Below are 55501 nucleotides of genomic sequence, written 5' to 3'. Positions count from 1 at the left end.
CTGGCCCATCCCGAGACCCTGATCGAGGACACGCCGGTCGCCTTTGGCACCTATGCCCCGCAGAACTTCGACCGGGCGTTTCGCGGCACGGTGACGATCCGGGCGGCGCTGCAAGCATCGCTCAACATCCCGGTCGTGCGGCTGACCGAGGCGCTTGGCCCGGCCCGGCTGATCGACACGCTGGCCCGCGCCGGGGCGCGTCCGCGCCTGCCGGGCGGCGGGCGGGCGGGGCTGGCGGTGGCGCTTGGCGGCGCCGGGATGACGCTTGAGCAGCTGACCACGGCCTATGCAGGCCTGGCGCAGGGTGGGCAGGTGGTCACGCTGTCGCCCCTGCCCGGCGCGGGGGGGCTGGGCAAAGGGCGGATGTTCGGCCAGGTCGCGGCCTGGCAAGTCGGCAACATCCTGTCCGGCGTGGTTCCCCCCGCGGGCGGAACCATCGGCCGCATCGCCTGGAAAACCGGCACCAGCTACGGCAACCGCGACGCCCTGGCGATGGGCTATGACGGCCGGCTGGTGGCCGGGGTCTGGCTGGGTCGGGCCGATGGCACGCCGGTGCCGGGGGCCTTTGGCGGCGATCTGGCCGCGCCGGTGCTGTTCGACCTGTTCGACGGTGCAGCCAGCCGTAGCGCGCCGCTGCCGCCGCCCCCCGCCGCCACGCTGACCCTTGCCACAGCCGCCCTGCCGCCACGCCTGCAACGCTTTCGCCCACCGGGTGCCGCGCTGTCCGACACCGCCGCCGACGCCCCCGAACTGGCCTTCCCCCCCGACGGCGCCGAGATCGAGGCCCCCCTGGGCCGCCTGATCGTCAAGATCCGGGGCGGTCGCGCGCCCTTTACGGTGCTGGCCAACGGTGCGCCCGCCGCCCTGTCCCAACCCCGCCCCGAGGCCGAAATCGCCGTTCCCGCCAAGGGCTTTCTGGCGCTGACCGTGATCGACGCGCTTGGCCGGTCGGCCAGTGCCAGCGTTCGCCTGCGCTAACCCCGCGCCGCCCGCGCGATCTCATCGGCGCTCAGCCCGTAAAAAGCCGCGAACCGCTGCCGCGCCGCGATCAGGCGCGGATCGTCGGGGCGCATCCCCAAGGTGCGGATGAACTCGACCCGCTGCGCCGATTTCAGCGCCTCGCGGTCGATCGCGGTGCCCATCACGCGGTCGATCACCTCACCGCCCGCCGTCACATGGAACCATTTGGTAAAGTCGCGGAAATGGTGCTGGTTGTGCAGCGTGGCGACATGGCGTTCGACAGCCGTCTTGGTGCAGGGCACATGCGCGGTGGTATGAAACCATTCATAGGCCAGAAACGTCGCCGCGCCACCGACCATCACCAGCGCCGCAGCACCCCCAAAGGGCCTGTCAAAGCCGACCAGTGCCAGCACCGCCCAGACCAGGGCAAAGTTGATCGCCAGCACCGGGATCACCACGAATTCGGGCGCGAAGATCAGCCGGGTGTTGGTCGGGAAATCGTGATGGCCATAATGCGCGCGATAGAGCAGATCGAACGCCCATTGTGCGCGTGGCGGCGGCAGATGAAAGATGAACCGGTGCAGCCCGTATTCGTTCAGCATCTGCAACGGGATACCCAGAACCGCCAGCGCCCACAGCCAGCCGCCCCCCGCGCCCAGCACAAGGGCGATGCCCAGCACCACCACCGCGATCATCATCAGAATGGACCGATGCCCCAGCATCAACCGGACCCGCGACATGCGCACCTCCCCCGCTGCCCAAGGCAACAGACTGCCATATCGCCCCCGCAAGGCAATGATGACGCAGGGTCAGCCCTTCTTTCTTGCCCCAATACGCCGGGGGAACGGCCGCAGGCCGTGGGGGCAGCGCCCCCTAACCCGCGACGAATTGATCGCGGGCATAACCCTGAAGGAACAGCAGCGCGCTTAAATCGCCATGGTTGATGCGCAGATCGCATTCCGCCGCGACCGAGGGCTTGGCGTGCAGCGCCACGCCCGCCCCGGCCAGATGCAGCATCCCCAGATCATTGGCGCCATCGCCCACCGCCATCACCTGCGCGGGGGTGATCCCCAGCCGGGCGGTGATGTCGCGCAGCGCATCGACCTTGGCCTGCCGCCCCAGGATCGGGCGCGCGACGTCACCCGTCAGGTGACCGGCCTCGGCCAACAGGGTATTCGCGCGATGCTCATCAAAGCCCAGTTGCGCCGCCACCGCCCCGGTAAAGGCCGTGAACCCGCCCGAGACCAGCGCCGCATGGCCCCCTTGCGCCTTCATCGTCGCGATCAATTCGCGCCCGCCGGGGGTCAGGGTGATGCGTTCGGCCAGCACCTGCGCGATGACGGTTTCGGGCAGGCCCTTCAACAGGCCGACACGCTCGATCAGCGCGCCCTCGAAATCCAGTTCGCCATTCATCGCCCGCGCGGTGATCGCGGCGACGCGGGGGCCGACGCCGGCCATGTCGGCCAGTTCGTCGATACATTCCTGGCCGATCATGGTGCTGTCCATATCGGCCAAAAGCATCGCCTTGCGCCGCCCCTCGGCGGGCTGGATGGCCAGATCGACCTGCATCTGCTGCACATCGGCCCAGACCTGCCAGCGATTGTCGGGCATCTGCCCCAGCGTGAACTCGGCAGCCTCGCCCGGCGACAGCCAGCGCGCGTCATGCCCGCCCCAGGCGGTCATCAGCGCCTGAACCAGGCTTTCCTGCACCCCGCCGGGGCGCGCGATCAGACTGACGATGAACATGGGGCCTCCCTGCGCTCTTGCGCTTTGCTTAGACTGCGGGCCACAAAAGCACCAGCATCAGCCAAAGGGGACCGCCATGAAGATCGGAATCGTCGGCGCCGGGATGGTGGGGGCAACCGCCGCCTATGCCATCGCACTGGGGGGCCATGCCCATGACATCGTGCTGGTCGATGTGAATGCCGATCTGGCGCGCGCCCAGGCCCAGGACATCGCCCATGCGCTGCCCTTTGCCGGGCATTGCGACCTGCGCGCGGGCGATTACGCCGATCTGGCCGGGGCGGGCATCGTCATCATCGCCGCCGGTGTCAGCCAGAAGGACGGAGAGACGCGGATCGACCTGTTGGCGCGCAATGCCGACGTGTTCCGGCTGGTGCTGGATCAGGTGCTGGCCGCCACCCCCGATGCGGTGCTGCTGATCGCCAGCAACCCGGTCGATGTGATGACCGGCATCACCGTGCGATTGACCGGGCTGCCGCCCTCGCGGGTGATCGGGTCGGGCACGATCCTGGATTCGGCGCGCTTCCGGCATCTGATCGGTCAGCATCTGGGCGTCGATCCCCGGTCGGTGCATGGCTATGTGCTGGGCGAGCATGGCGATAGCGAGGTGCTGGCCTGGTCATCCACCCGTGTCGGCGCGCTGCCGCTTGACGAAGCCGCCGAAAGCCTGGGCCGCCCGATCACCGATCAGGTCCGCGCCCGCATCGACCAAGGCGTGCGCGCCGCCGCCTACAAGATCATCAAGGGCAAGGGCTCGACCTATTACGGCATCGGCGCGGGGCTGGCGCGGCTGGTGGCGGCGATTGGCGGGGATGACCGGTCGGTGCAGTCAGTCTCGATCCTGACCGGGGACGTGCTGGGGGTGGCCGACACGCCGGTCTCGATTCCGCGCGTTCTGGGGCGGGCGGGGGTGATCGCCGATCTGATGCCCAGCCTGAACAGCGATGAGAGCGAGGCTCTGGCCCATTCCGCCCGGCTGATGGCCGACCTGCTGGCCGAGGTGAAGATCTAGCCCCGCCACCGGGCCACGACGCTTTGGCCGCCGTCTGCGACATTTTCAGCCCGCATCGGTCGAAAGGCGCAGGCCGCGATTTTCCCACTTGTGCGGAATCAGGTCGGCTTGTATCCGCGTCAGTGGGACACGCCGCCCCAACGCGGTGCCAATTAGCTGGAAGGCTATACAGATGGTTGAAAACACCCCGGTCGCGCGACCGGTCAATCCGCGCTTCTCGTCTGGCCCCTGCGCCAAGATCCCCGGTTACAATCTTGAGATGCTGAGCGACGCCCCCCTGGGCCGGTCGCATCGCGCCGCCATCGGCAAGGCCAAGCTGGCCGAGGCGATCGAGCTGACGCGCGACGTGCTGGGCGTGCCCGCCGATTATCGCATCGGTATCGTGCCGGGGTCGGATACCGGTGCCGTTGAAATGGCGATGTGGTCGCTGCTGGGCGCGCGTGGCGTGGAAATGCTGGCCTGGGAAAGCTTCGGCGAAGGCTGGGTCACCGATGTGGTCAAGCAGTTGAAGCTGGATGCGACGGTGCGCAAGGCCGCTTACGGCGAGATCGTGGATTTCGCGGAAGTCGATTTCGACAAGGATGTGGTGTTCACCTGGAACGGCACCACCAGCGGCGTGCGCGTGCCGAATGGTGACGCGATCCCCGCGACCCGCGCGGGCCTGACGATCTGCGACGCGACCAGTGCCGCTTTTGCCATGGACCTGCCGTGGCCAAAGCTGGATGTGGTCACCTTTTCCTGGCAGAAGGTGCTGGGCGGCGAGGGCGGACATGGCGTCCTGATCCTGTCGCCCCGCGCGGTCGAGCGGCTGGAAAGCCATACCCCCGCCTGGCCGATGCCGAAGATCTTCCGCATGACCAAGGGCGGCAAGCTGATCGAAGGCATCTTCAAGGGTGAAACGATCAACACGCCGTCCATGCTGTGCGTCGAGGATTACCTGGTCAGCCTGAAATGGGCGCAGTCGATCGGGGGCCTGCCGGGCCTGATCGCCCGCTGCGATGCGAATGCCAAGGCGGTGCGCGACTTCATGGCGACCCGCGACTGGATCGCCGATCTGGCGGTGGACCCGGCGACGGCTTCGACCACCTCGGTCTGCGTGAAGTTCACCGATCCGGCGATCAAGGACGGCGCGGCCTTCGCCAAGGCCGTCGCCAAGCGGCTTGAGAAAGAGGGCGTGGCGCTGGATGCCGGCGCCTATCGCGACGCGCCCCCCGGCCTGCGGATCTGGTGCGGGGCCACGGTGGAAACCGCCGATGTCGCGGCGCTGATGCCCTGGATCGAATGGGCCTATCGCGCCGAACTGGCCGCGCAAGGTTGAAAGGGCGGGGGGGCCTGCTGCCCCCCCGCGCGCCCCCGCGAATATTTCCCAACAGAAGAAGGGGCAGGCCGCGCGCCACCCTTTTCAGAGGATAACCGACATGCCGAAGGTTCTTGTTTCCGACAAGCTGAGTGAAACCGCCGTCCAGATCTTTCGTGATCGCGGCGTCGATGTGGATTATCTGCCCGATCTGGGCAAGGACAAGGAGAAGCTGGCCGAGGTGATCGGCCAGTATGACGGGCTGGCGATCCGGTCGGCCACAAAGGTGACCGAAAAGATCCTGGAGAAGGCGACCAATCTGAAGGTGGTCGGCCGCGCCGGGATCGGGGTCGACAATGTGGACATTCCGGCCGCCTCGAAAAAGGGCGTGATCGTGATGAACACGCCCTTCGGCAACAGCGTCACCACCGCCGAACATGCCATCGCGCTGATGTTCGCCGTTGCCCGACAACTGCCCGAGGCCAGCGTTTCCACCCATGAAGGCAAGTGGGAGAAGAACCGCTTCATGGGCGTCGAGGTGTTCAACAAGACCCTGGGCCTGATCGGCGCGGGCAATATCGGCAGCATCGTGGCCGACCGCGCCCTGGGCCTGAAGATGAAGGTCGTCGCCTATGACCCCTTCCTGTCCGAGGAGCGCGCCAAGGAGATGGGCGTCAAGAAGGTCGAGCTGGACGAGCTGCTGGCCCGCGCGGACTTCATCACCCTGCATGTGCCGCTGACCGACAAGACCCGCAACATCCTGTCGCGTGAGGCCCTGGCCAAGACCAAGAAGGGCGTGCGCATCGTCAATGCCGCGCGCGGCGGGCTGATCGACGAGGAGGCGCTGTTCGATGCGCTGAAATCGGGGCAGGTCGCGGGCGCGGCGTTGGATGTGTTCGCCACTGAACCGGCCACCGAAAGCCCGCTGTTTGGCCTGCCGAACGTCGTCTGCACGCCGCACCTGGGCGCCTCGACCACCGAGGCGCAAGAGAATGTAGCACTGCAAGTCGCCGAGCAGATGTCGGATTATCTGCTGACCGGCGCCGTTCAGAACGCCCTGAACATGCCCAGCGTCACCGCCGAGGAAGCCGCCGTCATGGGGCCGTGGATCAAGCTGGCGGGGCATCTGGGGGCCTTTATCGGGCAGATGACCGACGATCCGATCAAGGCGATCAACGTGCTGTATGACGGCACGGCGGCCACGATGAACCTGAACGCGCTGAATGCGGCGGTGATCGCGGGCGTGATGAAGGCGACCAACCCCGATGTGAACATGGTCAGCGCCCCGATCATCGCCAAGGATCGCGGCATTCAGGTGGCGACCACCCATCAGGCCAAGCACGGCATCTTTGACGGCTATATCAAGGTCACCGTCGTCACCGACAAGCAGGAACGATCCATCGCCGGGACGGTGTTCAGCGACGGCAAGCCGCGCTTCATCCAGATCCGCGGCATCAATGTCGATGCCGAGATCGGCGCGCATATGCTGTATACCCGCAACAAGGACGTGCCCGGCGTGATCGGCACCCTGGGCATGACGCTGGGCGGCATGGGCGTGAACATCGCCAACTTCACCCTGGGCCGGTCGGAATCGGGCGGCGATGCGATCGCCATCCTGTATCTGGACGAAGCCCTGCCCGATCATGTGCGCGACGTGCTGGTGGCGACCGGCAAGTTCGAACAGGTCAAGCGGCTAAGCTTTGCGGTCTGATCCGACCCGGATGGACATTGCCCGCCCCCGGTCGCAGGATCGGGGGCGTTTTCATGGGGACGACATGCGCATCTATGCGATCGGCGACATTCACGGACATCTGGACCTGCTGCGCGCCGCGCATCAGCGGATCGCAGCGGACCGCGCGCTGACCGGTGACGCAAGCGCGCCGGTCGTTCATATCGGCGATCTGGTGGATCGCGGCCCCGACAGCCGCGGCGTGATCCAGCATCTGATTGACGGGCAGCGCGCGGGCCAGCCCTGGGTCGTGCTGAAGGGCAATCACGACCGCATGTTCCTTGGCTATCTGGACGATCCGCATTTCCGCGATCCCGGCCTTAAATCCGACAAGGGCTGGCTGAACCCCGCGCTTGGCGGCGATGCGACGCTGCGCAGCTATGGCGTGGCGAACCCCGGCGACCGCCCCATCGGCCCCGTCCATGCCGAGGCACGCGCCGCCGTGCCGCCGGCGCATCGTGACTGGCTGACGCGGCTGCCGACGATCCATTCGCATCCGCTGGCGGTCTTTGCCCATGCCGGCATCCGGCCCGGCGTCGCGCTGCACGATCAGATCGAGGATGATCTGGTCTGGATCCGCGAACCCTTTCTATCCGACGAACGCGACCATGGTCGGCTGATCGTGCATGGCCATACCGCGATCAAGGCCGCGACCCATTACGGCAACCGGCTGAATATCGACAGCTCGGTCGCCTATGGCGGCCCGCTATCGGCGGTGGTGATCGAACCGGATGGGGTGTTTCTGCTGACCGATGACGGTCGGCAGGCGCTGCGGTCATGATCCGCCCCGCGCCGCTGATCCTGCTGATCGTCACCGTCACCGCCGCCATCCTGCTGGCGATGGGGCGGGTGGCGATCTGTGCCTGCGGCACCATCAAGCTGTGGCATGGCGCAACGATGAGCGCCGAGAACTCGCAGCACCTGACGGATTGGTATACGCCCTCGCATATCCTGCACGGGCTGATCTTTTACGCGGCTCTGCACCTGTTCGCGCCCCGCTTGTCGCTGGGCTGGCGGCTGGTGATCGCCACACTGATCGAAGCCGCGTGGGAGATTGTCGAGAACAGCCCCGCCATCATCGACCGTTACCGCGCGGTCACCATCGCGCTGGATTACTATGGCGATTCCGTTGTGAACTCGCTGGCGGACATCGGCGCGATGATGATCGGATTTGCCCTGGCGCGCCTCTTGCCGGTCTGGGTCAGCATCGCCATCTTCATCCTGGCCGAGGCGGTGACGATGCTGGTGATCCGCGACGGCCTGATCTTGAACGTGCTGATGCTGGTCTGGCCGCTGCAAGCGATCCGCGACTGGCAGGCCGCCCTGTAGGAAGAACCGATGAAAGCCATGATCGCCGCCGCCCTGCTGATCGCCACCCCCGCCCTGGCCGATGAAGTCGGCCGCGTCGGCGTTGACTGGGTGGGCAATGACATCGTGATCGAGGCGATCCACGACCCGAAGGTGCAGGGTGTCACCTGCCATCTGGCCTATTTCGACCGGTCCTTCATCGACCGGGTGTCGAATGGCAACTGGTTCGAGGATCCGTCGAACAGTGCGATCCAATGCGCGCAGACCGGCCCGATCAACCTGGGCGACATCGCCAAAGGCCCCAAGGGCGAGGAGGTGTTTTCCGAAAGCCGGTCGCTGTTCTTCAAGTCGCTGCGGGTGCGGCGCATCTATGATGAGGCCAATCAGGTGCTGGTCTATCTGGCTCATGCCAATGAACTGACCCAGGGCAGCGCCAAGATGTCGATCGCGACGATCCCGCTGACCCCGCAGAAGTGACGCCCCGGCGCGCGCCATCCTTTTGGCTGACAACCGCCCCCGGTCCTGTCTAACATGACGCCGACCAACAGGGGGGTTCTCATGTCCGACGATATCCTGATTCTATCCGGGGCGCGCACCGCCATCGGCACTTTTGGCGGCAGCCTGGCGGGCTTTGCGCCCATCGACCTTGCCGCCACCGTCACGCGCGAGGCGCTGAGCCGCGCCGGCGTCGAGGGCGGCCAGATCGGCACCGTGGTCTTTGGCCATGTCATCAACACCGAACCGCGCGACATGTATCTGTCGCGGGTGGCGGCGGTGCAGGCGGGCATCCCGAATGAGGTTCCGGCGATGAACGTCAACCGTCTGTGCGGATCGGGCGCGCAGGCGATTGTCAGCGCCGTGCAGTCGCTGATGCTGGGCGATTGCGATTATGCGGTCGCCGGCGGCGCCGAAAGCATGAGCCGCGCCCCCTATGCGCTGCCGCAGGCCCGCTGGGGTCAGAAGATGGGCGATGTCAAGGCGTTGGACATGATGGTCGGCGCGCTGACCTGCCCGTTCGGCACCGGCCACATGGGCGTGACGGCGGAAAATGTCGCCGCCGAACATGACATCACGCGCGACGCGCAGGATGCCTTTGCGCTGGAAAGCCAGAAGCGCGCGGCGGCGGCGATTGCCGAGGGGCGGTTCAAGGATCAGATCGTTCCGATCACCATCAAGGGCCGCAAGGGTGATGTGACCTTTGACACCGACGAACATCCCAAGGCCACCAGCCTTGAGGCGCTTGGCGGGCTGAAGACCGTGTTCAAAAAGGACGGCACGGTGACGGCGGGCAATGCCTCGGGGATCAATGACGGGGCGGCGGCCCTGGTGCTGGCGCGGGCCTCGGCGGCCAAGGGGGCCAAGGCCCTGGGCCGGATCGTGGGCTATGCCCATGCCGGCGTCCGGCCCGAGGTGATGGGCATCGGCCCGATCCCCGCGGTGCAGAACCTGCTGGCGAAAACCGGGCTGAAGATCACCGATTTCGACGTCATCGAATCGAACGAGGCCTTTGCCGCGCAGGCCCTGGCCGTGAACAAGGGCCTTGGCATGGACCCCGCCAAGGTGAACCCGAACGGCGGCGCCATCGCGCTTGGCCACCCGGTTGGCGCGACCGGGGCCATCGTCACCGTCAAGGCGCTGTATGAACTACACCGCACCGGCGGGCGCTATGGCCTGATCACCATGTGCATCGGCGGCGGCCAGGGTATTGCCATCGCCATCGAGCGGCTGTGAGGCGCTTTCCCGGCGAAGCGGGCCGCCCTGCGGGGCGGCCGTTCGTCGGGGAAACCACCGTCCTGCGGCTGGAACATACGGCCTTGCACTGCCCGCGTGCTGTGGCTGATGCGCGCGACATTGCCGCGCGCATGGGCTGCACCTGCTGGCCCACCGGCACGCAGGGGGCTGCGCCCTCGACATTGCCATCGTGATCGCTGGTTCCGGGGCACATTGATCGCCCTGCGACACGCGCGCGGGTTTTGCCCCCTTCCCCCGGCCCGCCCGGCGCGATAGCGTGGCGACATGCGCTGGACCGTCCCCAACATCCTGACCGTTGCCCGCCTGTTGGCCGCCCCCGGCGTGCCGATCATGTTCCTGTATCTGCACCGCCCCTGGGCCGATTTCGCGGCGCTTGCCCTGTTCATCCTGGCAGCGATCACCGACTGGTTCGACGGTTACCTGGCCCGCGCCTGGAAACAGCAGTCGCGCTTTGGTGCCATGCTGGACCCGATTGCCGACAAGGCCATGGTCGTCATCGCCATCGTGGTCATCACCGGCTATTCCGGCATGAATCCCTGGCTGATCCTGCCCGCGACCGTCATCCTGTTCCGCGAGGTTTTCGTGTCCGGCCTGCGCGAGTTTCTGGGCGCCGATGCCGGGCGGCTGGCCGTCACGCCGCTGGCCAAATGGAAAACCACCGCGCAGATGGTCGCCATCGCCGTGCTGTTCCTGGCCACGGGCCTTGCCTTCATCGAGGCGGGCCGCCCCCCCATCGTGGGTGAACCCGGCCTTCCCTGGGGTGTCAGTTGGGCGGCGCTTGCCAACAAGGCGGGGCTGGCGCTGATCTGGATCGCCGCCGGCCTGACCGCCATCACCGGCTGGGATTATTTCCAGAAAGCCCTGCCCTTCCTTCGGGATCACCGCCATGATTGACGTTCTGTATTTCGCCTGGGTGCGCGAACGGGTGGGCGCCGCGCGCGAAAGCATCGACAGCCCCGCCACCACCGTCGCCGAACTGATTGACGATCTGCGCGGCCGTGACGCGCGCTATGCGGCGGCCTTTGCCGATACCGCCGCCCTGCGCTGCGCCGTCGATCAGGAGCTGACGGGCTTTGACGCCCCGATCACCGCCGCGCGCGAGGTCGCGTTTTTCCCGCCGATGACGGGCGGCTGACGCCATGGACATCCGCATCCAGCCGCAGCCCTTTGACGCCGGGGCCGAACTGAACGCCTTTGCCGCCCGCTGCCCGTCGAACACCGGCGCGCAGGTCAGCTTTACCGGCGTAGTGCGCGACGACACCGGCAATTTGCAGGCGCTTGAGATCGAACATTACCCCGGCATGACCGCCAAGGTGATCACCGCGATGGCCGAACAGGCGCGCGCCCGCTGGGATCTGGGCGCGGTCCTGGTGATCCACCGCCACGGGCCGCTGGCGGTTGGCGATCCGATCATGATGGTCGCGACCGCCGCCCGCCACCGCGTCGCCGCCTTCGAGGCCGCCGAGTTCCTGATGGATTACCTGAAATCCCGCGCCCCCTTCTGGAAGCGCGAGGTGACGGCCACGGGCACCGCCTGGGTCGAGGCGAAGGACCAGGACGAAGCCGCCCTGACCCGCTGGTAGCCCCCTAACAGGCGGGCACCTTGGCGCATTCGGCGCGCATCTGCGTCAGCAGCCCGGCCACAGGGGTCTGCACATCCGACACATCCTCGGCCCCGCACAGATAGGGCAGATGCACCGACAGATGTTCGCGCATCACCGGTTGCCATTCCGGGTCGGTGTCGATGGTCTGTTCGGCGGTATACAGCAGGAAATCGACATAGGCCGCATAGGCCGTCTTGGCCTTGGCGTCGGTCAGGTTGCACCAGTTGGCACTGGCGACCTCGGGCTTGTTGACGCTCAGGCTCAGGAACTCGCGATAGATTTCGCGCGCGGTCTGGCCGCGCTGGATGCGGTCGGTGGCGGCGATCTGCCAGGGAATGACGATCACCGCGACCACCGCCGCCAGCGCCGTGACGACGCTGGCAATCAGCCCGATCCCGTCAGGCCCGCGCATCGCGCCGCCCCAGGCCCAGCACCTGATACAGAACCAGCGCCGCCAGCGTCGCGGTGCCGATGCCGCCCAAGGCAAAACCGCCGATCTTCAGCGTGAAATCCCCCGCGCCCAGGATCAGCGCAACACCCACCGTGAACAGGTTGCGCGGGTCCGAGAAATCGACCCGGTTATCCACCCAGATCCGCGCCATCGCACTGGCGATCAGGCCAAAGACCGACACCGCCAGACCGGCCAGCACCGGGCCGGGAATGGTTTGCAGGATCGCCCCGAACTTGGGCGACAGGCCCAGCAGGATGGCAATTGCGGCGGCCAGCGGAAAGATCAGCGTGGAATAGACGCGGGTCATCGCCATCACGCCGATGTTTTCGGCATAGGTCGTAACGCCGGTGCCGCCCGACGATCCGGCCAGCATCGTCGCCAGCCCGTCACCCAGGAAACCGCGACCGATATAGGGGTCCATGTTCTTCCCGGTGATCGAGCCCAAGGCCTTGATATGGCCCAGGTTCTCGGCCACCAGCACGATGGCGACCGGGGCGATCAGGCTGATTGCCGACCAGTCGAACACCGGATGGGTAAAGTTCGGCATCCCGAACCAGCGCGCGGCGGCGACCGGGCCATAGTCGATCCCCGGCACCAGCCCCATACCGTTGCCAAAAACCAGCACCAGCACATAGCCAAAGGCAAGCGCCACCAGCACCGAGATGCGCCGCACGAACGCGCTGCCATAGGCCGCCACCGCCGCCATGCAGCCGATGGTGGCAAAGGCAATCGCCTGATGCGCGTGGCTGCCGTTCAACTGCCCGACCGCGACCGGGGCCAGGTTCAGCCCGATGGCCACGCCGATCGCGCCGGTCACGACGGGCGGCATCAGCTTTTCGACCCAGCCCGACCCGACCGCCATCACGATCAGCCCGATCAGCGCGTAAACCGCGCCCGCCGCCACGATCCCGCCAAGGGCAACGCCCATGTTCGGGTTCAGCCCGCTGCCCGCGACATAGCCGGTGGCCGCATTCACCGCGACGATGAACGCAAAGGACGAGCCCAGATAGCTGGGCACCCGCCCGCCGGTAATGACAAAGAACAGCAGCGTGCCGATACCGGAAAAGAACACCGCCACATTGGGGTCGAACCCCATCAGCAGCGGTGCCAGGATCGTCGCCCCCGCCATCGCCAGCAGGTGCTGCACGCTCATCGGCAGCATCGCCGCCATCGGCAGCTTTTCATCGGGCAGAACGGTGGCGCCGGTCGCCGGGCGCCAGGTCGGAAAGTATCCCATGGGGAACCTCGGGTTCACAAAGATGTCATGGCGCCCTTCTGCGGCGCGGGCGCGCAAAATGAAAGTGGGAAAGCGCGCGGCTGGCCCGGCCTAGAACGGCACCGGCGCGGAAAAGGTCAGATGGCGGCGGCTGTCGGGATGGCGGATGCGCAGGCTTTCGGCATGCAGCATCAGCCGCGGAAAATCGCGCGCCGCACCATCCGCATACAGAGGATCGCCCAGGATGGGGTGGCCGATCTCGGCCATATGCACGCGCAACTGATGGCTGCGCCCGGTGATCGGGAACAGCCGCAGCCGCGCGGTCCCGTCGCCCTCGCGCCGCATCACCCGCCAGTCGGTCTGCGACGGCTTGCCGGTCTGATGGTTCACATGCTGGCGCGGGCGGTTCGGCCAATCGACGATCAGCGGCAGGTCGACATGCCCCTGATCCGCCACCGGATGCCCCCAGACCCGCGCCTGATAGGTCTTTTTCGTGCGCCGCTCGGCAAACTCGGCCGACAGGAACCGTTGTGCATGGGGGGTCAGGCCAAAGATCACCAGGCCCGAGGTGTCCAGATCCAGCCGATGCACCAACAGGATCGTCGGCGCCACCGCCCGCAGCCGCGCGATCAGGCAATCGGCGCGATCCTCGCCCCTGCCCGGCACGGTCAGCAGGCCGGACGGCTTGTCGGCGATCAGGATCTCATGGTCCTGAAACAGGATCTTCGGCAGGCCGGGCGGCGGGTCATAGGTAAAGCTCATGCGCGGGGCTTAGTTGGTCGCCAGCCGCAGCGCCAGCCCCGCGAACATCACCGCAGCGACCCGGTTCAAAAGCCCCAGCCGCGCCGCCAGCCCCTGCCGCAAAAGCCCCGCCAGAATGCCATAGCCCATCGTCACCAGCGTGCCGGTGGTGGCAAAGATCAGCCCCAGCCCAGCGATCTGATGCCAGATCGGCCCATAGGCGGGATTTGTGAACTGCGGCAGGAATGCCAGCAGAAACAGCACCGGCTTGGGGTTCAAAAGGTTCGACAGCACCCCGCTGCGGATCGCCCGCCAGGGGCTTTGCGCACCGCGCAACGCCTGATCGGGCCGCGCGCCTGCGCGCCAGCTTTTCCAGGCCAGCACCAGCAGATAGCCCGCCCCCGCCCATTTGATCGCCGCAAGCGCCGCCGGATGCGCGGCCAGCACCGCGCTTAGCCCCAGTGTCGCCAGTGTTACATGCACCAGCACCCCCAGCCCGACGCCGAACCCCGCCAGCGCCCCCACCTTCGGCCCGCCGCGTATCCCCGAGGCCGAGGCAAAGAACACATCCTGTCCCGGCGCCAGATTCAGCACCAACCCGCCCGTCACAAAGGCGGCCAGCTTGTCGGCGGGCATCGCCGCCAGCGTATCCCAGATCACAAGATCACCTCGTCGTTGGTGATGTTTCCATCATCGCCGCGGCCGCGTGGGCGCGATCCGCCCCGGCACGGGAACATGCGTTGCGTCATTCCTGCGCCTCTTGCGGCAAACCGTCTGAAATCGCGTAATAATCGCCCTTGTCCTTGGTGAAGATATGGCCGATCAGCCGCAGCCCGGTCGGGGCGTCCAGCGCGCCCGTGGCCACGTCGACCTGATCCGCCCCCAGCCGTCGCCAGAACAGCGAAGACCCGCAAGCCGCGCAGAATCCCCGCTCGGCCCGATCGGATGAGGCGAACCAGCGCAGCGAGGATGCGTCCTCGATGCGCAGATCGGCGCCGGTGAAGGCGGCCCAGACATGGCCCGACCAACGGCGGCACTGGCTGCAATGGCAGGCCCGCAGGTCGTGGTGAAGGATGCGCCCGCTGAACCGGATCGCACCGCACAAGCATTGCCCGGCAAAGTCAGATCGCGCCGAACGTGTCATTCAGGATCGCCCCCAGCCGCGTTGCATCCGTTTCGTTGAAAGCGTCGGGCAGATCGCTGTCGATGTCCAGCACGCCAAGCAACCGCCCACCGCGTCCGATGACGGGAATCACCAGCTCGGAGCGGGTCGAGGATGAACAGGCGATATGGCCCGGAAAGGCCTCGACATCGGGCACAAGCTGGGTCTGGCGCAGCCGCGCGGCAGCACCGCAGACGCCGCGCGAAAACGGGATCACCAGGCAGCCATGGCCGCCCTGATAGGGGCCAATCTTCAGCACGTCGGGCTGGGTGACGCGATAAAATCCAGTCCAGTCAAAGCGTTGATCGGCATGGTGCAGCTCGCACGCCAGCGTCGCCATCAGTGCGATCTCATCCGTCTCACCGGCAGTCAGCGCGGCAATCTGCGCGGCAATTGAATCATAGTCGATGCGTTTCATGGCGGAGTCCCGATGGTTGTTAAGCAGATGTTAGGCCTTGTCGCTTAGCCAGAAAAGACGACGAAAGGGATCACGCCATGGATCTGCGGTCCGAGATTCTGGATCAGACATTGACCATCCGCCTGGATGAGCCGCGATTGGATGCCGCCATTGCGCTGCAATTCAAGGATAGCGTGCGTCAGATGGTGGCGCAGGCGCCCGAAAGGGTGGTGCTGGATATCGCCTCGGTGCATTTTCTCGACAGTTCGGGCCTGGGCGCGATTGTCGCGGTGATGAAGGCTGTCGGGGCCAACCGGCAGTTCCTGTTGGCCGGGGTTACGCCGAATGTCGCGCGTGTGCTGCGGCTGACGCGGATGGATACCGTGCTGTCGATCCTGCCGCCCCCGATTGACGATGACGGCCCGCCCGCCAACGACCGCCACGGCTCATGGCACGCGCAACAGGCGGGGCCGACCGCCCCCGCGCGTCGGGCCGGGGGTTAAGCCGATCTCGCCACCCGCAGCAGCGACCACACGACAGGGAGAATCCCGATGTCCCAGACCGCCACCCGCTCGATCGCCTCGCATGACGGGGTGGTTCCCAGGATGACCGAACAACCGATGTTTCACCGCGTGCTGCGCGCCGATCCGCTGTCGGTGCGACAGGTGCTGATCGACGTAACCCGGCGCTTCGGGCCGCTTCTGGCCAGCGACAGGCTGTCACGGCTTGAGCTGGCCTTGGCCGAAGTGCTGAACAATATCGTTGAACATGGCTACGGCACTGGCCGCGCCGGGCTGATCCATCTCAGCATCGTGCCGGGTCGCAAGGGGCTGTCCTGCGCCGTCGCGGATGACGGCCCGCCCCTGCCGGGGGACTGCCTGACCGAACGCGCGACACCGCTGACCCCGGCGCTGACCGGGGCCGACCCCAGCGGCACCCCACAAGATCGCCTGCTGCACCTGCCCGAAGGCGGTTTTGGCTGGCTCCTGATCCAGGGGCTGACCCAGAACCTGTGCTATTTCCGTGAAAACAATCGCAACATTCTGGCCTTCTTCCTACCCGACGAGGGTGAGGCAAATGCCGCAACACCCCCCGTCCCCGCAGCGGCGGGCGGGGCGGCGTGACGGGCGGCCAGGTGGGATGATGCGGCGGCATCTGACCAGTTTGGGCGCACGGCCAGCCGCCCTGCCTTGGTGCAGGTGTGCCCGCGCGGGGGCATCACCGGCTTATCCCCGTCCGCCTGCTGCGGGGGATCGGGTTCGCGGCTCGGCGGGGCACCCACCCTCCTCGCGGCAGCCGTGGGCTTGGCGCAAGAAACATCCGGGGGCGGGAAGGGCCGCCCCTCGGCCCCGCCCTCGATCACCCCTGCGCCTATCCCAGCCGGATGTGCCCGACCTGCTTCCGCTGCGCCTCGTCCAGCGCCTCGGGGTAGCCGGCATCGGCATAGCGGATCACCCCCAGCGAGGTGTCGTTGGTCAGCGCAAGGTCCAGCCGCTTATCGGCCTGCTCGCTGCCATCCGCCACCACCGTCACACCCGCGCTGGTCATGTAACCGGCATAGCCGCCGCCGCCGGAATGCACCGCCACCAGATCCGCCCCCGATGCGCACAGGGTCATTGCATCCAGCAGCGGCCAGTCGGCGATGGCGTCCGATCCGTCGCGCATGTTTTCGGTCATGATGTTGGGATGCGCCATCGCCCCCGCGTCCAGATGGTCGCGCGAGAAAGCGACCGGACCGGCCAGTTCACCCGCAGCCACCAGGCGGTTGACGGCGCGGGCCAGTTCGGTGCGTTCGCCATGACCCAGCCAGGCGATGCGGGCAGGCAGCCCCTCGAACGGCACATTGTCGCGGGCCAGCCGGATCCAGTTCGTCACGATCTTGTTGTCGGGGAACATCTGCAACACAAGGTCGTCGATCTTGCGGATATCCGCAGCCTGACCCGACAGCGCCATCCAGCGGAACGGGCCGATGGCGCGGGCGAACAGCGGGCGCAGGTAGGCCTCGGTGAAAATCGGGATGTCGAAGGCATGTTCGATCCCACCCTGCCGCGCCTGTGTGCGGATCAGGTTGCCGTTGTCGAACACCTCGGCCCCCGCCGCCTGAAAGTCCAGCATTGCGCGAACATGATGGGTGATCGAGACGCGCCCGGCCTCGATCAGCTCCTGCGGGTTCTGGTCGCGCAGCCGACGCACGCGGTCCAGGTCGTAACCGGCGGGCACATAACCATAGACCAGATCATGCGCCGATGTCTGGTCGGTCACGATGTCGGGGACGATGCCGCGACGGGCGATTTCGGGGTAGATCTCGGCCGCATTGCCCACAAGGGCGACGGACAGCGCCCGTCCCTCGCTGCGGGCGGCGTCGATCATCGTCAGGGCCGCATCCAGATCGGGGGCGATTTCGTCCAGGAAACCGATCTCCTTGCGCATCCGGGCACGGGCCTCATCGACGTCGATGCACAGGATCGCCGCCCCCGCCATCCGCCCCGCCAGCGGTTGCGCGCCGCCCATGCCGCCCAGCCCGGCGGTCAGGATGAATCGGCCCTTCAAGCTGCCGTCGAACCGCCGCTCGGCGATCCGCATGAAGATTTCATATGTGCCCTGGATGACGCCCTGGCTGCCGATGTATTGCCAGGCCCCGGCGGTCAGCCCGCCCCAGCAGATCAGCCCGCGCCGCTCCAGGTCGTAAAACACCTCGGCCTTGGCCCATTGGCCGATGATGTTGCAATTCGCCATGATGACCATCGGCGCCGTGGCCGAGGTGCGCAGCAGCCCGACCGGCTTGCCCGACTGGATGATCAGCGTCTGGTCATCCTCCATCCGCAGCAGCGCGTCGCGGATCGCGTCATGCGCGGGCCAGTTGCGGGCGGCCTTGCCAAGCGCCGCATAGACGATCAGCTTGTCGGGGGCCTCGCCCACGGCCAGGACGTTTTCCATCAGCCGCAGCAGCCCCTCGGCGCGCCAGCTTTTCGCGCGGCGTTCAGGCCCGCCGGGGATCGGAAAGTCGGGGTTGCGGGGGTTCGCTTCAGGCATCGGTCCGCTCCAACGCATAGGTGGCAAGGTCGATCCCCATCAGCTTTTCGCAATGCGGATAGACGGTCGGGTCCAGCACGCTGGCCGACAGCGGGATCACGGTTTTCGACACATGCAGGATGTGGATGCGCATCCCCACCTGCAACTGGCCCACCGACAGCGGCTCGGCATCCGGCGACAAGGTGGTGATGACATCGGGGAAGCTGGCGATCCGGTTGCCGCCAGCATCGTCGATGGCCATGTATTCATTCATCACATGCAGGGTCAGCGCGCGGTCGCCATGGCCGACGGTCACGGTGCCGATGTCAAAGGCCTCGGGCGTATAGACGACGTTCTTGGCGGTGATCTCGCCCTCGGCCAGGATGGTGCCGCGCGTGGTGTCGACGATGGCGTCGATCACGGCCGAGGCCCCGCGCGGCTCGGCGGCCAGGATCGCGTGACCCAGGTCCAGCGCCATGCTGATGCCGCCAAGCGCCGCGTTCCGCGCCACATACGAGGCCCGAAGCGGGTTGCGCGCACTGGCGATAAAGCCGCCCGACATATCCGATGCCGTCCGCAGAATGGGCGAGACCTTGGCCGTCGCCCCGCGCACGACCAGTTCGATATAGCGGTTCTGGTCGCGGTTGCCGCCCACGGCGGTCTGGATCATCTGTTCGGGCGATCCGGCCATGCCGATCGACCCCATGTCGCCGGTCGGATGGGCGCGGATGTCGCCCACGGCATCCACCACCTTGCAGCCCAGAATGGCGGCGGGCAGCCAGCCGTTCAGCGTGCTGGACTTGCCGTTCTGGCCGACCATCAGCCCGGCCACGTCGGTGCCAAGCGCCTCGTTCAGCAGGCGCACGGCCTTGACGTAATCGACGCCGCGCATCTCCCACGGGGTTGTCGACGCGGGGGCGCCGATGGCGGCGGCGGTGGCGATGAAGTCATCGGGGTCCAGCTCATCCACGCTGACCAGTTCGGGCGCGCCGGCACCGACGGCGGCATAGCCCAGCTTGCGGCCGTGATCGGCCCAGCCCCCGCCACCCGCGGCATAGACCGAGCCGCCGCGCACGGCGGGTTCGACGTCTTTTTCTGTCAGGATGCGGCGCATGTGTCTGTCCTTTCGGTCGTCTCGTCCAGGTCGATGATCGCCTGGGCGATCACCTCGGCCCCAAGGGCCATGTCGTCGGCTTCGGCCCATTCCTCGGGGCAATGCGAGCGGCCCCCGGCGCAGGGCACAAAGACCATCGCGGCGGGCGCGATCCGCGCGACAAAGGCCGCGTCATGGCCCGCGCCCGACACCATCATGCGGTGGCTGGCGCCGATCCGGTCGGCGGCAGCGGCCAGCCGGGCCACCAGATCGGCATCCATCGGCGTCGGCAGATTGTCCGACAACAGCCGCGTGGAGGCGCTGATGCCGGGGGGCAGATCGGTCAGCCGACGGTCGACCCAGGCCAGGAAATCCAGCATCGCCTCACGATCGGCGGCGCGTGCGTCAATCAGCATCCGCGCCTGCGATGGCACGACATTCGCCGCCCCCGGCTGGATGGCGAATTCGCCCACCGTTGCGGTGAAATGCGCGCGGGCGGCGCGGGCCGTCGCCTCGGCGTCCAGATCGGTGATCAGCCGCGCGGCGGCGACCAAGGCATCGGCGCGCGCCCCCATCGGCGCGGTCCCGGCGTGATCGGCGCGCCCGGTCAGCACGATTTCAAGCCGCTCGATCCCGGCGATGGCGGTGACCAGGCCAAGCGCGGTGCCGCTGCCTTCCAGCACCGGGCCTTGTTCGATATGCAGTTCCAGAAAGGCGCGGATGTCGGTGCGGGCTTGCGCCGCGTCGGGGTTGCCGCCCATGTCGCGGATCGCCTGACCCAGGTCGCGGCCGTCATGGGTCAGCCCCAGCCAGTCATCCGGCAGCACCCCCGCCATCGCGCGCGAACCGATGCAGGACACCCCAAAGGCCGAGACCTCCTCGGCCAGGAAATCGACCACTTGCAGATCGTGGCGCAGGCGGATGCCGCGTTCCTCCAGCATCCGGGCGATTTCCAGCGCGATCACCACGCCCGCCACGCCATCGAACCGCCCGCCCGAGGGCACGGTGTCCGAGTGGCTGCCGATCATGATCGTGCCTGCGGTCCCGCTACCCTTGCGCGTGCCGATCAGATTGCCGCCTGCATCGGTGCTGACCGCCAGCCCGGCCCTGTTAAAGGCGTCGGCCAGCCAGGCCCGGCCCTGCACGAAACGCGGGGTGAAGCTGCGCCGCGTCCAGGGCTGGCCCGGCTCGGTGATCGCCGCCAGTGCCGCCAGATCGGCGGCGATGCGGTCGGGGTTGACGCGCAGGTTACGCATGGATTGCCCCCCGCCGCGCCAGCGGTCGCGCCGGCCGCACGAACCGCCCGGTGCCGGGGGCGGCCACGTCCTGCCCGTCAAACACCTGCCGCCCGCGCAGCCAGGTGCCTGCCACCGTCCAGGGCAGTTCGATCCCGTCATAGGGCGACCAGCCCGCGACCGAATGGCGGCTCACGGCTGCGTCATAGACCCCCGCGACGGGTTCCAGCACCACCAGATCGGCGTCACGCCCCACCGCGATCCCGCCCTTGGCGTGATCCAGCCGGAAATGCCGCGCCGGGTTTTCCGCCAGCAGCCGCGCCGCCCAGGTCAGCGGGATGCCGCGGCTCAGCGCGCCCTTGACGAACAGCGGCACCATCACCTCAAGCCCCGGCACGCCCGAGGCGTTGTTCAGCATCACCGGATCGGTCTTGCGATCCTTGGACCAACTGACGTGATCGGTCGACACCATGCTGACATTGCCCGCCGCGACCTGCCGCCACAGGGCTTCGACCTCGGCGCGGGGGCGGATCGGCGGGTTGATCTTGGCCATGCCGCCCAGCCGGGCCACGTCGTTTTCCTCGTCCAGCGTCAGGTAGTGGATGCAGCATTCGATGGTCGCGGCGTGGCCTTGGTCGCGATAGCGGCGCGCGATGTCATAGCCGCGCGACAGGCTGCAATGCACGACATGCGCCGGGCAACCGGTCGCCGCGCCGGTCTCGTAGATCTGCAACAGCGCCAGAATCTCGGTCATCGGCGGGCGCGACAGGCCATGCGCGCGCCAGTCGGTGATGCCCGATGCCTGCACCGCCGCCATCGCCTCGCGCACGAAGGCGTCGTCCTCGTTATGCACACCGGCGGCAAGGCCCGTGCGGGCGACCTCGGCGAAGCAGGCCATCAGCTGCGCGGGCGGGATGCGGGGAAAGCGTTTCGGATCGGTGCCAAAGGTCGAGAACTTGAAGGCCGCGACCCCGGCCTCGGCCTGTTCGGCGATGCGGGCCGGGCCTTCCGCCGGGTCGATCGTGCCATACAGGGCGACATCGACGCGGGCCTCGGCATTGGCCCGGGCGGCCTTGCGGGCGACGGCGGCGGCGGAGCAGATCAGGTCGCCCTCATCATAGGGCATGTCGAGGATGGTGGTGACGCCCCCGGCGGCGGCGGCGGCGGTCGAGGCGGCAAAGCCCTCGGCCCCCTGTTGGGACAGCGAATGCACCTGCGCGTCGACGGCGCCGGGCAGGATCAGCGCCTCGCCAAGGTCATGGCGGTCGCGCGCGGCGGGGGCCGCGCCCTGGCCGATCATCGCCACGCGGCCATCGCGGACGGCGACAAAACCGCCCGGCAGATCGGCATCGGTCAGGATGACACGGCCCGACAGGACCAGATCGAAATCGGACATCGGATTTCCTTATGCTGCGCGCACCAGCCCGATACGGCGGGCCGCGCGGTCTTCAAGGGCCTGAAAAGCCTCATAGATGAGGATCGCCAACAGGCCGACGATCAGCCCGCCCTGCACCACGAAGGCGGTGTTGGCCGACAGAAGGCCCGCGATGATCACCTCACCCAGGGTCTTGGCGGCGACGGTCGAGCCGATGGTCGCCGTCGCCAGCGAGATGACGGCGGTCAGCCGCACCCCGGCCAGGACCATCGGCAGCGCCAGCGGCAGTTCCACCTGCACCAGCCGCTGCATCCGGGTCAGACCGGTGCCACGCGCGGCCTCGGTTACGGCGGGGGGCAACGTGGTCAGGCCGGTCAGGGTGTTCTCGAAGACCGGCAACAGGCCATAAAGGAACAGCGCGACCAGAGTGGGCGCCGCGCCGAAACCCATCATCGGCACGGCAAGCGCCAGCACCGCGACCGGCGGAAAGGTCTGGCCCACGGCGGTCAGGGTGCGCGCCAGCGGCAGGAACTCGCGCCCCGCCGGGCGGGTCACAAGGATGCCCAGACCGACCGCCACGATGACCGAGGCCACAACCGCCGCCCCGACCAAAGCCAGATGCGACAGGGTCAGCGACAGCAGGCTGGTCTGGCTGTAGATCGCCGGGGCATTGTTGCGGGTCAGCGGCTGGAACAGCGGCGCAAACTGGTCGGGCGCGATCAGGAAGGCCAGCAGGAACAGCGCCGCCAGCAGCAAAAGCAGGCGCGCCTTCATGATGCGCCCTGCCCTTCGGCGCGGGCGCGCAAGGCGTCCAGCGTGACCACGCCACCGCCCTGCACCGGCAGCGCCGCGCGGCCCGACCACAGGCATTCGGCCAGGGCATCGCGCAGGCTGGCATCCGCCGGGATCGGCTGGCCCGCGGCGTCGCCCGGCTGGCGCAGGTCAGCCACGCTGCCCAGCGACAGCAGCCGGAACGGCCGGTCGGCGCTGCCGATCAGCGCCTGCACAAAGGGCGTGGCGGGCCGGGTCAGGATCTCGGCCGGGGGGCCGTATTGCAGCAGCACCCCCTTGTCCATCACCGCGATCCGGTCACCCAGGGTCACGGCTTCCTCCATGTCATGCGTGACGATGATCAGCGTGGTGCCCAGGCGGCGTTGCAGGGCGCGCAGATCCTCTTGCGCCTTGGCGCGGATCACCGGGTCCAGCGCGCCGAAGGGTTCGTCCATCAGCAGCAGGTCGGGCCGCGCCGCCAGGGCGCGCGCCACGCCGACGCGCTGTTGCTGGCCGCCCGACAGTTCATGCGGCATCCGGTCACGGAACTGCGCCGGGTCAAGCTGGAACAGGGTCAGCAGCTCATCCACGCGGGCGGCGATCTCGGCCGGTTTCCAGCCCAGCAGGCGCGGCACGGTGGCAATATTCTGGCCCACCGTGCGATGCGGGAACAGGCCATGGCCCTGGATCGCATAGCCGATGCGGCGGCGCAGCAGGTGCGGTTCGATCGCGGCGGTGTCCTGCCCCTCGATCATCACCCGCCCCGAGGTCGGCTCAACCAGGCGGTTGATCATCCTGAGCAGCGTGGTCTTGCCCGACCCGGACGTGCCGACCAAAGCCGCGATCTGGCCGGTCTCGACGGTCAGGCTGACGTCCTTGACCACGGTGGTCGTGCCATAGGTCTTGGTCAGGTGTTCGATGGCGATCATGGCCGATCCTTTCACGACGTCCGGGGGCGGGGGCGGCGGTCCAGCGCCTCGACCAGCAAATCAAGCGCGATCCCGGCGACCAGCGCCAGGCAGATGGTGGGCAAGGCGCCCAGCAGCACCAGATCCATGGCGGTCTGGTTCAGGCCCTGAAAGACGAAGCTGCCAAAGCCGCCGCCGCCGATCAGCCCGGCGATGACGGCCAGGCCGATGTTCTGCACCAGCACGATGCGCACCGCCGCCAGCAGCACCGGCAGCGCCAGCGGCAGCAGCACCCCGGTCAGCACCTGGCGCGGCGTCATCCCCAGCCCCAGCGCGGCATCGCGGGTGGCCGGATCGATGCCGTTCAGGCCGACCAGCGTGTTCGACACCACCGGCAGCAGCGCATACAGAAACAGCGCCACCAGCGCCGGAAAGATGCCGATCCCGGCGATGCCCAGATCGGCCGCACCGGGCACCTTCGCCGCGACCCAGCCAAAGATCGGGATCATGATCCCGAACAAGGCCAGCGAGGGGATCGTCTGCAACATGTTCAGCACCCCCAGCACGGCACGGCGCAGGGGCGGAAGTTGATAGATCACCACGCCCAGGGGCAGCCCCACGGCCAGCGCCGCGCCCAGCGATCCGAAGGCAAGCAGCAGATGGGTCCGCGCCTCGCGCGCGAACAGATCGGCGCGGGCGGCGTATTCGCGCATCACCGAAATGCCATCCAGCGCACCGCTGGCCAGCACCAGCGCGATGGCCGCGCAGACCGCGATCAGGATGCCCGCCCGCGCCCGCAGCGACAGCGGCAGCCGGGTCAGCGCATCGGTCGCCATCAGCGCAAAGGCCAGCGCCAGCAGCCAGAAGCCGCTGGCCGGGGCGACGCGGGCGATGGTGTTGCCCTCGGGCGTCAGGTGGCGGGCGGCGGCACCCAAAGCCAGCGTGACCGCCAGCACACCGGCCAGGCCGATGGCCAGCCGAAGACGCTGCGGCAGCCGCGCCGCGACACCGGCGATCAGACCTGCCGCCATCGCCAGCGACAGCCCCCAGCCCCAGATCGCGGGCAGCGCCTGCGCCAGTGCGATGCCCTGCCCCAGAACGATGCGGTTGGGGCGGAACTGCACCAGCGGCAGGATCAGCGCGATCAGACCCAGCACCGCGAACACCGCGCCGGTCCGGCTGATCATGATGGCGGTGGCATGGCGCTGCATCCGGTCGTCCTTGTCGGGTGGCAGGGGGCGGGGCAGCCGCCCCCCGATTTGGTTACTTCAGAACGCCTGCGCGGGTCAGATAGTCCTTGGCGACCGCCGCCGCAGGCTCACCGCCAACCTGGATGCGGCCGTTCAGTTCCTGAAGCGTGACCAGATCCAGCTTGGCAAAGATCGGGTTCAGCACTTCGGCGATCTGCGGATAGGCCTCCAGCACCTCGGCGCGGACGGTGGGCGCGGCCTGATAGACGGGCTGCACGCTCTTGTCGTCCTCCAGCACCATCAGCCCGGCGGGGGCAATGCCGCCATCGGTGCCATAGACCATCGCCGCATTCACGCCCGAGGTCTGCTGCGCCGCCGCCGCGATGGTCGCCGCCGTGTCGCCACCCGACAGTTGCACCAACTGGTCGGGGGTCAGCACAAAGCCATAGGTGGTCTGGAACGCGGGCAGCGCCGCCGGCGCGGTCACGAACTCGGTCGAGGCCGCCAGCTTGACCGCCCCGCCCCCGGCCACATACTTGCCGAAATCCGACATGGTTTTCAGGCTGTTGGCATCCGCAATCTCGGACCGGATGGCGATCGCCCAGGTGTTGTTCGCGGGCGAGGCATCCAGCCAGATGATGTTGTTCTTGTCCTTGTCCAGCTCGGCCGCGCGGGCATGGGCGGCGGCGGCATCTTTCCAGACGTCGCTGTCGGCCTCATTAAAGAAGAACGCGGCATTGCCGGTGTATTCGGGATAGATGTCGATCTGCCCGGCGGTGATCGCGTCGCGCATGATCGGGGTGCCGCCCAGTTGCAGCTTGTCCTGCACCGGAAGGCCGGCATTTTGCAGGGCCATCAGGATGATGTTGCCCAAAAGACCGCCCTCGGTGTCGATCTTGGACGACACGACGATATCCTTGGCGGTGGCGGCGGAGGCGGACAGCCCGATCAGGGCGGCGGCCAGGGCCGTGACAGTGCGTTTCATGCGGGAATCTCCTGCTGGTGAAAAGGCTGGGGGCAGTCTGGCCGGTCATTGTCAACCGGCGCAAGGCCCAGCATCCGATCGAAGCCCGGAAAAGGCGCCGCAGCGACATGGGCGCTGACAAAATCGGCATCGGCCAGCGCCCCGGCCAGCGCCATCAGCGGGCCCGATTGCGGCCGGTCGGCGGTCAGCGGCGGGATATGGGCGCGCACCCGGCCATGCACCAGCGCCGCCACCCCCGGCGCTGCGCGCAAGGCCCGCAGGTCCAGCGCCTGCGTCGCCAGCATCGCCTCGACCGCCAGCAGCCAATGAAGCGCGTCCAGTTGCTCGCCCAGCCGCCCCGCAGAAAGCGAGATGAACGCCGCCTCATCCTCCAGCCCCGCCGCGACGGTCTGGTTCAGAACCGAGATCGGCATCGCCGCCGCCGTCATCCGCACCGACTGTTCCAGCGCCAGTTTCATCACCGGGCCATAGCCGGTGGCGACAGTGCCGGGCGGGACCAGATTGACGGTCAGCCCCTCAAGCCCGCCATTGGTCAACAGCAGGCAGCGATTGAAGACGTTTCGGCCTAGGTGGGCCATCGCGACCTTCAGCGCCGACATGCGCAGCGACAGGCCCATCAGCAGGCTGCCACCGCTGGTCACCACGCGCCCGTCGATCACCATCGGGTTGTCATCGACCTGCGCGGTCTCGTCGATCACCGCCTGCGCGGCTTCGGCCATGGCGGTGGCGGCGCCGGCAAAGACCTGCACCAGCATCCGCCCCGACAGCGGGTCATGCACCCGACCCACTGCGGGCCAATCGGTCGCGGCTTCGGCGGCCACCAGGAACCAGCCCGCCAGATCGCGTTCGCTGCGATGGCCTGACCGCGCGGCGGCCCACCAGACGTCGCGGTCCAGCCCCATCGCCTGCGCCCCCAGCACCGCCTGCGCCATCGCCTGCCGCAGCAGCCGACCCGCGCGCAGCACCTGCGCCGCCGATTTCGCCAGGCCAAAGGAATTGGTGCCGACCGCCGCCAGCCCGTCGCGCGGCGGCATCGGATGCGGGCGCAGGCCACAGCGGGCCAGCGCGACCCCGGCAGGCAGGGTCTCGCCGCCCATCCGCACCTGCCCCTCGCCGGTCAGCACCGTGGCCACCTGCCCCATCTGCCCCAGATCCGCGCAACCGGCCGAGCCGCGCCGCAGCAGCACCGGCAGGCAGTCGTGGTTCAGCAGCGCCGCCAGCATCTGCGCCAGTTCGGGCGTGGTGCCGACCTGCCCGGTCAGCAGTGTGTTCAGCCGCAGCGCAAGGGTCAGCCGGGCGATGCCGTCGGGCATGTCCTCGCCCACGGCAATCTGATGGGCATGGGGCAAAGCGGCGCTGAAGGTCGTCAGATCCGCGCCGTCATGTTCGGTGTCCTTCATGGCGCCGACGCCGGTGGTCGATCCATAGATCGCCTGCCCGCCCGCCAGCGCCGCTTGAAAGGCCGCCCGCCCCGCCGTCATCCGCGCCATTGCCGCCGGATCGATCGTCACCCGCACAGGCCCCGCTGCGATCCGCGCCAGGTCGCACAAGGCCAGCGGGGATCCGTTCAGCTTGATCGGGGTCGGGGTCACGTCAGCCATCCTTTCGCAGTCGTATTCAGCCTAGCGGCGCCGCGCGATCCCAGGCATATGCCAAAACATGAACAGGGGGATCACCGGCTTGCGCACATCGACCATCATAGGCGCCTCACTGGCGCTGGAACAGGGCGGGCTGCGGGCGGCGGCGCGGGTCAGCGGACAGCCGGTTGCCACCTTGGGCGCCGCGCTGACGGTGCTGGAAACGGCGCTTGGCCTGACCCTGGTGCGGCGCGGCCCCGGCGGGCTGGCGCTGACGGTTCAGGCGCAAGGCCACAGCCCCGCCATCGCCAGGCTGGCGGCGCGCTGCCGCGACCTGCAAGTGGGGGCGGCGCGGCCGGTCGGGCTGGCGGCGCTGTTTCGCTTTGCGCAGGTGGCGCGCAGCGGGTCGATCCGCGCGGCGGCGCTGCAACTGGGGCTGGCCCAGCCGCATCTGACCCGCCAGATCGCGCAGCTGGAAATCGCGCTGGACCGTCCGCTGCTGATCCGCGATGCCAGCGGCGCGCGCCCCACGCCGCAGGGCCAATCGCTGATCCCCGCCATCGAGGCGCTGGAGGCCGACTGGCTGGCGCTGACCGCCGCCGCTCGCGCCAGCGCCCCGCCGCAGGCCCGCCGTCACGCCCTTGGCACGATCATCCCGGCCACGCCCGGCGGCGATCTGGCGGCGCTGATCGGGCGCATCGCCCGCGATCTGGCGCTGCGGCAAGGCGACCGGCTGGCGATCACCGCCTCACCGGCCGAGGAGCTGCTGGCTGGGCTGGACAGCGGCAAGTTCGACGCGGTGATCGTCGATGCCCCCGCGCCGGGCGCGGCCTATCGCCAGCACCTGTTGGCGCGCGGGGCCTTGGCGATGGTGGGCCGGGCGCTGCCCGCGACAGCCACCGACCGCGACGGGCTGCGCGCCGCGCTGATCGCGCAGCCGCTGGCCCTGCAAACCCGCCACAGCGGCCTGCGCCAGCGGGCCGAGGCGTTTCTGGATGCCCATGCCGGCCCCGACTGGCGCGATCTGACCCGCGTGATCGAGGTCGACTCGCTGCCCGTCATCGTCCGGCTGGCGCGCGATGGCGATGTCTGTTCGGTGCTGCCCGGCCATCCCAGCCTGCAACTGCCGCCCGCGATGCAACTGGCCCTGCCCGGCGATTATGACCAAAGTATCTGGCTGACCTGGCTGACCCGCCCCAAGGCGGGTGCGTTGGCGGCGCGGATCGTGGCCTTGGCGGGATGACGCGGCTTGGCAGCGGTGCGCGCGCGTCCTAGCCTCCGCGCAACCACAAAGGACGCCGCGATGACCGACCCCGCCTTTCCCAGCCTGCGTCAGGCCACCGCCGTCTGGGCGCGGATTGCGCTGCTGTCCTTTGGCGGCCCCGCCGGACAGATCGCGGTCATGCACCGCATCCTGGTGCAGGAACGCCGCTGGCTGGGCGACGGGCGGTTCCTGCATGCGCTGAACTTTTGCATGGTGCTGCCCGGCCCCGAGGCGATGCAACTGGCCACCTATATCGGCTGGCTGATGCACGGGGTGCGCGGCGCGCTGATCGCGGGCGGGTTGTTCATCCTGCCCGGCGTGATCTCGATCCTGGCTTTGTCCTGGGTCTATGCGATCTGGGGGCAGGTCAGCCTGGTCGCGGCGATCTTCCTGGGGCTGAAGGCCGCGGTGCTGGCGATCGTCGTGCAGGCGGTGATCCGGCTGTCGCGCCGGGCGCTGCGCAGTCGCGCGGCCTGGGGCATCGCCATTGCGGCGCTGATCGCGATTATGGCACTGCGGGTGCCATTTCCTGTGGTGATCGCCGCGGCGGCGCTGATCGGGCTGATCGGCGCGCAGGCCGGGTGGCGCGCGTTCCAGACGGGCGGCGGCGGCGGTCATGGCACGGCGGCGGCGACGGTCGAGGATGCCGCGACCCTGCTGGGCGATGACAGCACGCCACCGCCGGGCGCGCGCCGCGCCGCCACCCGCGCCGGGATCATCGCGCTGATCGCCTGGCTGGCACCGGTTGCCGCACTGCTGATCTGGCGCGGTCCCGGCGATGTCTTTGCCGACCTGGCGCTGTTCTTTTCCAAGATGGCTGTGCTGACCTTTGGCGGCGCCTATGCGGTGCTGGCCTGGGTCGCGCAAGAGGCCGTCGCCACCCACGGCTGGCTGCGCCCCGGCGAGATGCTGGACGGTCTGGGCATGGCCGAGACCACCCCCGGCCCGCTGATCATGGTGCTGCAATTCGTGGGCTTCATGGCCGCCCTGCGCGGCGCGGGCTGGGATCAGGCGCTGTGGGCGGGCACCTTGGGCGGGCTGCTGACCACCTGGGTCACCTTTCTGCCCTGTTTCGCGCTGATCTTTCTGGGCGCCCCGCACATGGAGGCGCTGCGCCAGAACCGCGCCATCGCCGCCGCGCTGTCGGCAGTGACGGCGGCGGTGGTCGGCGTCATCGCCAATCTGGCGATCTGGTTCGCCCTGCATGTGATCTGGACCAAGGTGCAGACCCACCAGATCGGCCCGCTACGGCTGGACCTGCCGGTGCCCGGATCGCTTGACCCGGCGGCGGCGGGGCTGGCGGTGCTGGCGATGGTTGCGGTCTTCGGGCTGCGGATGGGTGTCGCCTCGGTGCTGGCGATCAGCGCGGCGGCCGGGCTGGCGCTGCATCTGGCGGGGCTGGCCTAGCCGAAGGGAACCGGCACCGCGCGGCTGCCGCCCAGCAGCACCGCCCGGCCCGGCCCGACCAGATCACGCAGGAGTCCCGTGTCCGCATCCATGCCGCCGGTATAGCTGCCAAAGGCGGGCAGGATCAGATGGTCGCGCCCGATCAGAAAAGCCGCGCGCCGCCGCCCGGCAACCGTCACCTTGGGGTGGAAATGCCCCGACATGTCAGGCCCCGCCCCAGCCTGATGGCGAAGCGTGATGCCCGCCAGCGTGATCTGCGCCGGATCGTCGCCCGGATCGTGATTGCCGCCGATCCAGACCAGATCGCAGCGCGACGCCAGCCCGGCCAGCACCGCGCCATCCTCGGCCGACAGCTCACCCCGCGCCTGATCGTCGTCGAAACTGTCGCCCAGCAGGATCACCTGGCGGGGCGACAGGGCGGCGACCTCGGCCATCAGCCGGGCCAGCGTGTCGCGGTTATCGAAAGGCGGTAGCAACGCGCCGCCGCGCCGCGCCATCCGTCCGGCCTTGCCCAGATGCAGATCGGCCAGCACCAGCGCGCCCTGACCCGGCCACCACAGCCCACCCGAGGGCCGCGCGATCAGCCGCGCACCGGCGAAATCAAAGGCATATCCCGTCACGTCGCATCCGTTTCCAATCCGGCATCGGCCATCAGTCGCGCCGCCTCGGCCTCGATCAGGCGCTCCTCGCCCAAGCCCCGGATCGGCACCTTGCCCATTTCCAGCAGCAAGGGCGCGGCCAGCGGCGTGACATGCGGCGGGCGGGCGTGGACGATGCGCGGGCGCGCGGCCAGCATCTGCTCGATCCGGCCGAAATCCACAAGCCCGCGCATCGCCTGATCGGCGGTGATCCGCAGCAGCAGATGGTCGGGGTCATGGCGGCGCAGCGTGTCGTGGATGATGTCGCTGGAGAAAGTCGCCTGCTTGCCGGTCTTGCGCTGACCGGGAATGTTGCGCTGGATCAGCCCGGCGATGGTGGCGACCGACCGGAAGGTGCGCTTCATCACCGCGTTGTCGGCCAGCCAGTCCGCCAGCCCGTCGCGCAGCCCCTGCGCGGCCAGAAGCGCGGCGGGGTCATCCACGGCATCCAGCGACCAGATCAGCAGCGCGTAATCAGTGGCGACAAAGCCCAGCGGGCCAAGGCCCAGCACCTCCATCCTTCGGGTCAGCAACAGGCCCAGCGTCTGATGCGCATTGCGCCCGGCGAAACCGTACAAGCACAGATACTGCCGCCCACCGCGCGCAAAGGTTTCCACCGTCATCGTGCCGGGCGCGGGCAGCACCGACAGCCGCGCCTGAAGGGCCAACCAGTCGCGGGTATGGGCGGGCAGCGCGCCCCAGGCGTCGGGATTGCCGATCAGCGCCAGCACCCGTTCCGAAAGCTGGGTCGAGGTCGCCATCTTCACCCCGTTGAACACCGCGATCTTGGGGGTTTTCGCGGGCTGGGGCGTCACCTCAACCACCATGTCGCGCAGCCGGTCATAGCGCACCGTCTGGCCGCCGATCAGAAAGGTGTCGCCGGGGGTCAGGCTGGCGGCGAAACTTTCCTCGATCTCGCCCAAGGGCGCACCGCCGCGCGCGCCGCGCCGGACCTTCAGCACCTCGGGGTCGAAGATCGTGCCGATGTTCATGCGGATGGCGCGGGCGGCGCGGGGGTCGCGCAACTGCCACAGCCCGTCGCGCAGCAGCAGCCGCTGCCAGCGGTCATAGGCGCGCAGGGCATAGCCGCCGGTCGCGCAGAAATCGAGGCAAGCGTCGAAATCGGCGCGGGTCAGGCCGGCATAGGGGCCGACCCCGCGCACCTCATCGTAAAGCGCATCGGCATCGAACGGCCCGGCGCAGGCGGTCAGAAGGATCTGCTGGCACAGCACATCAAGGCCGCCCGGCGCGGGGCCTTCGCCATCCAGATCGCCCGCCGCCACGGCCTGAAGGGCGGCAACGCACTCGATCACCTCGAACCGGTTGGCGGGCAGGATCCGCGCCACCGAGGGCGCGTGATAGCGGTGATTGGCCCGGCCGATACGCTGCACCAGCCGCTTGACGTTCTTCGGCGCGCCGACCTGAATGACCAGATCGACATCGCCCCAATCAAGGCCAAGGTCCAGACTGCCGGTCGCCACCACGGCGCGCAGCCGCCCCTCGGCCATCGCGGCTTCGGTGCGGGCGCGGACGTCGCGCGCCAGGCTGCCGTGATGCAACCCGATCGGCAGGTTCTGATCGTTCACCGCCCACAGCGCCTGAAAGAACAGTTCCGCCTGGGCGCGGGTGTTGATGAAGACCAGCGTCAGCCGCGCGGCCTCGATCGCGGCCATCACGTCGCGGGCCGCGTAATGGCCGCCCGCCCCTGCCCAGGGCGGAGCCTGACGGGTGGGCAGCATGGCAATGTCGGGCGCGGGGCCGGGGTCGGCATGGACCAGCCGCGCCGCACCGACCCAGGCCGCCAGTGCCGCCGGGTCATCGACCGTAGCCGACAGCGCGGTCACCGTGATCCCCGGCGCCAGCCGCTTCAGCCGCGCCACGCCCAGCATCAACTGATCGCCGCGCTTGGATTCGGCCAAGGCGTGAACCTCGTCCACGATGATGCGGCGGGTGCTGGCGAAGATGCGCGGCGCCTCGGGGTAGGACAGCATCAGCGCCAGGCTTTCGGGCGTCGTCAGCAGGATCTGCGGCGGATCGACCCGCTGGCGGGCGCGGCGGGCGGGGCTGGTGTCGCCGGTGCGATCCTCGATGCGAATGGCCAGGCCCAGATCGGCCACCGGGCGGGCGAGGTTGCGGGCGATGTCATGGGTCAGCGCCTTCAACGGGCTGACATAGATCGTGTGCAGGCCGTCGCGCGGATCGGCCAGCAGGTCGGCCAGCGTCGGAAGGAAACCGGCCAGCGTCTTGCCGCCGCCGGTCGGCGCGATCAGCAGCGCATCGCCGGGCGCCAGCAGGTCAAGCTGATGGGCATGGGGCACCCAGCCCTGGGCGGCGAACCAGTCGCCAAGAGGTGCGGGCAGGCTCATGCGTCCAGCATCGCGATCAGGGTGGAAAGCTGGTCGGCCTCGGCCGCGGGCTTGTCGTCGCGGATGCGATTGATGCGGGGAAAGCGCATGGCGATGCCGGATTTGTGCCGGGTCGAGCGGTTCAACCCCTCGAAGGCGACCTCGACCACCTTCAGCGGCGCCAGGGCGCGCACCGGGCCGAAACGGTCGGTGGTATGGGCGCGCACAAAGCGGTCCAGCGCCTTCAACTCGTCATCGGTGAAGCCGAAATAGGCCTTGCCCACCGGCACCAGCGTGTCGCCATCCCAGACGCCAAAGGTAAAGTCGCTGTAAAAGCCCGACCGCTTGCCATGGCCACGCTGCGCATACATCAGCACCGCATCGACCAGCCGGGGATCGCGCTTCCATTTGAACCACGGCCCCTTGATGCGGCCCGCCAGATAGGCGCTGTCGCGGCGCTTGATCATCACGCCCTCGATCACCGGATCGGGCGGATCGGCGCGCAGGGCGGCAAGATCGTCCCAACTGGAAAAGCTCAGCTCGGGCGAGATGTCGATCATCGGCCCCAGGGGCGCGATCGCCGCCGCCAGAGCGGCCCGGCGCGCGTCATAGGGGCGGTCGCGCAGATCGGTGTCGTTCAGGATCAGCGCATCGTAAAGCCGCAGCCCGGCAGGGTGTGAGGTCAGCATCCCCGCCCCCACCGTCTTGCGGTTCAGCCGCTGTTGCAGATCACCGAAGCTGGCGATCTGGCCGTCACGCCGCACCAGCAATTCGCCGTCCAGCGCGCCGTCGAAATCCATCTGCGCGATGACATCGGGGAAGGCCGCGCTGATATCCTCGCCGGTGCGGGAATAGAGGCGCCGGGTGCCCTGATCGCTGACCGCCTGCACGCGGATGCCATCCCATTTCCATTCGGCGGCGTATTCGGCGGGGTTCAGATCGGCCAGGGCGGTCAGGTCGGTGGCGGTGGACAGCATCACCGGGCGAAAGGGCGCCAGCGCCGCCGATTGCGGGCGCGGCCCGCCCGCGGCCCAGTGAAACAGCGCCAGATAGGGGGGCGTCAGGCCGTGCCAGATTTCCTCGACCTCGGGCAGGGGCAGGCCGGACCAGGCGGCAAACCCCGCCCGCGCCAGCCGCGCCGAGACCCCGACGCGCAAGGCCCCGGTCGCCAGTTTCAGATAGGCATAGCGTTCCGAACCACCCAGGGCATCCAGCCGGGCGGCGATCAGCGCGGGCAGCGCGGATTTGGGCGTGGTCGCCAATTCGTCGATCACCTGCGGCAGAGGCGGGTCGTCGCTGCCGCCCTCGGGCCAGATCAGGGCGATGGTTTCGGCCAGATCGCCCACGAAATCATAGCTGTGGGCGAACAGTTCGGCATCGACCCGCGTGGTGACCAGACCCCGCAGCAGGCTGGGCGTGACCTGCCGCAGCCGCAGCTCGCCGGTCAGCGCGGCCAAAGCCAAGCCGCGCACCGGATCGGGCTGATGGGCGAAGAACTGCGCCAGAAGCCGTTCCTTGCCCAGCCGCTGTGGGGTAAAGGCCAGGCGTTCCAGCAGGTCGGCAAAGGCGCGCAGGCTCATTCGCTGTCGTCCTCATATCCGATCAGGTGCAGCGGGCGGGCGCGGCGTTGGTTCAGCGCGCACCAGCGGATCACGGCGTCCTCGCGGCCATGGGTGACCCAGACCTCGGCGGGGTTCAGTTCGGTGATGGTGCGGGTCAGGTCGGGCCAGTCGACGTGATCCGAGATGACCAGCGGCAGTTCCACCCCACGTTGGCGGGCGCGGGCGCGCACCTGCATCCAGCCCGAGGCAAAGGCGATCACCGGGTCGGGGAACCTTTGCGCCCAGGTCGCCGCAAAGGCCGAGGGCGGGGCGATGACGATGGCGCCGGCGAAGTCGCCCTTGCGGCCACGTTCGGCGGTCGCGGGGCGCAGGTCGCCCAGCGGCACGCCCTGGCTGATGTGGTAATCGCACAGCCGTTGCAGCGCGCCATGGATGTGGATCGGCGCGTCCCAGCCCGCCTGCCGCAGCGCCATGATAACCCGCTGCGCCTTGCCCAAAGCATAAGCGCCGATCAGATGCGACCGTTCGGGAAAGGCCGCGACACTGGCCAGCAGGCGGGCGATTTCATCGCGCGGGTCGGGGTGGCGAAAGACGGGCAGGCCAAAGGTCGCCTCGGTCACGAAGATGTCGCAGGGCACCGGCTCAAAGGACGCGCAGGTGGGGTTCGGAGCGCGCGCGTAATCGCCCGACACCACGATGCGCTGCGCACCCTGGGTCACGGCGATCTGCGCCGATCCAAGCACATGCCCCGCCGGGTGAAAGCTGACCGTGACACCGCCGATGCGCACAGGACCATCGGCCACCTGCCGCTGACCGGTGAAATCCGCGCCATAGCGGATCGCCATGATGTCCAGCGTCTGCGCCGTGGCCAGAACCGCGCCATGGCCCGCGCGGGCGTGATCGGCATGGCCATGGGTGATCAGCGCCCGCGCGACGGGCCGCACCGGGTCAATGAAGAAATCGCCTGAGGGGCAATAAAGGCCTTCGGGGCGGGGGGTCAGCAGCGGGGTCATGGCGGCGCTTTGCACGAGAACAGGCAGGAAACGCAGGGCGCGCGGAAATGGTTGCAGCGCCCGCGCCGTGGCGCAAGCGTCACGCCGTCGACACGGCGGCCACGCGACGGTCGTCATTCTGGCCCAGTGATGCTAAGATCGCTGCAATGTAGCCAGTCCTTCAGCCACAGCGCCATGACCAGCACCGCCGCCCGCCCAGACGACGCCCGCAGCCGCCGCAACTTTCTGCGCGGACGCTTTCGGCGTCTGGACAGCGACGCGATGCGCCCGCCGCAGGCCGTGCCGGGGATGGAGGACATCTGCACCGGCTGCGCCGATTGCGCCCGCGCCTGCCCGCAGGGGATCATCGTCATCGGCACCGACCGCCGCCCGCTGGTCGACCTGCGGCGCGGCGAATGCACCTTTTGCGGCGATTGCGCGCGGGCCTGCCGGTCAGGCGCACTGGATCCCGAGGGGCCATTGAACTGGCCATGGCGGGCGCAGATCTCGGACCGGTGCATCTCGGTGCAGGGGACGACCTGCCGGGCCTGCGACGACAGTTGCGATGCCCGCGCGATCCGGTTTCGACTGATGACCGGCGGGCGGTCGATCCCGATCGTTGACTTTTGTCAATGCACCGGCTGCGGCGCCTGTGCGACGGTTTGTCCCACAGCGGCGATCGGTTTTGGTCGCCCGGCCCAGCAAGACGGCACCAAAGACAGCAAGGCGAAGGCATGAATATCTGCGGCTGCGTGATTCACCTGGCCCCGGCGCACCGGGAGGCCGGCATGGCGGCATTGGCGGCCATGGACGGCGTTGAAATCCACGGCGCGGGCGACGATGGCCGGCTGGTCGTGGTGGTCGAGGATACCGCCACCGACACCGCATCCGCCATCATCATGGCCATGCACCAGATCCCCGGCGTGCTGTCGGTCACGCTGAATTACCATCACTTTGAAGACCTGTCGCCGCCGCGCGGCCCTGCCAACCATCAAAGCCCGAGGACAGACGCATGAGCATGTCAGAATCCCGCCGCACCTTCCTGAAGGCCACCGCCGCCGCCAGTGCCGCCGCCGCCGCCGGTGTGCCGCTGATCGCAGGCCAGGCCGCCGCCCAGGTCGCCGCCCCCGATATCCGCTGGGACAAGGCCCCCTGCCGGTTCTGCGGCACCGGCTGTTCGGTGCTGGTCGGCACCAAGGATGGCCGCGTCGTCGCGACCCAGGGCGACCCCGATGCCCCGGTGAACCGTGGCCTGAACTGCATCAAGGGCTATTTCCTGTCGAAGATCATGTATGGCAAGGACCGCCTGACCACGCCGCTGCTGCGCAAGCGCGGCGGCGTCTATGACAAGAACGGCGATTTCGAGCCGGTGTCCTGGGACGAGGCCTTCGACGTCATGGCCCAGAAATGGAAAGAGGCTTTGGCCAAGAAAGGCCCCACCTCGGTCGGGATGTTCGGTTCGGGCCAGTGGACGGTGTGGGAGGGCTATGCCGCCTCGAAGCTGATGAAGGCCGGGTTCCGGTCGAACAACCTTGACCCGAATGCCCGGCACTGCATGGCCTCGGCCGTGGTCGGCTTCATGCGCACCTTCGGCATCGACGAGCCGATGGGCTGCTATGACGACCTGGAGGAAGCCGACACCTTCGTGCTGTGGGGCAGCAACATGGCCGAGATGCACCCGATCCTGTGGTCGCGTCTGACCGACACCCGCCTGACCAAGCCGGGCTGCGAGGTGCATGTGCTGTCGACCTATGAACACCGCAGCTTCGAGCTGGCCGACAATGGCATGGTGTTCACGCCGCAGACCGACCTGGCGATCCTGAACTACATCGCCAATTACATCATCCAGAACGATGCGGTGAACTGGGATTTCGTCAACAAACACGTCAACATCACCCGCACCGAAACCGACATCGGCTATGGCCTGCGCCCCGAACATGCGCTGCAACAGGCCGCCGCGAACCCCGACAAGGGCGACCTGACCCCGATCAGCTTCGAGGACTATGCGGCATCCGTCGCGGAATACACGCTGGAAAAGACCGCCGAACTGTCCGGCGTGCCCGCCCATCAGCTTGAGCGGCTGGCCCAGCAATATGCCGATCCGAACCGCAAGGTGATGTCGCTGTGGACCATGGGCTTCAACCAGCACACCCGCGGGTCGTGGGTGAACAGCCTGTGCTATAACGTGCATCTGCTGACCGGCAAGATCTCGCAGCCGGGTAACAGCCCGTTCTCGCTGACCGGGCAGCCCAGTGCCTGCGGCACCGCGCGCGAGGTTGGCACCTTCTCACACCGCCTGCCCGCCGACATGGTGGTGACGAACGAGGATCACCGCAAGCATACCGAGGAAATCTGGCAGGTGCCCTATGGCACGATCCCGGAAAAGCCCGGCTTCCACGCCGTGTTGCAGCACCGGATGCTGAAGGATGGGGTGCTGAACGCCTATTGGGTGCAGTGCAACAACAACATGCAGGCCGCCCCCAACATGAACGAGGAAGGCCTGCCCGGTTATCGCAACCCGGAAAACTTCATCACCGTGTCCGACCCCTATCCGACCGTCACCGCGATGGCCGCCGACCTGATCCTGCCCACCGCGATGTGGGTGGAAAAGGAAGGCGCCTATGGCAATGCCGAACGCCGCACGCAGTTCTGGCGCCAGCAGGTTGCCGCCCCCGGCGAGGCCCGGTCGGACCTGTGGCAGTTGATGGAGTTCGCCAAGCGCTTCACCGTGGATGAGGTCTGGGGCGCCGAGCTGGTGGCGAAAAAGCCCGAACTGGCTGGCAAGACGCTGTATCAGGTGCTGTTTGAAAACGGCGTGGTCAACAAGTTCCCGGCGACCGAAGTGGCCGAGGGCTTCCACAACACCGAAAGCGAACATTTCGGCTTTTATGTGCAAAAGGGCCTGTTCGAGGAATACGCGACCTTCGGGCGCGGCCACGGGCATGACCTGGCCGATTTCGACACCTATCATCAGGTGCGCGGCATGCGGTGGCCGGTCGTCGATGGCAAGGAAACGCTGTATCGGTTCCGCGAAGGCTATGACCCCTATGTCAAGCCGGGCGAGGATGTCAGCTTCTATGGCCACAAGGACAACAAGGCCAAGATCATCGCCGCCCCCTATGAGCCGCCGGCCGAAAGCCCGGATGCCGAGTTCGACCTTTGGCTGTCGACCGGCCGGGTGCTGGAGCACTGGCATTCGGGGTCGATGACGCGGCGGGTGCCGGAACTGCACCGGGCCTTCCCCTCGGCCGTGGTGTTCATGCATCCCGACGATGCCGCCGAACGCGGTCTGCGGCGCGGGCAAGAGATCAAGATTTCCAGCCGTCGCGGCGAAATGCTGTCGCGTCTGGAAACGCGCGGCCGCAACAAGCCGCCGCGCGGGCTGGTGTTCGTGCCGTGGTTCGACGAGGCGCAGCTGATCAACATGCTGACGCTGGATGCGACCTGCCCGCTGTCGAAGGAAACCGACTACAAGAAATGCGCCTGCAAGGTCGAGCGCGCGTAACGCGCGCCCGATCCGGCGCCTGATCATCGGCCAGCCATGCCCAAAGCCACGCCCACCGCCGCGCTGCCAGCCAAGCCTGTGCGCCAACCCGACCGCCGCCGGTTCCTGACGGATACCGCGCGGCTGGCCGGGGGCTGTCTGCTGGCCGGGGCCGGGCTGGCCTTTCTGGCGCGCGACGCGCGGGCCTTGCCCGCCGATGCGCTGCGACCGCCGGGCGCACTGCCCGAGGATGCGTTTCTGGCCGCCTGCATCCGCTGCGGCCTGTGCGTGCGCGACTGCCCCTATGACACGCTGTCGCTGGCCGAACTGGGCGCGGATGGCCCGGCCACCGGCACGCCGTTCTTCACCGCCCGCGCCATCCCGTGCGAGATGTGCGACGACATTCCCTGTGTCGCCGCCTGCCCCACCGGCGCGCTGGACCCCGCCCTGACGAATATCGACGACGCCCGCATGGGCACGGCGGTGCTGGTCGATCAGGAAAACTGCCTGAACTTTCTGGGGCTGCGCTGCGACGTCTGCTATCGCGTCTGCCCGGTGATCGACCAGGCGATCACGTTGGAAATGTCGCATAACCCGCGATCGGGCCACCATGCGATCTTCGCGCCCACCGTCCATGCCGACCACTGCACCGGCTGCGGTCTGTGCGAGAAAAGCTGTGTCCTGCCCGAGGCCGCGATCAAGGTGCTGCCGGTGCGGCTGGCGCGTGGCGCGCCGGGCGAACATTACCTGAAGGGCTGGGAAGAAAAGGATCGAAAGGGCGGGCCGGTCGTCGACGGTCTGATCGACCGCCCCGACGCGCGTCTGCCCGAGGGCGCGCCGATGCCGCCCTCGCTGGTGCCCTCACCGCAGGATCTGCCGGCGGATGTGCCGGACTTTGCCCCGACCTTCCAACTGCCGGGGGGGCGTCCATGAAGCCCAGCACCCGCAACCCGACCGCAGCCGAAGCGATCGCCGTGAAAGGCTGGCTTGGCGCGCATCGCTTTCTGATCCTGCGCCGCGCCAGTCAGGCGTTCTTTCTGCTGCTGTTCCTGCTGGGGCCGTGGTTCGGCATCTGGTGGGTTAGCGGCAATCTGGCCGGGTCGCGCACGCTGGACGTGCTGCCACTGACCGATCCCCTGGTGCTGCTGCAAGGCATCCTGGCCGGGCATTGGCCGGCCGCGACCGCGCTGATCGGCGCGGGTATCGTGCTGGCGGTCTATGCGCTGATCGGCGGGCGGGTCTATTGCTCCTGGGTCTGCCCGATCAACCCCGTCACCGATGCCGCGCATTGGCTGCATGTCCGGCTGGGCCTGCCAAAGGGCTGGCAGCCCAAGCGCGCCACGCGGCTGTGGCTGCTGGGCGCGGCGCTTGCGGCCTCGGCCGCGACCGGCGTCATCGCCTGGGAACTGGTCAACCCGATCACCATGCTGCATCGCGGGCTGGTCTTCGGCATCGGTTTCGCCTGGGCGCTGGTGGTGCTGGTCTTTCTGTTCGATCTGCTGATCGCACGGCGCGGCTGGTGCCAGCATCTGTGCCCTGTCGGCGCGTTCTATGGGCTGATCGGCAGCAAAAGCCTGCTGCGCGTCAGCGCCGCCCGCCGCGCCGCCTGCGACGACTGCATGGATTGCTATGCCGTCTGCCCAGAAAACCACGTCATTTCCCCGGCGCTGAAGGGCAAGGACGGCGACACCCCGCTGATCCTGTCGCCCGACTGCACCAATTGCGGCCGCTGCATCGATGTCTGCGCGGTCGACGTCTTCCGCTTCACCCATCGTCTTGACGCGCGGATCATCCCCGCGGCGTCCCCCACGCGCAGCGACCACGCCGCCTGAAACAACGGAGAACCCAGATGAAACTGCCGGTCCTTGCGGGAATATCTGCCCTGACCCTTGCCCCTGCCCTGCTGGCGCTGACCCTGACCGGACCCGTGCTGGGCCAGGCCACGGGCGAGGTGCGCAGCCTGCGCGGCGCCGATCTGGACCAGACCGTGCCGCTGGATGACATCCACCAGCAGATCGAAGGCCGCATGGGCCGCAACTATCGCCAGCAGCCGCCGCTGATCCCGCACTCGGTCGACCAGTATCAGATCGACATGCGCACCAATCAGTGCCTGGCCTGCCACGACTGGACCAAGGCCGGCGAGCGCGGCGCGCCCACGCTGTCGATGACCCATTATCAGGATCGCAAGGGCAACCAGCTTGACACCGTCGCCGGCACCCGCTGGTTCTGCAACCAGTGCCATGTGCCGCAGGCGAATGCGCCGGAACTGGTCGGCAACGACTTCCGCGCCTCGACCGGATCGAATTAAGCAGGAAGGGCAACGATATGGCCGATCACAACCAACAGCCCCGCCGCGGCTTCCTGCGCCGCCTGTGGGACGCTTTCTGGAGCCCGACCGCCGTCCTCAGCACCGGCTTTCTGCTGATCGCCGGTTTCATCGGCGGCATCCTGGTCTGGGGTGGCTTCAACTGGTCACTGGAAGCCACCAACAGCGAGGAGTTCTGCACCTCGTGCCACACGATGCAGGTGAACCTGGGCGAGTACCGCGACACCGTGCATTACAACAACCACTCGGGCGTGCGCGCAATCTGTTCGGATTGCCATGTGCCGCATGAATGGCAGCACAAGGTCAAGGCCAAGATCATGGCCGTGAAGGACGTCTACCACGAGATCGTCGGCACCATTTCGACCCCCGAGAAATATGAGGAACACCGGCTGGCGATGGCCTCGGCGGTGTGGGCCAAGATGAAGGCCTCGGACAGCCGCGAATGCCGCAACTGCCATGCGTTCGAGTTCATGGATTTCACCATCCAGGAAAAGCGCGCGGCACAGGCCCACCAGCGTGCCATCGACACCAAGATGACCTGCATCGACTGCCACCAAGGCATCGCGCACCGCCTCGCGCCCGGATATCTTGAGGAATATCAGCGCGTTGTCGATGATCTGGTGGAACGCGGCCGGATCCCGGCACATCAGGCCACCGACAACACCGCCGCCGTCCGCAGTTATCTGGGCACGGCGTCCAACTGATCTGACCGGCGGGCCTGTGCGCCCGCCGCTGACAAGAAGGAACCATGGGATGCTGAACATCCTTGATTTTCTGGGGACCGTGGGCGGCAATATCCTTAGCCTGCCGGGAATCCTTGGGCTGGGGCTGGGGATGATGACCCGCAACTGGCTGCTGGCGGCGCTGATGGGCGCCACGATCGGCGCGCTGCAAACGCTGGTGTTCCATCATTTCGATCTGGCGGCGATCTTCGCCTATGAGCTGGTGATCGCCATCGCCGTCGGCATCATCTTCGCGCTGCTCGGCTGCGCCATCCGCCACCGCGGCGCGACCGTCTGACGCCGCGCCTCGCCGCAGAACAGATGCGGGGCAGCCCTGCCGCCCCGATCTTCCGCAACCCGGTGATCGCGCGACCGAAGGTCGGCGGGAGGGCGTCCCCCCGCCGGGGTAACCCCGCTGGTGCGGGTGCTTCGGGGCGTCGCACGGCCGTTTCGCATGTCGGCCCGCGATCGTCCGAACAGCGGTCCTCGCGCCTCGGCCACCAGCGAAGCGGCGGTATCGCGCAGCGCCCGGCCCTGCATCTGGCCACCCGAGCGCCGGAATGACGCCCCGGCTGGGCTGGCAACCTTCAGCCGCAGGGGAGTCATTCCGCCAGCACACGACGTCCGGCCAGCGCTGTCAGGTGGCGCGCATCACACAGCCGATCAGTGAAGACCCGGCCAGCGCTGTCCACCCATCCGAAATGGCCCGAGGTCGCCTCAATGCCATCGGACGTCCCCTTCGCGCGCTGGACGCGCGGGCACCTTGCGCGCTGCGCACGAAGATGGCGTCATCACAAGGCGATGGGGGCCGTCGGAGTGTCGCCGGCCAGGCCACAGCCCGCCCGCCCGCCCAATCCAGGCGAACCGCACGTGACTGCGCTGGAACAGCCTCGACCGCCCGCCATCGCTCCGCACGAGCGACGTGGCCGCACCGATTGAGTATCATATGGTCAGGCACCAAGTCCGGTCACGCCGGGGAACATGCCGGTCCAAGCGACAGGCGACTGATCATTCGTTGCAATCAAGCCAAGCGGATCAAACGCCGGACTTTTGGCTAGGCCGTCGGACAATGAGACCCACAGTAGCGCAGCCTCGGCCTACCCCCCACGCCTCGGCACCTCTCGGCACCGATGGTTATCTATCAGGCCGAACCAAGCTCCATCGGGGACCATCATCGTCAAGCGGCAGGCATGACCAAGCCTGCGCCCATTGAGCAAGGCAAACGACACTCCCGATGGTCTGCCGCGCCATCCGTCCATGGAACTTCACGAATCGCGCGCGCTTTGCCTGTGCGTCAACAGTCCGCGGCGCCGTTCACGCAGTCAGTGCCCGGGGGCCCAGTCCGGCCAAATCTGGGGAACCGGCGCCGCCAATCGGCAGGCGACTGGCCATACAGTCGCCGTCAAGCAACGCGGACCAAACGCCGGACTTTTGGCTACGCCGTCGGACAATGAGACCCACAGCCGCGCGGCCTCAGCCTGCCATCCGCACCTCGGCACCGATGGCGTAGTTTGCAGGACGAACCAAGCCCCATCGGGACCATTGCTCTCGGTCGGCATGACCAAGCCCGTACCATCACGCCAGGCCAACGACGCGCCGATGGTCGGCCACGCCATCCGCCCATGGAACTTCACGAACCGCTCGAACTTGGCTTGTGCGTCAACAGGCTGCGGCGTCGATCACGCAGCCAGTGGCCAAGTTCCAAGTCCGCCCAAACTGGAGGAACAGGCCCCGTGAAGCGGCAGGCGACTGGCCATCAGTCGCTTTAAGGCCGCGCGGCCCGCGTCTGTCACGCATTGACGGGGGCATCAGACGAAGCCCGCCCGATCCGAACCGGCAGGCGGCAGGCTGCGGCGGTGTTTCTTGAAGGCCGCGATCATGCGCGGGATGCGATCGGCCTTGCCGCGTTGGGTCAGGTGACGCTCCATCACCTGCCGGAACAGGAAGATGCGCTTGCGGTCGCGCATCGCGGTATAGAACCAGTCGGCGTCCAGCGTGCCATCGACGGCGCGCTGCATGATCTCTTTCAGGCGGCCCATGCGGCGCAGCGCGAGGGCGCTTTTGTGACCGACGTTAAAGCATTTCAGCGGCTGAATGGCCCGCATCGGCAGCAGGTCGACGTGGCGGCGGTCGGGGATGACGAAGGGGTCGTAGACGACCCAGACGTTGCCCGCACCGGCCAGGTGGTCGCCCGCATGGCTGCGCGGCAACGTCCAATCCTGTTCGCGGCCGCGTTGAAAGCGCCCCTCCCACGGGGCGTAATCGGCATGCAGCGTTGCCTGCGGGCTGAAGGCCAGTACGTTGCAACCCGGGGCCAGATCCGCAAACGCCAGCGCGGCAAAGCCGCCCATCGACGTGCCAGCCAGGGTGACGCGGCGGTGGCGCGCGAACAGGCCTTGGTCACGCAGCGCCTCAAGCTGGGCGATGATACGGGCGTCGCGATACCATGTCGGGCCTTGGGCATGGACGCCAAGGTGGTTCCAGCCACGGTCACGAATGAACTTGCCGCCCCATGCCTCAATGTCAAAGCCGGGATGCCCGGCAGCCGACAGGTTGTCGAAGGTCACCAGCAGGGTATCACTGCCCCTGTCGACAAAGCTGAGCGCGTGGGCGCCAAGCTTTCGGTAAAAGCCGTCGCAGGGACCGGCGGGAAAGATTTCGCGATAGAAGTTCGGCACCCGTTCAGCCACGGGTTCTGCGGCCCCGTCAGCCGTTGCCTGCGCAGCCGGTGTCGGCGCGTCATCGTCGAAATCTTCGGTGTCGGACACGATTTTTCCAGTCTTTCCTTCGCTAAGGACATGCCGTGATGTGGCCCAGCCGGGGTAGTCGGGTCAAGGTGCGATGGCGACGAAGCCTGGCCGGATGGCGCGACACGCGCGGTCCGTGCCGGGGCCAGACGTCCCCTTCCCGATTCTGCGCCAAGGCCCGGCGCGGACCCTGCGCGCGCCCGGACTGCCGTCGGAGCGGGAACGGGGCGGCCAAAGGGTCACGCCAAAATCCGTTCATCTTCAAAGCCCGCGCGTCAGAAGGGCAATCTTGCGGTGAGGCCGCGCGCTGCAACGCCGCGGAAAGACATGGACTGATGAATGCGACGCCACAGAACCTCGGCGCGACATAGACCGATGAGCAAAGTCGCATCTTCAGCCCGCCTTGGCGCAGGGCAAAGACGGGGCAGCGATGTCGCTGCCCCGCCCGTTCTTCATCTCTGCCCCATTCGCCATCCATACTGAAGGACCAGCGTGGCGGGGCATCACCTCAAGCGGCCATTCCGGCGTCGTGGCCGTAGCCGCTGCTGCTGGCATCGGCGGGAAGGCGGAACCGGCCCACGGTGTCGCGCAGATCGTTGACCTGCTGCGACAGGGCCAGGGTCGACGAGCTGGTCTCGGACACCATCGCGGCATTCCGCTGGGTCGCCTGATCCAGCTGGGTGACGGCGATGCTGATTTCCGAGATCCCGGTCGATTGCTCGCGCGCCGAGGCTGCGATCATCGACACATGCTGCGAGATGTCGCTGACCGCCGCAACGATGGCGCGCAACGTCTCACCGGCCTCGCCGACCAGTTCGGCACCGCGCGTGACCTGAAGGCCGGATTGCGAGATCAGCCCGTTGATCTCACGCGCGGCTTCGGATGACCGCTGCGCCAGTGCCCGGACCTCGGAGGCGACGACGGCGAAGCCGCGCCCTGCCTCACCCGCGCGGGCGGCCTCGACGCCGGCGTTCAGCGCCAGCAGGTTGGTCTGGAAGGCGATGTCGTCGATCACGTCGATGATCGTGGCAATCTTGCGCGACGAGGCCTCGATCTGGCCCATCGCATTGACGGCCTCGGTTACCACGGCGTTGCTTTCCTCGACCCGGTGACGGGTTTTCTGCACGATCTGGTCAGCCTGGGCCGCGCCTTCGGCGGCGGATTTCACCGAAGCCGTCAGCTCGGTCAGCGCGGCCGAGCTTTCCTCAAGCGTGGCGGCGTTGGTTTCGGTGCGATGGGCGAGTTCGCCCGCACCTTCGCTGATGTCATGGACCAGTGAGAACACGGCATCCGCGCCATGACGGGTGCGGGCGACCAGATCGGCCAGGTTGCGCCGCGCGGCCTCGGCATCGGCCAGCACCTCACCGGGGCGACCGCTGCGATCGACGACGATGGCCTGCGACAGGTTGCCGACCGCCAGCTGGCCAAGCGCCTGACCGATGCTGTCAAAGGTGGCCTCAAGGCTGGCCAGCATCTCATTCATGCCGCCACCGATTCGCTTGCCGGTCTCATAGGCCGGGTCAAAGGCGACACGCGCCGTCAGATCGCCGGCCTTGGCCTGTTCGACAGTCCGTTCGACCTGCGCCTGGAACAGCTTGGCCCGCTCGCTTTCGGCGACCTGCTCGGCCATGCGCTGCTGTTCGCGTTCGGCCATCTGCATCGCCTCATGTGCGGCGCGCTGCTGTTCGTCGGAGAGACGGCGTGCTTCTTCGGCGCCGCGCTGAACCTCTTCGGACAGACGGACGGCCTCGAACGACTTGTCGCGGAAGATCGCGGTTTCGCGGGCCATATCACCGATTTCGTCGCGGCGATCCTCACCCGGAATCGGAGTGACGTTTTCACCCTGGCCCAGACGCTTCATCGCGTCACGAAGCGCTGACATCGGCCCCAGGATCTTGCGGAACATCACGAAGCCCGACAACAGCGCCATCAGCACCGACACCGCCGCCGCGCCGATCGCAATCAAGGTCCACATTTCTTCGTTGGCCTGGACCTTGGCCAGGATCGTGTCAAAACGGCCTTCGACCGCCCCGATGAAGTCGTTCATCGGCGCGACGATATCCGCCTTGTAGCTGTGATAGGATTCGGAATGCAGCAGATTGCGCGCCAAGGTCGGGTCAGGAATGCCGTTGACGGTGTAATTCCCGGCACTGTCGGCGAACACACCCTTCACGGCATTCATCGCCTGCACTTCCAGTGCGACCAGGCCATCGGAATTGTCCTGCGCCTGTTTCAGCAGGGCAAACTCATCATCCGTGAAGCCCGCATCCTTCATCAGATCGGTCAGCGGGCGGGTCACGCCGCTGTCCTCGGCCGCCGGTCGACCGGCGGCGACGAAATCCCAGTAGATGCGATGGTAATTCGCCGGTCGCTCTTTCTCGCCGTTCCGGATCGCCAGAATGTCCAGGTATTGCTGTTCAAACTTGGCATCGCCGGTGATGACGTAGGTGCGCGCCAGGCGCGTCAGATCATCGCTGGATTGGCGCAGTTCATCCACCAGAAGGTAGGAGTGATACCGCGCCTCCTCGACAACGCTCATCTCATGTGCGGCGCGATCCAGCATCATCGTTCCGCCTGCCGCGGTGATTGCCGCCGCCACTGCAAGGCCGGCCGTGATCTGGCCGAGCCATCGAATTGTTCCTGTTCCGCCGGTCACGAAAACCTCCTGCATTGCGAATCATGACTTCGGGTCACGTTCGCAGCAAAGGTTTGACAAAGACTTAAGCCGGATCAGGCGCGGCGGGCGCGTTTGCGGGCCTCAAGGGCACGAATCCGGCTTTGCAGCGCCTCGATCAGCACTTCGCGCGGCAAACCGGTCTCATCTGCAAGGCGCAGCAGGCCGAAGTGCACCCGCGCCATCTGCTGATAATAACGCGTAAAACTGTAATTGATCGACGCGCCGGCGACTGCCCCCAGCACGGGCGCCGATTGCGCGGCCAGTTTCTGACCGATCACCGCAGCCAGTCGCGGGGCGATTCGGGCGATCAGCGCCTGAAGGCTGTGGCCCGTGACGGTCAGCCGCGCGGCCAGCAGGCCAAGATCGGTGCCGTCGTCATCGGCCATCGGACCGGCACTGGCAAAGACGCGCAAGGCCTCGGCGCGGGTGGCGGGATCTGCGGGGTCCAACCCGTGTTCGGCGGCGATCCCCAGGATGGTGCGCAGCAGAACGGTGATCGTCACCGGCAATTCGGCCATCGCACCGGCGATGCCGACCGCCCCTCCGGCCGCGCCGATGGCCGAAACCACCGCCCTGTTCACCCCATCGGCAAAGCCGCCGCGCGGGGGCGCGACCGTGCCCGCCGCCGCAAGCGCGCCATGCAGCGCAGCGCGGACCGTATCGTCCAGGCGGTCACGCACCGGGCCGGGCAAACGCGCCAGCAACGTTTCGGCGCTGCCGCCGACATAGGCGAGGATGTCCATACCCAGACCGCCGGCCCGCACATAGCGATGGGCCAGCCGGTCCAGCGTGGCGTGAACCGTGGGGTCGGTGATCGGCGGCAGCACGATCTGGGGCGGGGCGGGTTGGTGCGGCATCGCGGCCTCGTTCAACTGCGGACCCAGATCATATGGGGTCGCGGCGCGCCCGCGAAAAGGTCAGGCGGCCTTTTCGACCAGGCCGGTCACGCCAGCCCAGGCGCCCGGCGTCAGCTCCAGCCCCAGCACGCGGTCGGGGTTGGTCGGCGGCGGCATCACCACGCCGTCCAGCCGCGAAAAGCCGAAGCGCCGGTAATAGGGCGCGTCACCGACCAGCATCACGCGATCCCAGCCGTCGCGCACCGCCTGGGTCAGGCTTTCGTGAATCAGCAGGCCGCCCAGCCCCTCGCCCTGGTGGGTGGGATGCACGGCGACCGGGCCCAGCAGCAGCACCGGCAGCCCAGCCACGCGCACTGGCCAATAGCGGATCGCGGCCGCGACCGCACCATCCTGATCGCGCAAGACCAGACACAGCGCCGTCACCGGGTCCACCCCGTCGCGCAGGCGATAGGATGACAGCGCGGTGCGGCCCGGCGCGAAACAGCTATCCAGCAGCGCCTCGACCTCGTGCCAGTCGTGGGGCGTTTCCTCTGCCAGATGATACATGCGCGCCTCCTGCCTTGGCAGGCGGTTAACATGGGCTTATGTCGGTTTCAAACCGCGAAAGGACGCGCCATGTTCTACCGCCCCGAGGACGGCCACGGCCTGCCGCACAACCCCTTCAACGCGCTTGTCGCGCCGCGCCCGATCGGCTGGGTGGCGACGCGCGGCCAGATGGGCGACAACCTCGCACCCTATTCGTTCTTCATGGCGGTCGCCTATGACCCGCCGCAGGTCATCTTCGCCTCGACCTCGGCCAAGCCGGACCGGGCCGGCGGCAAGGACAGCCTGGCGCAGATCGTGGAAAGCGGTGTGTTCGCGGTCAGCCTGCCGCGCATCGATCATTTGGCGGCGATGAACGCGACCTCGGCCCCGGCGGCGGCCGGCGTGGATGAGTTCGCGCTTGCCCGCGTGCCCAAGGCCGAATGCACCAGCATCAACTGCCCGCGCGTGGCCGATGCGATCACCACGCTGGAATGCCGACTGGTGCAGGTCGTGGCCCTGCCGGGTGAGGCGAACTCGCTGATCATCGGCCAGGTCACGGGCGTGCATATCGCCGATGACTGCCTGAAGGATGGGCTGGTAAGGCTGCCCGACGGCGGGCTGATCGCGCGCATGGGCTATCGTGACTATGCCGCGATCACCGAAACCTTCACGCTGGCCCGACCGGCTGATTAACCTGCCGATTGACACGCCGCGACCGCAGCAGTGTGAACAGGCCCGATCCGACGATCAGCACCGATCCGGCGATCATCGCGGCGTCGATCCGTTCGTCAAAGACCAGCACGCCCAGGGCGATGGCAAAGACCAGCCGGGTATAGCGGAAGGGGGCGATCACGCCGACCTCGCCCATGCGCATGGCAGCGGTCAGCATCAGATAGGCGGCCACGCCGACCACCGTCGCCGCCGCCAGTCGCAGCGCATCGCCGGTGCTGGGCATAAGCCAGGCCTCGCCCCAGAACACGGCCAGCATCAGCCCCGAGGCGACCAGCATCGCAAAGCCGTAAAACCCCAGCACTGCATGGGACAGGCCGCGCGGCGCCGCCCGTGTCGCCAGATCGCGCCCGGCAAAGCCCAGCATCCCGATCACGGCAAAGACCGACGCCATGTTGAATCCCGCACCCCAGGGCCGCAGCACGATCAGCACCCCCAGAAAGCCAAGGCAGATCGCCAGCCACCGTCGCCAGCCCACCCGCTCGCCAAAGATCGCCGCCGCACCCAGTGTCACCACCAGGGGTGTCGCCTGAAGGATGGCCCCGGCGCTGGACAAAGGCGACAGCGCGATCGCCAGCGTATAGCCTAGCCGCCCCGCGATCTCGGCCACCGCGCGCCAGGCCATCGCCGGATGCCGCACGGCGGCGGGCAGCAACGGCTCGCCCCGCCAAAGCGCCATGGCGGCGCAAATCACCGTGCCGCCCAGACCGAAGATCACCAGCACCTGCGCCACCGGCAGATGCGCGGTCACCGCCTTGATCCACATGTCTTCCAGCGCGAATAGGCCCATGCTGGCCACCATCAGCACCGCACCAAGGGCATTGCCCGACATGCCCATTCTCCTGGTCCAAATATCTGCGGGGGGACGATCGGCGGCGGCGATCGGGGGCAGCAGCCCCCGCCGACCTTGCCCCGTTCCAGCACGCCAACACAAGCCGCTTTAGCCTTTTCCTTGGCCGCGCCAGCCCCTAACCTGCGCGCGTTTGCAAAGGGGCCAGATCATGCTGGGAATCATCGGCGGTTCGGGGATTTACCAGATCGCGGGCCTTCAGGACGCGCGCTGGCACAGCGTCGACACGCCCTTTGGCGCGCCCTCGGATCAGATCCTGACCGGGAGGCTGGGGCAGACAGACATGGCCTTCCTGCCGCGCCACGGACGCGGCCATGTGCAAACCCCGACCAGCGTGAATTACCGCGCCAATGTCGCCGCGCTGAAGATGCTGGGGTGCAGCCATGTCGTCGCCGTCTCGGCCGTGGGCAGCCTGCGCGAGGATTACCGCCCCGGCGATATCGTGCTGGTCAACCAGTTCATCGACCGCAGCTTTGCGCGCGACAAAACCTTTTTCGGACCCGGCCTGGTCGGCCATGTCAGCCTGGCCGATCCGGTCTGCGCCGCGCTATCGGATGCGCTCGCGGCGGCCGGTGCCGGGCTGGACGTCACCATCCACCGCGGCGGCACCTATCTGGCGATGGAGGGGCCGCAGTTCTCGACCCGGGCCGAAAGCCAGCTTTACCGATCCTGGGGATGCAGCGTGATCGGCATGACCGCCATGCCCGAAGCCAAGCTCGCGCGTGAGGCAGAGCTTTGCTACGCCACCCTCGCCATGGTCACCGATTACGATTGCTGGCACGAAGATCATGCGGATGTCGATGTGGCGCAGGTGGTGGCGACGATGCAGGGCAATGCCCAGGCCGCCCGCGCGCTGATCGCCGCCCTGCCCGCCCACCTTCCCGCCCACCCCTGCCCGCAGGGCTGTGATCGCGCGCTGGATCACGCGATCATGACCGCCCCCGACAAACGCGACCCCGAAATGATGACCCGCCTGGAGGCGATTGCCGGGCGGCTGTGGAAAGGCCCGCAATGACCCGCGACATCAAGGATTACATCCGCACCATCGTCGATTTCCCCAAACCCGGCATCCTGTTCCGCGATGTGACCACGCTGTTCGCCGATGCGCGCGGCTTTCGCATGGCCATCGACCAGCTGCTGCAACCCTATGCCGGGCTGAAGATCGACCGCGTGGTCGGGCTTGAGGCGCGCGGCTTCATCCTGGGCGGTGCGGTCGCGCATCAGCTTTCGGTCGGTTTCGTGCCGATCCGCAAAAAGGGCAAGCTCCCCGGCCCGACCATCAGCCAGGCCTATACGCTGGAATACGGCGAGGCGGTGATGGAGGTGCATGACGATGCCATCCAACCCGGCGAACGGGTGCTGATCGTCGATGACCTGCTGGCCACCGGCGGCACCTGCGAGGCCGGAATCAAGCTGGTCGAACGCCTGGGCGCGCAGGTGGTGGGTTGCGCCTTTGTCATCGACCTGCCCGACCTGGGCGGCCGCGCCCTGCTGGAGCGGCTGGGGATGCAGGTTCACGCCCTGGCGTCGTTCGAGGGTGACTGAGCTCGCGTGAGTATTTGTTCAAAGAGGAAAATGCCATTTCCTCTTTGTCTAAATACTCAAGACCGCGCCGGGGTTCATGATGCCGCTGGGATCAAGCGCCTGCTTGATGGCGCGCATCGCCGCCAGCCGGGTGGGGTCGGCACTGGCGGCCAGTTCGGCGGCCTTCAACCGCCCGATGCCATGTTCGGCAGAAATCGACCCGCCGCGTTCCAGCACCATCTGATGCACGATGCCGGTCAGTTCGGCGCGGATCGGGTCGTATTCGGCCCGGTTGCGGCCCGGTGCGGGGAAGAGGTTGAAATGCAGGTTACCGTCGCCCAGATGGCCGAAGCAATTGATGCGCAGGTCTCGGCCTTCGGTCAGGCGGGCGGTGGCGGCGGCGATGAAATCGGGCAAGTCGGACAGCGGCAGGGCGATATCGTGGCTGGCAATCGCGCCGATCTTGCGGTTCGCGGCGGGGATATCCTCGCGCAGGTGCCACAGCGCGGCGCGCTGCGTGTCGGATTGCGCGATGATGCCGTCATCGGCCAGCCCCGCCTCGGCGGCGTCGGCAAAGATCGCCTCAAGGATCGCCGTCGCCGGGCTGCCCTTCGGCAGGCCCAGTTCGATCAGCGCCATCCAGGGCGGGGTGGCGGCAAAGGGCGGATTGTGGGGGATATCCGCCTCGGCCAGAAAGGCCAGACCCTGACCCGAGATCAGTTCAAAGGCGCTGATGCAGCCCCCGGCATGGACATCGGCCAGGGCCAGCAGCTCCAGCGCGGCTGACGGGTCGCGCACAACCATCAGAGCGGTGGCGGTTTCCGCGGGCGGCGTGACCAGGCGCAGGCTGGCGGCGGTGATCAGGCCCAGCGTGCCCTCGGCCCCGATCAGCAGGTGGCGCAGGTCGTAACCGGTGTTGTCCTTGCGCAGCCGTTTCAGCCCATTCAGGATGCTGCCGTCGGGCAGCACGGCCTCGATCCCCAGCACCAGATCGCGGGTGTTGCCCCATCGCAGCACGTTCACCCCGCCCGCATTGGTGGACAAAAGCCCCCCCAGTTGCGCGCTACCCTGTGAGGCGAGCGCGAGGGGGAACATCCGCCCCGCATCCTCGGCGGCGGTGCGGATCTCGGTCAGGGTGACGCCGGCCTCGGCGATCAGGGTGTTTTCGCGGGGATGACTGGCGCGGATGGCGCGCATCCGTTCAAAGCTGACGATCAGCGGCGCGGGGCCGGTCGGCATCACCGATCCGGCCACCAGCCCGGTGCCGCCGCCGCGTGGCAGGATGGCGACCTGCGCGGCGGCGCAGGCGCGGGTGATCGCGGCGGCGTCCTGCACATTGCGCGGGCAGGCCACGAAGGCCCCCTGCCCCAGATGGCGGCCGCGCGGCTCATCCAGGTCGCGCGGCTCGGCCGGGCGGATCAGGCCGTCGGGCAGGGTCGCCACAAAGGCGGTATCGGCGGGGTTCAGCACAGCCTAGCCTTTTTGCATCGCCGCCATCGCGGCATCGTCGGCGGCATTGGCGCGGGCCAGGGCCGGGCGGGCCATGCCGCGCGCGACATAGGCCTGAAACGCGGGGCGGGCCGCGATGGTGCCGAACTGCATCCCCCAGGCCAGATGCGACCCCAGATAGACATCCGCCGCGCTGAACTGGCCGGTCACATAGTCCCTGCCTTGCAGCATCTGATCGACCGCATCCAGCGTCGTCTCAAGCGTGTCATAGCCGACCATGCCGCGCCGATCCTGCGGCACCTGAACGCCAAGCGCCTGATTGACGACCGCCTGTTCCAGCGGACCCGCTGCAAAGAACAGCCAGCGATAGTAATCGGCCCGGTCATCCGGCACAGGGGCGAGGCCCGCCTGCGGAAAGGCATCGGCCAGATAGGCGCAGATCGCCGCCACCTCAGTCACGGTGCGCCTGCCATGGACGAGGGCGGGCACCTTGCCCATCGGATTGATGGCGCGATAGGCCGGGGCCTTCATCGCGCCGTCATAACCCAGGTATTCGACCTGATAGGGCTGGCCGATTTCCTCCAGCATCCAGCGGGCGATGCGGCCCCGCGACATCGGGTTGGTATACAGCGTCAGTGTCATGTCTGATCCTGAAGGGGGCCGCGGCGGAACGGGCCATAGGCGGTCAATACCTCGATATCCTGCCCGACCGCCTGACGTTCCGCCAGAAGGTAATCGGCAACCGCGCGGCGCAGGCCGGGATGGGCGATGTAATGCAGCGAATGGGTCGCCACCGGCAGATAGCCGCGCGCCAGCTTGTGATCGCCCTGCGCGCCCGCCTGCACCCGAGCAAGGCCATGGGCGATGGCCCAGTCGATCGCCTGATGATAGCAAAGCTCGAAATGCAGGAAGGGGTGATCCTGCACGGCGCCCCAATAGCGGCCGAACAGATCCTGCCGCCCGATCAGGTTCAGCGCCCCCGCGACCGGCCGGCCACCCTGGCGGGCCAGCACGATCAGGCAGTCATCCGCCAGATGCTGCGCCGCCAGATCAAAGAAGGCCCGCGTCAGATAGGGGCGGCCCCATTTGCGCGCGCCGGTGTGCTGGTAGAACCCCCACATCGCATCCCAGACCGGGGCGGTGATCTGGTCGCCGGTCAGCACCTCGATCTGGCCGCCAAAGGACTGCGCCTCGGCCCGTTCGCGGCGGATCGCCTTGCGCTTGCGCGCCGCCATCGTCGACAGGAAATCGTCGAAATCGCGGTAGCCGGCGTTCGTCCAGTGGTATTGCTGGCCAAGCCGCACCAGCCACGGTTCGGGCGCGCGCGCGGGCTCATCGGCGGTGCAGAAGGTCACATGGGCCGATGACAGGCCGTTGCCCGTGGTCAGATCGGCCAGCGCCGCCAGCAGCGGCGCGGGGTCGTGGCCGGGGCGGGTCAGCAGGCGGCGGCCCGGCACCGGGGTGAAGGGCACGGCGGCTTGCAGCTTGGGGTAATAGCTGCCACCGGCGCGGTCAAAGGCCTCGGCCCAGGGCTGGTCAAAGACATATTCGCCCTGGCTATGCGATTTCAGATACAGTGGCATCACGCCCACCAGCCGCCCGCCGTCGCGCAGCGTCAGGTGGTGGGGTGCCCAGCCGGTGCCCGACCCGACCGAGCCAGAGCCCTCGAGCGCGGAAAGGAAGCGGTGCGTAGTGAACGGGTCCAGCGGGCGGCCGCCATCTGCTGTCTCGGGGCAGGCGCAGGCATCCCAGTCGGCGGGGTCGATGTCCGCAATGGCATGGGTCAGGCTGATGTCCATCTGTCGCAGGGGGGGGGGGGGGGGGAGGGGAAACAACAACGAAGGTCCCCCAAAACAAAAAAAAAAAAAAAAAAAAGAAAAAAACC

The 55501-nt window shown here is 67.8% G+C and carries 55 protein-coding genes (1 of these 55 cut by a window edge); 26 read left to right on the top strand and 29 right to left on the bottom strand.

Annotation, left to right across the window (positions count from 1 at the left end; genetic code table 11):
• Positions 1–978 carry the end of a penicillin-binding protein 1C gene (gene pbpC, locus ACEYYA_RS12705; protein WP_374801209.1) on the top strand. 1062 nt of this gene lie to the left of the window's left edge, so 978 of the gene's 2040 nt are visible here — the last part of the coding sequence; the start codon falls outside the window, past its left edge; it ends in the stop codon at positions 976–978.
• On the opposite strand, the gene ACEYYA_RS12700 is transcribed toward pbpC, so the two are convergent.
• Positions 975–1700 (bottom strand): sterol desaturase family protein, encoded by a 726-nt coding sequence (locus ACEYYA_RS12700; RefSeq protein ID WP_374801207.1) that lies wholly within the window; start codon positions 1698–1700, stop codon positions 975–977. The genes pbpC and ACEYYA_RS12700 overlap by 4 nt on opposite strands.
• A 133-nt stretch (positions 1701–1833) precedes the next feature.
• Entirely contained in the window at positions 1834–2706 is an 873-nt protein-coding gene (serB, locus tag ACEYYA_RS12695) for a phosphoserine phosphatase SerB (RefSeq protein ID WP_374801205.1), read from the bottom strand.
• 76 nt (positions 2707–2782) lie between these two features.
• Here serB and ACEYYA_RS12690 point away from each other — a divergent pair, with 76 nt between their 5' ends.
• The 10 genes from ACEYYA_RS12690 to ACEYYA_RS12645 all read left to right on the top strand — a co-directional run bounded on the left by ACEYYA_RS12690 (position 2783) and on the right by ACEYYA_RS12645 (position 11384).
• Positions 2783–3715, top strand: a complete 933-nt coding sequence (locus tag ACEYYA_RS12690) for an L-lactate dehydrogenase (protein ID WP_374801203.1) — start codon at positions 2783–2785, stop codon at positions 3713–3715.
• Positions 3716–3887: 172 nt separating this feature from the next.
• The gene (locus ACEYYA_RS12685; RefSeq protein ID WP_374801201.1) at positions 3888–5033 is read left to right on the top strand and encodes a phosphoserine transaminase; all 1146 of its coding nucleotides are present in this window, start codon (positions 3888–3890) and stop codon (positions 5031–5033) included.
• Between the two features lie 100 nt (positions 5034–5133).
• Positions 5134–6723, top strand: coding sequence for a phosphoglycerate dehydrogenase (gene serA, locus ACEYYA_RS12680; protein WP_374801199.1), 1590 nt, complete (start codon positions 5134–5136; stop codon positions 6721–6723).
• A 64-nt stretch (positions 6724–6787) separates the two neighbouring features.
• Positions 6788–7522 (top strand): metallophosphoesterase, encoded by a 735-nt coding sequence (locus ACEYYA_RS12675; RefSeq protein ID WP_374801197.1) that lies wholly within the window; start codon positions 6788–6790, stop codon positions 7520–7522.
• Positions 7519–8070: a DUF2585 domain-containing protein gene (locus tag ACEYYA_RS12670; RefSeq protein WP_374801195.1), complete on the top strand. Its 552-nt coding sequence runs from the start codon at positions 7519–7521 to the stop codon at positions 8068–8070. The genes ACEYYA_RS12675 and ACEYYA_RS12670 overlap by 4 nt, the downstream gene beginning before the upstream one ends.
• Before the next feature lie 9 nt (positions 8071–8079).
• Positions 8080–8526 (top strand): CreA family protein, encoded by a 447-nt coding sequence (locus ACEYYA_RS12665; RefSeq protein ID WP_374801193.1) that lies wholly within the window; start codon positions 8080–8082, stop codon positions 8524–8526.
• Between the two features lie 81 nt (positions 8527–8607).
• Positions 8608–9780, top strand: coding sequence for an acetyl-CoA C-acyltransferase family protein (locus tag ACEYYA_RS12660; RefSeq protein WP_374801191.1), 1173 nt, complete (start codon positions 8608–8610; stop codon positions 9778–9780).
• Between the two features lie 285 nt (positions 9781–10065).
• Complete coding sequence (gene pgsA / locus ACEYYA_RS12655) at positions 10066–10695, top strand: CDP-diacylglycerol--glycerol-3-phosphate 3-phosphatidyltransferase (RefSeq protein ID WP_374801189.1); 630 nt, start codon at positions 10066–10068, stop codon at positions 10693–10695.
• A complete protein-coding gene (gene moaD, locus ACEYYA_RS12650) occupies positions 10688–10936 on the top strand; it encodes a molybdopterin converting factor subunit 1 (protein ID WP_374801187.1) in 249 nt (82 codons plus the stop codon). The genes pgsA and moaD overlap by 8 nt, the downstream gene beginning before the upstream one ends.
• Before the next feature lie 4 nt (positions 10937–10940).
• On the top strand, positions 10941–11384 hold the full coding sequence (locus tag ACEYYA_RS12645; protein ID WP_374801185.1) for a molybdenum cofactor biosynthesis protein MoaE: 444 nt from the start codon (positions 10941–10943) through the stop codon (positions 11382–11384).
• Positions 11385–11388: 4 nt separating this feature from the next.
• Here ACEYYA_RS12645 and ACEYYA_RS12640 read toward each other — a convergent pair whose 3' ends face one another.
• From ACEYYA_RS12640 to ACEYYA_RS12615, 6 genes are all read right to left on the bottom strand, one after another.
• Complete coding sequence (locus ACEYYA_RS12640; protein WP_374801183.1) at positions 11389–11817, bottom strand: hypothetical protein; 429 nt, start codon at positions 11815–11817, stop codon at positions 11389–11391.
• Complete coding sequence (locus ACEYYA_RS12635) at positions 11804–13093, bottom strand: solute carrier family 23 protein (protein WP_374801181.1); 1290 nt, start codon at positions 13091–13093, stop codon at positions 11804–11806. The genes ACEYYA_RS12640 and ACEYYA_RS12635 overlap by 14 nt, the downstream gene beginning before the upstream one ends.
• A gap of 90 nt (positions 13094–13183) precedes the next feature.
• On the bottom strand, positions 13184–13834 hold the full coding sequence (locus ACEYYA_RS12630; protein WP_374801179.1) for a pseudouridine synthase: 651 nt from the start codon (positions 13832–13834) through the stop codon (positions 13184–13186).
• Positions 13835–13843: 9 nt separating this feature from the next.
• Complete coding sequence (locus tag ACEYYA_RS12625) at positions 13844–14473, bottom strand: LysE family translocator (protein WP_374801177.1); 630 nt, start codon at positions 14471–14473, stop codon at positions 13844–13846.
• Between the two features lie 85 nt (positions 14474–14558).
• Positions 14559–14957: a GFA family protein gene (locus ACEYYA_RS12620; RefSeq protein WP_374801175.1), complete on the bottom strand. Its 399-nt coding sequence runs from the start codon at positions 14955–14957 to the stop codon at positions 14559–14561.
• Positions 14935–15393, bottom strand: coding sequence for a GAF domain-containing protein (locus ACEYYA_RS12615; protein ID WP_374801173.1), 459 nt, complete (start codon positions 15391–15393; stop codon positions 14935–14937). Before ACEYYA_RS12615 ends, ACEYYA_RS12620 begins: the two co-directional genes overlap by 23 nt.
• 77 nt (positions 15394–15470) lie before the next feature.
• Here ACEYYA_RS12615 and ACEYYA_RS12610 point away from each other — a divergent pair, with 77 nt between their 5' ends.
• Complete coding sequence (locus tag ACEYYA_RS12610) at positions 15471–15875, top strand: STAS domain-containing protein (RefSeq protein ID WP_374801171.1); 405 nt, start codon at positions 15471–15473, stop codon at positions 15873–15875.
• A 48-nt stretch (positions 15876–15923) separates the two neighbouring features.
• Positions 15924–16496 (top strand): ATP-binding protein, encoded by a 573-nt coding sequence (locus tag ACEYYA_RS12605; RefSeq protein WP_374801169.1) that lies wholly within the window; start codon positions 15924–15926, stop codon positions 16494–16496.
• A 247-nt stretch (positions 16497–16743) separates the two neighbouring features.
• Here ACEYYA_RS12605 and ACEYYA_RS12600 read toward each other — a convergent pair whose 3' ends face one another.
• The 9 genes from ACEYYA_RS12600 to ACEYYA_RS12560 are packed head-to-tail and all read right to left on the bottom strand — an operon-like array spanning position 16744 to position 27542.
• Positions 16744–18405 (bottom strand): urocanate hydratase, encoded by a 1662-nt coding sequence (locus tag ACEYYA_RS12600; protein ID WP_374801167.1) that lies wholly within the window; start codon positions 18403–18405, stop codon positions 16744–16746.
• Positions 18398–19498, bottom strand: a complete 1101-nt coding sequence (locus ACEYYA_RS12595) for a DUF917 domain-containing protein (protein ID WP_374801165.1) — start codon at positions 19496–19498, stop codon at positions 18398–18400. Before ACEYYA_RS12595 ends, ACEYYA_RS12600 begins: the two co-directional genes overlap by 8 nt.
• Complete coding sequence (locus ACEYYA_RS12590; protein WP_374801163.1) at positions 19483–20733, bottom strand: Zn-dependent hydrolase; 1251 nt, start codon at positions 20731–20733, stop codon at positions 19483–19485. The genes ACEYYA_RS12595 and ACEYYA_RS12590 overlap by 16 nt, the downstream gene beginning before the upstream one ends.
• Positions 20726–22108: a dihydroorotase gene (locus tag ACEYYA_RS12585; RefSeq protein ID WP_374801161.1), complete on the bottom strand. Its 1383-nt coding sequence runs from the start codon at positions 22106–22108 to the stop codon at positions 20726–20728. The genes ACEYYA_RS12590 and ACEYYA_RS12585 overlap by 8 nt, the downstream gene beginning before the upstream one ends.
• A 9-nt stretch (positions 22109–22117) precedes the next feature.
• Complete coding sequence (locus ACEYYA_RS12580; protein ID WP_374801159.1) at positions 22118–22861, bottom strand: ABC transporter permease; 744 nt, start codon at positions 22859–22861, stop codon at positions 22118–22120.
• Positions 22858–23787, bottom strand: a complete 930-nt coding sequence (locus tag ACEYYA_RS12575; RefSeq protein ID WP_374801157.1) for an ABC transporter ATP-binding protein — start codon at positions 23785–23787, stop codon at positions 22858–22860. Before ACEYYA_RS12575 ends, ACEYYA_RS12580 begins: the two co-directional genes overlap by 4 nt.
• A gap of 11 nt (positions 23788–23798) precedes the next feature.
• Entirely contained in the window at positions 23799–24977 is a 1179-nt protein-coding gene (locus ACEYYA_RS12570; RefSeq protein ID WP_374801155.1) for an ABC transporter permease, read from the bottom strand.
• 52 nt (positions 24978–25029) lie between these two features.
• Positions 25030–25941 carry a glycine betaine ABC transporter substrate-binding protein OsmF gene (gene osmF, locus ACEYYA_RS12565; RefSeq protein WP_374801153.1) on the bottom strand — a complete coding sequence of 304 codons (912 nt, stop codon included), beginning with the start codon at positions 25939–25941 and terminating at the stop codon, positions 25030–25032.
• Positions 25938–27542 (bottom strand): aromatic amino acid lyase, encoded by a 1605-nt coding sequence (locus tag ACEYYA_RS12560; RefSeq protein ID WP_374801151.1) that lies wholly within the window; start codon positions 27540–27542, stop codon positions 25938–25940. Before ACEYYA_RS12560 ends, osmF begins: the two co-directional genes overlap by 4 nt.
• Positions 27543–27600: 58 nt before the next feature.
• On the opposite strand from ACEYYA_RS12560, the gene ACEYYA_RS12555 reads away from it, so the two are divergent.
• Both ACEYYA_RS12555 and chrA read left to right on the top strand, forming a co-directional pair.
• Positions 27601–28761, top strand: coding sequence for a LysR family transcriptional regulator (locus ACEYYA_RS12555; RefSeq protein ID WP_374801149.1), 1161 nt, complete (start codon positions 27601–27603; stop codon positions 28759–28761).
• A 60-nt stretch (positions 28762–28821) separates the two neighbouring features.
• Positions 28822–30189: a chromate efflux transporter gene (chrA, locus tag ACEYYA_RS12550; protein ID WP_374801147.1), complete on the top strand. Its 1368-nt coding sequence runs from the start codon at positions 28822–28824 to the stop codon at positions 30187–30189.
• On the opposite strand, the gene pdeM is transcribed toward chrA, so the two are convergent.
• Genes pdeM through ACEYYA_RS12530 form a run of 4 tightly spaced genes read right to left on the bottom strand, consistent with a single transcriptional unit; the run spans position 30186 to position 35747 of the window.
• Positions 30186–30809, bottom strand: coding sequence for a ligase-associated DNA damage response endonuclease PdeM (pdeM, locus tag ACEYYA_RS12545; RefSeq protein ID WP_374801145.1), 624 nt, complete (start codon positions 30807–30809; stop codon positions 30186–30188). The genes chrA and pdeM overlap by 4 nt on opposite strands.
• Positions 30806–33193: a ligase-associated DNA damage response DEXH box helicase gene (locus tag ACEYYA_RS12540; protein ID WP_374801143.1), complete on the bottom strand. Its 2388-nt coding sequence runs from the start codon at positions 33191–33193 to the stop codon at positions 30806–30808. Before ACEYYA_RS12540 ends, pdeM begins: the two co-directional genes overlap by 4 nt.
• Positions 33190–34746, bottom strand: coding sequence for a cisplatin damage response ATP-dependent DNA ligase (locus tag ACEYYA_RS12535; RefSeq protein WP_374801255.1), 1557 nt, complete (start codon positions 34744–34746; stop codon positions 33190–33192). Before ACEYYA_RS12535 ends, ACEYYA_RS12540 begins: the two co-directional genes overlap by 4 nt.
• A gap of 2 nt (positions 34747–34748) precedes the next feature.
• Positions 34749–35747 (bottom strand): ligase-associated DNA damage response exonuclease, encoded by a 999-nt coding sequence (locus ACEYYA_RS12530; protein WP_374801141.1) that lies wholly within the window; start codon positions 35745–35747, stop codon positions 34749–34751.
• A gap of 129 nt (positions 35748–35876) precedes the next feature.
• On the opposite strand from ACEYYA_RS12530, the gene napF reads away from it, so the two are divergent.
• From napF to ACEYYA_RS12490, 8 genes are read left to right on the top strand one after another with little or no spacing between them, the layout of a single operon-like run.
• Positions 35877–36464 carry a ferredoxin-type protein NapF gene (gene napF / locus ACEYYA_RS12525; protein WP_374801139.1) on the top strand — a complete coding sequence of 196 codons (588 nt, stop codon included), beginning with the start codon at positions 35877–35879 and terminating at the stop codon, positions 36462–36464.
• A gap of 50 nt (positions 36465–36514) precedes the next feature.
• Positions 36515–36742 (top strand): chaperone NapD, encoded by a 228-nt coding sequence (locus tag ACEYYA_RS12520; RefSeq protein ID WP_374801137.1) that lies wholly within the window; start codon positions 36515–36517, stop codon positions 36740–36742.
• Positions 36743–36744: 2 nt separating this feature from the next.
• The gene (napA, locus tag ACEYYA_RS12515; RefSeq protein ID WP_374801253.1) at positions 36745–39231 is read left to right on the top strand and encodes a nitrate reductase catalytic subunit NapA; all 2487 of its coding nucleotides are present in this window, start codon (positions 36745–36747) and stop codon (positions 39229–39231) included.
• A gap of 36 nt (positions 39232–39267) precedes the next feature.
• Entirely contained in the window at positions 39268–40143 is an 876-nt protein-coding gene (gene napG / locus ACEYYA_RS12510; RefSeq protein ID WP_374801135.1) for a ferredoxin-type protein NapG, read from the top strand.
• On the top strand, positions 40140–41042 hold the full coding sequence (gene napH, locus ACEYYA_RS12505; RefSeq protein ID WP_374801133.1) for a quinol dehydrogenase ferredoxin subunit NapH: 903 nt from the start codon (positions 40140–40142) through the stop codon (positions 41040–41042). The genes napG and napH overlap by 4 nt, the downstream gene beginning before the upstream one ends.
• 17 nt (positions 41043–41059) lie before the next feature.
• A complete protein-coding gene (locus ACEYYA_RS12500) occupies positions 41060–41518 on the top strand; it encodes a nitrate reductase cytochrome c-type subunit (protein WP_374801131.1) in 459 nt (152 codons plus the stop codon).
• Positions 41519–41535: 17 nt separating this feature from the next.
• A complete protein-coding gene (locus tag ACEYYA_RS12495; RefSeq protein ID WP_374801129.1) occupies positions 41536–42240 on the top strand; it encodes a NapC/NirT family cytochrome c in 705 nt (234 codons plus the stop codon).
• A gap of 49 nt (positions 42241–42289) precedes the next feature.
• Positions 42290–42556 (top strand): hypothetical protein, encoded by a 267-nt coding sequence (locus tag ACEYYA_RS12490; protein ID WP_374801127.1) that lies wholly within the window; start codon positions 42290–42292, stop codon positions 42554–42556.
• A gap of 1510 nt (positions 42557–44066) precedes the next feature.
• On the opposite strand, the gene ACEYYA_RS12485 is transcribed toward ACEYYA_RS12490, so the two are convergent.
• From ACEYYA_RS12485 to ACEYYA_RS12470, 4 genes are all read right to left on the bottom strand, one after another.
• Positions 44067–45026 carry a hypothetical protein gene (locus ACEYYA_RS12485; protein WP_374801125.1) on the bottom strand — a complete coding sequence of 320 codons (960 nt, stop codon included), beginning with the start codon at positions 45024–45026 and terminating at the stop codon, positions 44067–44069.
• 487 nt (positions 45027–45513) lie between these two features.
• The gene (locus ACEYYA_RS12480) at positions 45514–47571 is read right to left on the bottom strand and encodes a methyl-accepting chemotaxis protein (protein WP_374801123.1); all 2058 of its coding nucleotides are present in this window, start codon (positions 47569–47571) and stop codon (positions 45514–45516) included.
• Positions 47572–47735: 164 nt separating this feature from the next.
• The gene (locus tag ACEYYA_RS12475) at positions 47736–48539 is read right to left on the bottom strand and encodes an EcsC family protein (RefSeq protein WP_374801121.1); all 804 of its coding nucleotides are present in this window, start codon (positions 48537–48539) and stop codon (positions 47736–47738) included.
• 60 nt (positions 48540–48599) lie between these two features.
• Complete coding sequence (locus ACEYYA_RS12470) at positions 48600–49085, bottom strand: GNAT family N-acetyltransferase (RefSeq protein WP_374801119.1); 486 nt, start codon at positions 49083–49085, stop codon at positions 48600–48602.
• 69 nt (positions 49086–49154) lie between these two features.
• Here ACEYYA_RS12470 and ACEYYA_RS12465 point away from each other — a divergent pair, with 69 nt between their 5' ends.
• Positions 49155–49757: a flavin reductase family protein gene (locus ACEYYA_RS12465; protein WP_374801117.1), complete on the top strand. Its 603-nt coding sequence runs from the start codon at positions 49155–49157 to the stop codon at positions 49755–49757.
• Here the strand turns inward: ACEYYA_RS12465 and ACEYYA_RS12460 are convergent.
• Positions 49732–50625 carry a DMT family transporter gene (locus tag ACEYYA_RS12460; protein ID WP_374801115.1) on the bottom strand — a complete coding sequence of 298 codons (894 nt, stop codon included), beginning with the start codon at positions 50623–50625 and terminating at the stop codon, positions 49732–49734. The two genes, ACEYYA_RS12465 and ACEYYA_RS12460, sit on opposite strands and share 26 nt — an antisense overlap.
• A gap of 169 nt (positions 50626–50794) precedes the next feature.
• Between ACEYYA_RS12460 and ACEYYA_RS12455 the strand changes: the two genes are divergently transcribed.
• Both ACEYYA_RS12455 and ACEYYA_RS12450 read left to right on the top strand, forming a co-directional pair.
• Positions 50795–51658, top strand: a complete 864-nt coding sequence (locus ACEYYA_RS12455) for an S-methyl-5'-thioadenosine phosphorylase (RefSeq protein ID WP_374801113.1) — start codon at positions 50795–50797, stop codon at positions 51656–51658.
• The gene (locus ACEYYA_RS12450) at positions 51655–52188 is read left to right on the top strand and encodes an adenine phosphoribosyltransferase (protein ID WP_374801112.1); all 534 of its coding nucleotides are present in this window, start codon (positions 51655–51657) and stop codon (positions 52186–52188) included. The genes ACEYYA_RS12455 and ACEYYA_RS12450 overlap by 4 nt, the downstream gene beginning before the upstream one ends.
• Positions 52189–52236: 48 nt before the next feature.
• On the opposite strand, the gene ACEYYA_RS12445 is transcribed toward ACEYYA_RS12450, so the two are convergent.
• The 3 genes from ACEYYA_RS12445 to ACEYYA_RS12435 are packed head-to-tail and all read right to left on the bottom strand — an operon-like array spanning position 52237 to position 55415.
• Positions 52237–53637 (bottom strand): FAD-binding oxidoreductase, encoded by a 1401-nt coding sequence (locus ACEYYA_RS12445; RefSeq protein WP_374801110.1) that lies wholly within the window; start codon positions 53635–53637, stop codon positions 52237–52239.
• A gap of 3 nt (positions 53638–53640) precedes the next feature.
• Positions 53641–54258 carry a glutathione S-transferase family protein gene (locus tag ACEYYA_RS12440; protein WP_374801108.1) on the bottom strand — a complete coding sequence of 206 codons (618 nt, stop codon included), beginning with the start codon at positions 54256–54258 and terminating at the stop codon, positions 53641–53643.
• Positions 54255–55415: a GNAT family N-acetyltransferase gene (locus ACEYYA_RS12435; RefSeq protein ID WP_374801106.1), complete on the bottom strand. Its 1161-nt coding sequence runs from the start codon at positions 55413–55415 to the stop codon at positions 54255–54257. The genes ACEYYA_RS12440 and ACEYYA_RS12435 overlap by 4 nt, the downstream gene beginning before the upstream one ends.
• Between the last annotated feature and the right edge of the window lie 86 nt (positions 55416–55501).

Source organism: Paracoccus zhouxuedongae, from assembly GCF_041927815.1.
GTDB lineage: Bacteria > Pseudomonadota > Alphaproteobacteria > Rhodobacterales > Rhodobacteraceae > Paracoccus.
The sequence above is the reverse complement of the archived record's forward strand: the minus strand, read 5'-3'. Positions and strand labels throughout refer to the sequence as shown.

Coding starts and splice junctions, on each gene's coding strand:
- ACEYYA_RS12700 (WP_374801207.1), bottom strand. CDS start 1,700: ATGTCGCGGGTCCGGTTGATGCTGGGGCATCGGTCCATTCTGATGATG.
- serB (WP_374801205.1), bottom strand. CDS start 2,706: ATGTTCATCGTCAGTCTGATCGCGCGCCCCGGCGGGGTGCAGGAAAGC.
- ACEYYA_RS12690 (WP_374801203.1), top strand. CDS start 2,783: ATGAAGATCGGAATCGTCGGCGCCGGGATGGTGGGGGCAACCGCCGCC.
- ACEYYA_RS12685 (WP_374801201.1), top strand. CDS start 3,888: ATGGTTGAAAACACCCCGGTCGCGCGACCGGTCAATCCGCGCTTCTCG.
- serA (WP_374801199.1), top strand. CDS start 5,134: ATGCCGAAGGTTCTTGTTTCCGACAAGCTGAGTGAAACCGCCGTCCAG.
- ACEYYA_RS12675 (WP_374801197.1), top strand. CDS start 6,788: ATGCGCATCTATGCGATCGGCGACATTCACGGACATCTGGACCTGCTG.
- ACEYYA_RS12670 (WP_374801195.1), top strand. CDS start 7,519: ATGATCCGCCCCGCGCCGCTGATCCTGCTGATCGTCACCGTCACCGCC.
- ACEYYA_RS12665 (WP_374801193.1), top strand. CDS start 8,080: ATGAAAGCCATGATCGCCGCCGCCCTGCTGATCGCCACCCCCGCCCTG.
- ACEYYA_RS12660 (WP_374801191.1), top strand. CDS start 8,608: ATGTCCGACGATATCCTGATTCTATCCGGGGCGCGCACCGCCATCGGC.
- pgsA (WP_374801189.1), top strand. CDS start 10,066: ATGCGCTGGACCGTCCCCAACATCCTGACCGTTGCCCGCCTGTTGGCC.
- moaD (WP_374801187.1), top strand. CDS start 10,688: ATGATTGACGTTCTGTATTTCGCCTGGGTGCGCGAACGGGTGGGCGCC.
- ACEYYA_RS12645 (WP_374801185.1), top strand. CDS start 10,941: ATGGACATCCGCATCCAGCCGCAGCCCTTTGACGCCGGGGCCGAACTG.
- ACEYYA_RS12640 (WP_374801183.1), bottom strand. CDS start 11,817: ATGCGCGGGCCTGACGGGATCGGGCTGATTGCCAGCGTCGTCACGGCG.
- ACEYYA_RS12635 (WP_374801181.1), bottom strand. CDS start 13,093: ATGGGATACTTTCCGACCTGGCGCCCGGCGACCGGCGCCACCGTTCTG.
- ACEYYA_RS12630 (WP_374801179.1), bottom strand. CDS start 13,834: ATGAGCTTTACCTATGACCCGCCGCCCGGCCTGCCGAAGATCCTGTTT.
- ACEYYA_RS12620 (WP_374801175.1), bottom strand. CDS start 14,957: ATGACACGTTCGGCGCGATCTGACTTTGCCGGGCAATGCTTGTGCGGT.
- ACEYYA_RS12615 (WP_374801173.1), bottom strand. CDS start 15,393: ATGAAACGCATCGACTATGATTCAATTGCCGCGCAGATTGCCGCGCTG.
- ACEYYA_RS12610 (WP_374801171.1), top strand. CDS start 15,471: ATGGATCTGCGGTCCGAGATTCTGGATCAGACATTGACCATCCGCCTG.
- ACEYYA_RS12605 (WP_374801169.1), top strand. CDS start 15,924: ATGTCCCAGACCGCCACCCGCTCGATCGCCTCGCATGACGGGGTGGTT.
- ACEYYA_RS12600 (WP_374801167.1), bottom strand. CDS start 18,405: ATGCCTGAAGCGAACCCCCGCAACCCCGACTTTCCGATCCCCGGCGGG.
- ACEYYA_RS12595 (WP_374801165.1), bottom strand. CDS start 19,498: ATGCGCCGCATCCTGACAGAAAAAGACGTCGAACCCGCCGTGCGCGGC.
- ACEYYA_RS12590 (WP_374801163.1), bottom strand. CDS start 20,733: ATGCGTAACCTGCGCGTCAACCCCGACCGCATCGCCGCCGATCTGGCG.
- ACEYYA_RS12585 (WP_374801161.1), bottom strand. CDS start 22,108: ATGTCCGATTTCGATCTGGTCCTGTCGGGCCGTGTCATCCTGACCGAT.
- ACEYYA_RS12580 (WP_374801159.1), bottom strand. CDS start 22,861: ATGAAGGCGCGCCTGCTTTTGCTGCTGGCGGCGCTGTTCCTGCTGGCC.
- ACEYYA_RS12575 (WP_374801157.1), bottom strand. CDS start 23,787: ATGATCGCCATCGAACACCTGACCAAGACCTATGGCACGACCACCGTG.
- ACEYYA_RS12570 (WP_374801155.1), bottom strand. CDS start 24,977: ATGCAGCGCCATGCCACCGCCATCATGATCAGCCGGACCGGCGCGGTG.
- osmF (WP_374801153.1), bottom strand. CDS start 25,941: ATGAAACGCACTGTCACGGCCCTGGCCGCCGCCCTGATCGGGCTGTCC.
- ACEYYA_RS12560 (WP_374801151.1), bottom strand. CDS start 27,542: ATGGCTGACGTGACCCCGACCCCGATCAAGCTGAACGGATCCCCGCTG.
- ACEYYA_RS12555 (WP_374801149.1), top strand. CDS start 27,601: ATGAACAGGGGGATCACCGGCTTGCGCACATCGACCATCATAGGCGCC.
- chrA (WP_374801147.1), top strand. CDS start 28,822: ATGACCGACCCCGCCTTTCCCAGCCTGCGTCAGGCCACCGCCGTCTGG.
- ACEYYA_RS12540 (WP_374801143.1), bottom strand. CDS start 33,193: ATGAGCCTGCCCGCACCTCTTGGCGACTGGTTCGCCGCCCAGGGCTGG.
- ACEYYA_RS12530 (WP_374801141.1), bottom strand. CDS start 35,747: ATGACCCCGCTGCTGACCCCCCGCCCCGAAGGCCTTTATTGCCCCTCA.
- napF (WP_374801139.1), top strand. CDS start 35,877: ATGCTAAGATCGCTGCAATGTAGCCAGTCCTTCAGCCACAGCGCCATG.
- ACEYYA_RS12520 (WP_374801137.1), top strand. CDS start 36,515: ATGGCGGCATTGGCGGCCATGGACGGCGTTGAAATCCACGGCGCGGGC.
- napA (WP_374801253.1), top strand. CDS start 36,745: ATGTCAGAATCCCGCCGCACCTTCCTGAAGGCCACCGCCGCCGCCAGT.
- napG (WP_374801135.1), top strand. CDS start 39,268: ATGCCCAAAGCCACGCCCACCGCCGCGCTGCCAGCCAAGCCTGTGCGC.
- napH (WP_374801133.1), top strand. CDS start 40,140: ATGAAGCCCAGCACCCGCAACCCGACCGCAGCCGAAGCGATCGCCGTG.
- ACEYYA_RS12500 (WP_374801131.1), top strand. CDS start 41,060: ATGAAACTGCCGGTCCTTGCGGGAATATCTGCCCTGACCCTTGCCCCT.
- ACEYYA_RS12495 (WP_374801129.1), top strand. CDS start 41,536: ATGGCCGATCACAACCAACAGCCCCGCCGCGGCTTCCTGCGCCGCCTG.
- ACEYYA_RS12490 (WP_374801127.1), top strand. CDS start 42,290: ATGCTGAACATCCTTGATTTTCTGGGGACCGTGGGCGGCAATATCCTT.
- ACEYYA_RS12480 (WP_374801123.1), bottom strand. CDS start 47,571: ATGATGCTGGATCGCGCCGCACATGAGATGAGCGTTGTCGAGGAGGCG.
- ACEYYA_RS12475 (WP_374801121.1), bottom strand. CDS start 48,539: ATGCCGCACCAACCCGCCCCGCCCCAGATCGTGCTGCCGCCGATCACC.
- ACEYYA_RS12470 (WP_374801119.1), bottom strand. CDS start 49,085: ATGTATCATCTGGCAGAGGAAACGCCCCACGACTGGCACGAGGTCGAG.
- ACEYYA_RS12465 (WP_374801117.1), top strand. CDS start 49,155: ATGTTCTACCGCCCCGAGGACGGCCACGGCCTGCCGCACAACCCCTTC.
- ACEYYA_RS12460 (WP_374801115.1), bottom strand. CDS start 50,625: ATGTCGGGCAATGCCCTTGGTGCGGTGCTGATGGTGGCCAGCATGGGC.
- ACEYYA_RS12455 (WP_374801113.1), top strand. CDS start 50,795: ATGCTGGGAATCATCGGCGGTTCGGGGATTTACCAGATCGCGGGCCTT.
- ACEYYA_RS12450 (WP_374801112.1), top strand. CDS start 51,655: ATGACCCGCGACATCAAGGATTACATCCGCACCATCGTCGATTTCCCC.
- ACEYYA_RS12440 (WP_374801108.1), bottom strand. CDS start 54,258: ATGACACTGACGCTGTATACCAACCCGATGTCGCGGGGCCGCATCGCC.
- ACEYYA_RS12435 (WP_374801106.1), bottom strand. CDS start 55,415: ATGGACATCAGCCTGACCCATGCCATTGCGGACATCGACCCCGCCGAC.